45 protein-coding genes and 1 tRNA gene (2 of these 46 running past the window's edge) are annotated in these 57,671 nt (G+C 65.7%); 14 read left to right on the top strand and 32 right to left on the bottom strand.

Annotation, left to right across the window (positions count from 1 at the left end; genetic code table 11):
* Positions 1–213 carry the final stretch of a methylmalonyl-CoA mutase family protein gene (locus tag ABUE31_RS12755; RefSeq protein ID WP_367723980.1) on the top strand. The gene continues 1,230 nt to the left of window position 1, outside the view, so the window shows 213 of its 1,443 coding nt (coding positions 1,231–1,443); the start codon falls outside the window, past its left edge; it ends in the stop codon at positions 211–213.
* Complete coding sequence (scpA, locus tag ABUE31_RS12760) at positions 210–2,339, top strand: methylmalonyl-CoA mutase (protein WP_437344116.1); 2,130 nt, start codon at positions 210–212, stop codon at positions 2,337–2,339. The genes ABUE31_RS12755 and scpA overlap by 4 nt, the downstream gene beginning before the upstream one ends.
* A gap of 247 nt (positions 2,340–2,586) precedes the next feature.
* On the opposite strand, the gene greA is transcribed toward scpA, so the two are convergent.
* From greA to ABUE31_RS12780, 4 genes are all read right to left on the bottom strand, one after another.
* Positions 2,587–3,060, bottom strand: a complete 474-nt coding sequence (gene greA, locus ABUE31_RS12765; protein ID WP_367723981.1) for a transcription elongation factor GreA — start codon at positions 3,058–3,060, stop codon at positions 2,587–2,589.
* 45 nt (positions 3,061–3,105) lie between these two features.
* Positions 3,106–4,113, bottom strand: coding sequence for an asparaginase (locus ABUE31_RS12770; protein ID WP_367723982.1), 1,008 nt, complete (start codon positions 4,111–4,113; stop codon positions 3,106–3,108).
* 100 nt (positions 4,114–4,213) lie between these two features.
* The gene (locus tag ABUE31_RS12775; protein WP_367723983.1) at positions 4,214–4,948 is read right to left on the bottom strand and encodes an SDR family NAD(P)-dependent oxidoreductase; all 735 of its coding nucleotides are present in this window, start codon (positions 4,946–4,948) and stop codon (positions 4,214–4,216) included.
* Positions 4,945–6,111, bottom strand: coding sequence for an acetyl-CoA acetyltransferase (locus ABUE31_RS12780; protein WP_367723985.1), 1,167 nt, complete (start codon positions 6,109–6,111; stop codon positions 4,945–4,947). Before ABUE31_RS12780 ends, ABUE31_RS12775 begins: the two co-directional genes overlap by 4 nt.
* 140 nt (positions 6,112–6,251) lie before the next feature.
* Here ABUE31_RS12780 and betI point away from each other — a divergent pair, with 140 nt between their 5' ends.
* The 5 genes from betI to betB are packed head-to-tail and all read left to right on the top strand — an operon-like array spanning position 6,252 to position 11,648.
* Complete coding sequence (gene betI, locus ABUE31_RS12785) at positions 6,252–6,860, top strand: transcriptional regulator BetI (protein ID WP_367723986.1); 609 nt, start codon at positions 6,252–6,254, stop codon at positions 6,858–6,860.
* A gap of 16 nt (positions 6,861–6,876) precedes the next feature.
* Entirely contained in the window at positions 6,877–7,515 is a 639-nt protein-coding gene (locus ABUE31_RS12790; protein WP_367723987.1) for a glutathione S-transferase family protein, read from the top strand.
* Positions 7,512–8,501, top strand: a complete 990-nt coding sequence (locus tag ABUE31_RS12795; protein WP_367723988.1) for a threonine/serine dehydratase family protein — start codon at positions 7,512–7,514, stop codon at positions 8,499–8,501. The genes ABUE31_RS12790 and ABUE31_RS12795 overlap by 4 nt, the downstream gene beginning before the upstream one ends.
* A complete protein-coding gene (gene betA, locus ABUE31_RS12800; RefSeq protein ID WP_367723990.1) occupies positions 8,494–10,146 on the top strand; it encodes a choline dehydrogenase in 1,653 nt (550 codons plus the stop codon). The genes ABUE31_RS12795 and betA overlap by 8 nt, the downstream gene beginning before the upstream one ends.
* Before the next feature lie 38 nt (positions 10,147–10,184).
* The gene (gene betB, locus ABUE31_RS12805) at positions 10,185–11,648 is read left to right on the top strand and encodes a betaine-aldehyde dehydrogenase (RefSeq protein ID WP_367723991.1); all 1,464 of its coding nucleotides are present in this window, start codon (positions 10,185–10,187) and stop codon (positions 11,646–11,648) included.
* A 6-nt stretch (positions 11,649–11,654) separates the two neighbouring features.
* Here betB and ABUE31_RS12810 read toward each other — a convergent pair whose 3' ends face one another.
* Together ABUE31_RS12810 and ABUE31_RS12815 are read right to left on the bottom strand one after the other, a co-directional pair.
* Complete coding sequence (locus ABUE31_RS12810) at positions 11,655–13,889, bottom strand: AGE family epimerase/isomerase (RefSeq protein ID WP_367723992.1); 2,235 nt, start codon at positions 13,887–13,889, stop codon at positions 11,655–11,657.
* 20 nt (positions 13,890–13,909) lie between these two features.
* Positions 13,910–15,433: a phosphomannomutase/phosphoglucomutase gene (locus tag ABUE31_RS12815; RefSeq protein WP_367723993.1), complete on the bottom strand. Its 1,524-nt coding sequence runs from the start codon at positions 15,431–15,433 to the stop codon at positions 13,910–13,912.
* 179 nt (positions 15,434–15,612) lie between these two features.
* Here ABUE31_RS12815 and ABUE31_RS12820 point away from each other — a divergent pair.
* Positions 15,613–15,689 (top strand) — tRNA-Pro (locus ABUE31_RS12820).
* 64 nt (positions 15,690–15,753) lie between these two features.
* Here ABUE31_RS12820 and ABUE31_RS12825 read toward each other — a convergent pair.
* From ABUE31_RS12825 to ABUE31_RS12920, 20 genes are all read right to left on the bottom strand, one after another.
* Positions 15,754–16,380, bottom strand: a complete 627-nt coding sequence (locus tag ABUE31_RS12825; protein WP_367723994.1) for a GNAT family N-acetyltransferase — start codon at positions 16,378–16,380, stop codon at positions 15,754–15,756.
* Positions 16,377–17,147 (bottom strand): SDR family NAD(P)-dependent oxidoreductase, encoded by a 771-nt coding sequence (locus tag ABUE31_RS12830; RefSeq protein ID WP_367723995.1) that lies wholly within the window; start codon positions 17,145–17,147, stop codon positions 16,377–16,379. Before ABUE31_RS12830 ends, ABUE31_RS12825 begins: the two co-directional genes overlap by 4 nt.
* Complete coding sequence (locus ABUE31_RS12835) at positions 17,144–18,139, bottom strand: ABC transporter permease (RefSeq protein ID WP_367723996.1); 996 nt, start codon at positions 18,137–18,139, stop codon at positions 17,144–17,146. Before ABUE31_RS12835 ends, ABUE31_RS12830 begins: the two co-directional genes overlap by 4 nt.
* A gap of 136 nt (positions 18,140–18,275) precedes the next feature.
* Positions 18,276–19,316 (bottom strand): sugar ABC transporter substrate-binding protein, encoded by a 1,041-nt coding sequence (locus ABUE31_RS12840; RefSeq protein WP_367723997.1) that lies wholly within the window; start codon positions 19,314–19,316, stop codon positions 18,276–18,278.
* A gap of 41 nt (positions 19,317–19,357) precedes the next feature.
* On the bottom strand, positions 19,358–20,122 hold the full coding sequence (locus ABUE31_RS12845) for an ATP-binding cassette domain-containing protein (RefSeq protein ID WP_367723998.1): 765 nt from the start codon (positions 20,120–20,122) through the stop codon (positions 19,358–19,360).
* Positions 20,119–21,279, bottom strand: coding sequence for an ROK family transcriptional regulator (locus ABUE31_RS12850; RefSeq protein WP_367723999.1), 1,161 nt, complete (start codon positions 21,277–21,279; stop codon positions 20,119–20,121). The genes ABUE31_RS12845 and ABUE31_RS12850 overlap by 4 nt, the downstream gene beginning before the upstream one ends.
* Positions 21,280–21,445: 166 nt before the next feature.
* Positions 21,446–23,053, bottom strand: coding sequence for an ABC transporter ATP-binding protein (locus ABUE31_RS12855; RefSeq protein WP_437344117.1), 1,608 nt, complete (start codon positions 23,051–23,053; stop codon positions 21,446–21,448).
* A gap of 2 nt (positions 23,054–23,055) precedes the next feature.
* A complete protein-coding gene (locus tag ABUE31_RS12860; protein WP_367724000.1) occupies positions 23,056–24,189 on the bottom strand; it encodes an ABC transporter permease in 1,134 nt (377 codons plus the stop codon).
* A complete protein-coding gene (locus ABUE31_RS12865) occupies positions 24,182–25,105 on the bottom strand; it encodes an ABC transporter permease subunit (RefSeq protein ID WP_367724001.1) in 924 nt (307 codons plus the stop codon). The genes ABUE31_RS12860 and ABUE31_RS12865 overlap by 8 nt, the downstream gene beginning before the upstream one ends.
* A 58-nt stretch (positions 25,106–25,163) precedes the next feature.
* Entirely contained in the window at positions 25,164–26,756 is a 1,593-nt protein-coding gene (locus ABUE31_RS12870; RefSeq protein WP_367724002.1) for a peptide ABC transporter substrate-binding protein, read from the bottom strand.
* A 185-nt stretch (positions 26,757–26,941) separates the two neighbouring features.
* Complete coding sequence (gene bglA, locus ABUE31_RS12875; RefSeq protein ID WP_367724003.1) at positions 26,942–28,576, bottom strand: beta-galactosidase BglA; 1,635 nt, start codon at positions 28,574–28,576, stop codon at positions 26,942–26,944.
* On the bottom strand, positions 28,573–30,597 hold the full coding sequence (glgX, locus tag ABUE31_RS12880; protein ID WP_437344121.1) for a glycogen debranching protein GlgX: 2,025 nt from the start codon (positions 30,595–30,597) through the stop codon (positions 28,573–28,575). The genes bglA and glgX overlap by 4 nt, the downstream gene beginning before the upstream one ends.
* Complete coding sequence (locus ABUE31_RS12885) at positions 30,594–32,222, bottom strand: alpha-D-glucose phosphate-specific phosphoglucomutase (RefSeq protein ID WP_367724004.1); 1,629 nt, start codon at positions 32,220–32,222, stop codon at positions 30,594–30,596. Before ABUE31_RS12885 ends, glgX begins: the two co-directional genes overlap by 4 nt.
* Complete coding sequence (gene glgA / locus ABUE31_RS12890) at positions 32,223–33,668, bottom strand: glycogen synthase GlgA (protein ID WP_367724005.1); 1,446 nt, start codon at positions 33,666–33,668, stop codon at positions 32,223–32,225.
* A gap of 25 nt (positions 33,669–33,693) precedes the next feature.
* On the bottom strand, positions 33,694–34,953 hold the full coding sequence (glgC, locus tag ABUE31_RS12895) for a glucose-1-phosphate adenylyltransferase (RefSeq protein WP_367724006.1): 1,260 nt from the start codon (positions 34,951–34,953) through the stop codon (positions 33,694–33,696).
* 18 nt (positions 34,954–34,971) lie between these two features.
* Entirely contained in the window at positions 34,972–37,185 is a 2,214-nt protein-coding gene (gene glgB, locus ABUE31_RS12900) for a 1,4-alpha-glucan branching protein GlgB (protein ID WP_367724007.1), read from the bottom strand.
* A gap of 65 nt (positions 37,186–37,250) precedes the next feature.
* Positions 37,251–39,719, bottom strand: a complete 2,469-nt coding sequence (locus ABUE31_RS12905) for a glycogen/starch/alpha-glucan phosphorylase (RefSeq protein WP_367724008.1) — start codon at positions 39,717–39,719, stop codon at positions 37,251–37,253.
* Between the two features lie 133 nt (positions 39,720–39,852).
* Positions 39,853–40,635 carry an ATP-binding cassette domain-containing protein gene (locus tag ABUE31_RS12910; RefSeq protein WP_367724009.1) on the bottom strand — a complete coding sequence of 261 codons (783 nt, stop codon included), beginning with the start codon at positions 40,633–40,635 and terminating at the stop codon, positions 39,853–39,855.
* Positions 40,635–41,717 carry an ABC transporter permease gene (locus tag ABUE31_RS12915; protein ID WP_367724010.1) on the bottom strand — a complete coding sequence of 361 codons (1,083 nt, stop codon included), beginning with the start codon at positions 41,715–41,717 and terminating at the stop codon, positions 40,635–40,637. Before ABUE31_RS12915 ends, ABUE31_RS12910 begins: the two co-directional genes overlap by 1 nt.
* Before the next feature lie 95 nt (positions 41,718–41,812).
* Complete coding sequence (locus ABUE31_RS12920) at positions 41,813–42,829, bottom strand: sugar ABC transporter substrate-binding protein (RefSeq protein ID WP_367724179.1); 1,017 nt, start codon at positions 42,827–42,829, stop codon at positions 41,813–41,815.
* Between the two features lie 297 nt (positions 42,830–43,126).
* Here ABUE31_RS12920 and ABUE31_RS12925 point away from each other — a divergent pair, with 297 nt between their 5' ends.
* The 3 genes from ABUE31_RS12925 to ABUE31_RS12935 all read left to right on the top strand — a co-directional run bounded on the left by ABUE31_RS12925 (position 43,127) and on the right by ABUE31_RS12935 (position 46,680).
* Positions 43,127–44,275: an ROK family transcriptional regulator gene (locus ABUE31_RS12925; protein ID WP_367724180.1), complete on the top strand. Its 1,149-nt coding sequence runs from the start codon at positions 43,127–43,129 to the stop codon at positions 44,273–44,275.
* 118 nt (positions 44,276–44,393) lie between these two features.
* Positions 44,394–45,317 carry a carbohydrate kinase family protein gene (locus ABUE31_RS12930; protein WP_367724011.1) on the top strand — a complete coding sequence of 308 codons (924 nt, stop codon included), beginning with the start codon at positions 44,394–44,396 and terminating at the stop codon, positions 45,315–45,317.
* A 217-nt stretch (positions 45,318–45,534) separates the two neighbouring features.
* On the top strand, positions 45,535–46,680 hold the full coding sequence (locus tag ABUE31_RS12935) for a DegT/DnrJ/EryC1/StrS family aminotransferase (protein ID WP_367724012.1): 1,146 nt from the start codon (positions 45,535–45,537) through the stop codon (positions 46,678–46,680).
* A gap of 14 nt (positions 46,681–46,694) precedes the next feature.
* On the opposite strand, the gene cysQ is transcribed toward ABUE31_RS12935, so the two are convergent.
* Genes cysQ through cysD form a run of 3 tightly spaced genes read right to left on the bottom strand, consistent with a single transcriptional unit; the run spans position 46,695 to position 50,348 of the window.
* Positions 46,695–47,552 (bottom strand): 3'(2'),5'-bisphosphate nucleotidase CysQ, encoded by an 858-nt coding sequence (gene cysQ, locus ABUE31_RS12940; RefSeq protein ID WP_367724013.1) that lies wholly within the window; start codon positions 47,550–47,552, stop codon positions 46,695–46,697.
* Positions 47,503–49,440, bottom strand: a complete 1,938-nt coding sequence (gene cysN, locus ABUE31_RS12945) for a sulfate adenylyltransferase subunit CysN (protein ID WP_367724014.1) — start codon at positions 49,438–49,440, stop codon at positions 47,503–47,505. Before cysN ends, cysQ begins: the two co-directional genes overlap by 50 nt.
* Before the next feature lie 2 nt (positions 49,441–49,442).
* Positions 49,443–50,348 carry a sulfate adenylyltransferase subunit CysD gene (cysD, locus tag ABUE31_RS12950; protein ID WP_367724015.1) on the bottom strand — a complete coding sequence of 302 codons (906 nt, stop codon included), beginning with the start codon at positions 50,346–50,348 and terminating at the stop codon, positions 49,443–49,445.
* A gap of 305 nt (positions 50,349–50,653) precedes the next feature.
* Between cysD and ABUE31_RS12955 the strand changes: the two genes are divergently transcribed.
* Positions 50,654–52,036, top strand: a complete 1,383-nt coding sequence (locus ABUE31_RS12955) for an O-antigen ligase family protein (protein WP_367724016.1) — start codon at positions 50,654–50,656, stop codon at positions 52,034–52,036.
* On the opposite strand, the gene ABUE31_RS12960 is transcribed toward ABUE31_RS12955, so the two are convergent.
* From ABUE31_RS12960 to ABUE31_RS12970, 3 genes are all read right to left on the bottom strand, one after another.
* Positions 51,941–52,729 (bottom strand): ABC transporter permease, encoded by a 789-nt coding sequence (locus ABUE31_RS12960; RefSeq protein WP_367724017.1) that lies wholly within the window; start codon positions 52,727–52,729, stop codon positions 51,941–51,943. The two genes, ABUE31_RS12955 and ABUE31_RS12960, sit on opposite strands and share 96 nt — an antisense overlap.
* 65 nt (positions 52,730–52,794) lie before the next feature.
* Positions 52,795–53,250: a glycosyltransferase gene (locus ABUE31_RS12965; RefSeq protein ID WP_367724019.1), complete on the bottom strand. Its 456-nt coding sequence runs from the start codon at positions 53,248–53,250 to the stop codon at positions 52,795–52,797.
* Positions 53,251–53,304: 54 nt separating this feature from the next.
* Positions 53,305–54,759 carry a DUF2793 domain-containing protein gene (locus ABUE31_RS12970; RefSeq protein ID WP_367724020.1) on the bottom strand — a complete coding sequence of 485 codons (1,455 nt, stop codon included), beginning with the start codon at positions 54,757–54,759 and terminating at the stop codon, positions 53,305–53,307.
* Between the two features lie 314 nt (positions 54,760–55,073).
* Here ABUE31_RS12970 and ABUE31_RS12975 point away from each other — a divergent pair, with 314 nt between their 5' ends.
* Both ABUE31_RS12975 and ABUE31_RS12980 read left to right on the top strand, forming a co-directional pair.
* A complete protein-coding gene (locus ABUE31_RS12975) occupies positions 55,074–56,936 on the top strand; it encodes a polysaccharide biosynthesis protein (RefSeq protein ID WP_367724021.1) in 1,863 nt (620 codons plus the stop codon).
* 7 nt (positions 56,937–56,943) lie between these two features.
* Positions 56,944–57,671, top strand: the 5' portion of a protein-coding gene (locus tag ABUE31_RS12980; RefSeq protein ID WP_367724023.1) for a glycosyltransferase family 2 protein. The gene runs 235 nt beyond the window's last position; the window shows 728 of its 963 coding nt (coding positions 1–728); its start codon is at positions 56,944–56,946; the stop codon falls past the right edge of the window.

Here is a 57,671-nt window from a genome sequence, read left to right on the forward strand (position 1 = left end):
CAGCGACGGATCGGCGCAGCCAGCGACGCCCGCCTGCTGCGGTACCGTGAAGGCGGCAGCCAGATCGTCGGCGCCACCGTCTACCAGCTCGCCAACGAGCGCCCCGTCGAAACCCTGGCTGCCGAACGACGCCCCCTGCCGACGGAAGGCGCCGCCTTCTGCGAGAAGCTCGACAGCCTGCGCATCGAGGAAGCCATCGGAGCGTCGTCGTGATTCCGGATTTCCGTACGATCGACTGGAAGGACGCCGGCATTCGGGCAAGACCCGCCGAAGGACCGGCATGGGACACCCCGGAAGGCATCGCCGTGAAACGATCCTACGGCGAGCGCGACCTCGCAGGCCTGCGCTTCGTCGATACATGGCCGGGCATTGCCCCCTTCATCCGCGGCCCCTACCCGACCATGTACGTCCAGCAGCCGTGGACGATCCGGCAGTACGCCGGCTTCTCGACGGCGGAGGAATCCAACGCATTCTACCGGCGCAACATGGAGGCCGGGCAGAAGGGGCTGTCGGTCGCCTTCGACCTCGCCACGCATCGCGGCTACGACAGCGATCATCCGCGCGTGGCCGGCGACGTCGGCATGGCCGGCGTGGCAATCGATTCGATCCTCGACATGCGCCAGTTGTTCGACCGGATTCCGCTCGGCGAAATGACCGTGTCGATGACCATGAACGGGGCGGTTTTGCCGGTTCTTGCGCTCTACATCGTGGCGGCGGAGGAACAGGGCGTCGCGCAAAAGGACCTCGCCGGAACCATCCAGAACGACATCCTCAAGGAGTTCATGGTCCGCAACACCTACATCTATCCGCCGAAACCCTCGATGCGGATCGTGTCGGACATCTTCGCCTACACCTCGAAATCAATGCCGAAGTTCAACTCGATATCGATTTCCGGCTACCACATGCAGGAAGCCGGCGCGACGGCGGACCTCGAGCTTGCCTACACCATCGCCGACGGCATCGAATACGGTCGCGCGGGGCTCGCAGCCGGGCTCGACATCGATCATTTCGCGCCGCGGCTGTCATTCTTCTTTGCGATCGGCATGAACTTCTTCATGGAGGTCGCGAAGCTGCGCGCCGCACGGCTGTTGTGGGCGGCGCTCGTGCAGAAGAACTTTGAGCCGAAGTCCGCGCGGTCGCTGTCGCTGCGCACCCATTGCCAGACCTCCGGCTGGTCGCTGACCGCGCAGGACCCCTACAACAACATCGTCAGGACCATGATCGAGGCGATGGCGGCGACGCAGGGCCACACCCAGTCGTTGCACACCAATGCCTTCGACGAGGCGCTCGCGCTGCCCACCGATCATTCCGCACGCATCGCGCGCAACACTCAGCTAATCCTGCAGAAGGAATCAGGCACGGTTCGCATGATCGACCCCTGGGGCGGCTCGGCCTATGTCGAGCGGCTGACGCACGACCTCGCCACCCGCGCGATGACCCATATCGAGGAGGTCGAGGCGCTTGGCGGCATGGCTGCGGCGATCGAGAAGGGCATCCCGAAAGCCCGCATCGAGGAGGCATCGGCCCGCACCCAGGCGCGTATCGATTCCGGCAGCCAGGTGCTGGTCGGCGTCAACGCATGGCGTCCCGAAAGGGACATCGCCGTCGATGTGCTCAAGGTCGACAACGCGGAAGTTCGCGCGCGCCAGTTGGCCAAGCTGCAGATGCTCAAGGGCACCCGCGACGTCGCAGCCGTCGAGCAGGCGCTCGACGCGCTGACCAAGGCCGCGCAGGGGGACGGCAACCTGCTCGAGTTCGCGATCCGGGCCGCTCGCGCCCATGCGACGGTCGGCGAGATTTCACTGGCCCTGGAAAGGGCCTTCGGCCGGCACGTGGCAGCCGTCCAGACCATCTCCGGCGTCTACCGGAAGGAACTCGGCGAGAACCCGGTCGCCGACCGCGTGGCGGAAAAGGTCGAGGCATTCGAGAAGAAGACCGGCTCGCGCCCGAGCATCCTGATCGCCAAGATGGGCCAGGACGGCCACGACCGCGGCCAGAAGGTCGTGGCGACCGCCTTCGCCGACCTCGGCTTCGACGTGACCGTGGGGGCAATGTTCCAGACGCCTGCCGAAATCGCCAGGCTCGCCGTCGAGCGCAACGTCGATGTGGTCGGCGCGTCCTCGCTCGCGGCCGGACACCTGACGCTCATTCCCGAACTGCGCGCCGAACTCGACAGGCTCGGCGGAGGCAAGATCGCCATCATCGCCGGCGGCGTCATACCGCCCCAGGACCACGATGCCATGCGCAAGGCCGGCGCGGTCGAAATCTTCCCGCCCGGGACGGTCATCCCGGACGCGGCCGATCGACTTGTCGACAGGCTTTTACAACTTGCGGTTTAGGTAGCGGGTCGCTAGATTTGCCTCAAGAGGGAGGCGGCCCATGGGTAGATCAAGCGGCGATTCCGTGCGACCCGCTAGTGCCGGAACAGACGAGGCTAAGGCGGCGACGCCCCGCGGGTCCGACATCGGACAGGGCATGTCTCCCGAGATGCGTCGGCAGATGGAAGCCGCCAAGGAGCGCATGAAGCGGTACCACGCCGTCTACGGCCAGAAGCCGCCCGAGTCTGAGCCGGGTTGATCGCGACGTTCAACCGGCCTGAAGGTCGACGATCTCCCACTCTTTTCCGCTCACCAAGACCACGTCGCCGGGCGATCTACCAAAAAGCGCCTGCGCCATCGGCGATACGTGGGAAATGCTCCCGCTGGCGGCGTCTGCCTCGTCCTCGCCGACAATCTTCCAGCTTCGCCGCTTTCCGTCCTCGCCCTCTATGGCAACGGTCATCCCGAAGCGAACGACCGTGCTGCCCGGGTCAGGTTCCGCCAGCTCGGCATTTTCCCGGCGCGCGGTCCAGTAGCGAAGATCGCGCGACAGGGCAGCGATGCGCGACCTGTCGGACTCGGCCTCGGCGTGGGCAAGATCCTTGCGCAGGCCGGCAAGCGTCTCCTCGATCATCGCAAGGCCCTTGCGTGTCACCAGGTTGCGATGCGGACTGACGGGCCGCTCGCCGAAGTCTGCGATTGCGCCTTCGCTGTCGTCTTCGCGTGTGAATGCCCTGCTCATGCCACAACCTAAGCCGTTGCGGCACAACCATTCAAGGCCGCGGCCTCACCACTCGATCGCCCCGGTCGGACAAATCTCACCGACGACCTCGCCCCGGCGACTGGGGACCGGCGGCCGCGCAAGCTCCTCGAGGCGAGACGACAGGCCTTCGTCGCGCCGCAGTATCCGTGCCAACACCGCCGAGATCATCGACTCGGCGGCCCGGCCTGCGCCGTCGTCGCATTTCAATGCAACGCCCAGCCCCAGTTCCGGCAACGCCGCGCAGTAGACGCCTTCCGCACCCGACTTGACGAAGATGCGGCCTGGGGCGGCTTGCATCAAGGGCAGGTCCGCCGAGTCGGAACCGGACACGTAGAACGGTTCGGACATGCAGGCGGAAAAGAGACGCCGGGCGGCGGCCGCTCGTCCGGCCGCAAGCCCGACGCCCGTCGCCATCCTCGCGAAACCATAGGCCAGGCTCCGGAGCGAAACCCCGTACGTCGGGATCGAGCAGCCGTCGATGACGCTGTTGTCGGCGTCGTGCGGCGCACCCGTCACATCCTCCATGACCTCGCGAATGATCGCCTGGTAGGGATGTTCGAAGGTGGAATAGCCCTGGCAGAACAGGCCGATGTGCCGGCACGCGCAGAGGAATGCCGAGTGCTTCCCGGAACAGTTGTTGTGCAGCGCCGACGGGCTCCGACCGGCCCGCGCAAGAGCCAGGGTGGCATCCTGGTTGAACGGCCAGTGCGCGCCGCACTCGAGCGCTTCCGCGTCCAGCCCGACGCGTGACAGCATTGAGGACGCCAGCGCGACATGCGCCTCCTCACCGCGATGCGACGCACAGGCCAGCGCGAGTTCCCGGTCGGAAAAATCCAGGGCGTCCGCCGCGCCGCTCTCGACCAGCGGAAGGGCCTGGATCGACTTGACCGCCGAACGTGGAAAGACGGGGTACGAGATGTCGCCGATCTCGGCGAACATCGCTCCCGATGCGTCGCAGACCGCCACGGCGCCGCGATGCGCGCTCTCGACGCGATTTCCGCGCCATACCTCGACAAGGACAGGGTTTGCCATCGCCCTAACCTACCGGCGCAATGTCTCGCGAAGGACGCGGCGCGGCCCGGGATCACCGCTTGGCAGGTGTTCGCAGGTGGCGCCGTCGGTCCCCATGTTCCTAGCCCACGATGCCCGCGGAGAGAAAGCCACCATCCACCGAAAGCGTATGGCCGTTGACGAAGCTGGCCTCGGGAGAAAGCAGGAAAGCCACTGCGGCCGCCACCTCGTCCGGTTCGCCGTAGCGCCCCTGCGGGATCTGGCGTGTCCAGAGCCGCCTCTCGTCGGGCCGGTGCTTTGACATCGCCGGGGTCTCGATCGGCCCCGGCGCGACGCAGTTCACCCGAACTCCATGCGCTCCGTATTCGAGCGCGAGGACGTCCGACATCAGCTTCAGCCCGGCCTTGGAGGCGCCGTAGGCAATCTGCCCGCGAACGGCGCGCAGACCGGAGACGGAGGCGATGTTGACGATCGACAGCGTCGCGCCCATACGCTCCAGGGCGGCGCGCGACGCGATGAACGCGCCGACCAGATTGACGTCGAGCACCTCGCGAAAGAGTTCCGACGTGGTTTCGTCGGCCGGCAAGTCGCGAACGATGCCGGCCGAATTGACCAGCCCGCCTATGAGTCCCAGCCGGTCGACGATCTCGTCGAAGGCCACGGCGATCTCGTCTTCGTCCGTCACGTCGGCCGCCAGGAATATGGCGTTCTCGTCGGAGAACGCGCTGTCGGCCGAGGCCAGCGCATCGACATCGGAATCCACCACGGCGACGGGCCACCCGTCGTCGAGCAGGCGCTTGACGACGGCCATGCCGATGCCGGACGCCCCGCCGGTGACGATCGCCGGGTGTCTCATTTCATTCTTTCAAGGATCGAGACGTAGTTCGCGACGGCCGCGCCGCCCATGTTGAAGATGCCGCCGAGCGATGCATCCTTCACCTGGATGTCACCGGCCTCGCCGGTCAACTGCATCGACGTCAGCACGTGCATCGAGACGCCGGTCGCGCCGATCGGATGACCCTTCGCCTTCAGCCCGCCCGAGGGGTTGACTGGCAGCCGCCCGCCCATGGCGGTCTGGCCTTCCATCGCCACGCGGGCGCCCTCGCCCCGCTTGGCCAGGCCCATGGCCTCGTATTCGATCAGTTCGGCGATGGTGAAGCAGTCGTGGGTCTCCACGAAGGAAAGGTCGTCGAGCCGCGCCCCGGCGTGGACGAGCGCCCGCTGCCAAGCCTCCGCACAGCCTTCGAAGAGGAGGATGTCGCGCTTCGACATCGGCAGAAAGTCCTGCACGTGCTCATTCGCGCGAAAGCCGACGGCGCGCTGCATGGTCGCCGCGATATCGCTTTCGGCGATGACCAGCGCGGCCGCTCCGTCGGAGACCGGCGAGCAGTCGGTCCGCTTCAGGGGGCCGGCCACGAACGGATTCTTCTCGCTCTCGTGCCGGCAGAAGTCGAACCCGAGATCCTTGCGTATCTGGGCATAGGGATTGGCTGTCCCGTTCCTGTGGTTCTTGGCGGCGATCATCGCCAGGGCATCCGACTGGTCGCCGTACCGCTGGAAATAGGCCTGGGCGATCTTGCCGAAGACACCGGCGAACCCGGCCGGCGTGTCCCCGTCCTCCGGCAGGTATGAGGCCTTGAGGAGATTCTTTCCGACGTCGGCGGCCGGCGTCGTCGTCATCTGCTCGGCGCCGACCACCAGGACGATCCGCGCCGCGCCCGACTTGATGGCGCGCAGGCCCTGTCGCACCGCGGCCGAACCGGTCGCGCAGGCATTCTCCACCCTGGTCGCCGGCTTGAAGCGCAAGCGGTCGTCGGCCTGCAGCACGAGGCTTGCGGTGAAATCCTGCGGCGAGAAGCCGGCATTGAAATGGCCAAGCGCAATCTCGTCGACGTCTTCCGGCCCGACTCCGGCATGGTCGAGCGCGTCCCTGGCCACCGCGGTGATCAGGCTCTCCAGCGTCTCGCCTTCCAGTTTGCCGAAGCGCGAATGCGCCCAGCCGACGATGCATGCCGTCATCCGTCTCTCCCGGGCAACGCAGCCCGACCACAATGTGGACGCGCCGACGCACGGCGTAAAGGCCGACGTCCAGCCTCGGAACGCGGTTTTTTGTTGATTGACCAGTCAATTAAAAATACGGTCGCGCCCAAGGAGCAGTCATGCCAAAGGTCGGAATGGAACCGCTGCGCCGCAAGGCGCTCATCGATGCCGCTCTGTCTGCGATCGGCGAGCGTGGTTCGCTCGACGTGACGATGTCGGAGATCGCCAGCCGGGCCGGCGTGTCGTCGGCGCTGGCGCATCACTATTTCGGCGCGAAGGCAGAACTTCTGCAGGCGACAATGCAGCACCTGCTCGCCGAACTGAATGCCGACGCGCGCCACGCGCTTTCAAGGGCGGGGTCGCCGCGCGAGCGCGTCTCCGCGATCATCGCCGTCAACTTCTCCGCAAAGCAGTTCCGCCCCGAAACCATCGCGGCATGGCTCGCCTTCTACGTCGAGGCGCAGAAGTCGCCGACCCTGCGGCGCTTGCTTCGCATCTACGCGCGTCGGCTGCACTCCAACCTGATGAGCGGGCTGGCGAACCTTTTGCCGCGGCACGAGGCCCAGCAGTCGGCAGAGACGATCGCAGCGCTGATCGACGGGTTCTATATCCGGTGCGCACTCAAGCAGGGCGAACCGGACGCCCGCTCGGCCATCGCCCAGGTCACCGACTATGTCGCGCTAAAGCTTGCACAAGCCGGCGCATCGACCTGCCGAACCCAGTCTTGAAGCAAGGGAACGCACGATGATCACTGTATGGGGACGCATCACCTCCGCAAATGTGCAGGCAGTCATGTGGGCGCTTGCCGAACTCGGCGTCGAAAGCAAACGCATCGACACCGGCGGCGCCTTCGGCGGAACGGACACGCCGGAATACCTGGCGATGAACCCCAACAAGCTGGTCCCCACGATCCAGGACGGCGACCTGACCATGTGGGAGAGCGCGGCGATCGTGCGCTATCTCGGTGCCACATACGGCGACGACGGCTTCTGGCCGTCCGATCCCGTCGCGCGGGCACGGATCGACCAGTGGGCCGAGTGGGCCAAGACGAGCTTCGCGCCCACCCTCCTCGGCGGGATTTTCCTGCCGCTGGTCGCCACGCGCGAGGAGAACCGCGACGCAAAGGCGGTAGCAGCGGCAGTGACGCGCATGCAGGGATTGGCCAGGATCGTCGATGCGAGGCTGGCTCGGAGCCCGTTCCTCGGCGGCGAACGCCTCGCTTTCGGCGACTGCATCTTCGGAACCCTGCTCTACCGCTACTTCACCGTCGACTTCGAGCGCGCCGACACCCCTCACCTGCAGGCCTACTACGATCGCCTGCGCAGCCGGCCAGCCTACGAGCGCAGCGCCATGATCTCGTATGAAAGCCTGAGGGCCAAATGATCCCCACCCTCGACCACCTGCGACGCGCCTATGCGGTCACGTCCGGCGCGACGCACCTTACCCCGCTTCTCGAGTCGGCCGCCCTCGCCCGCCAAACCGGTGCGAGCAGCGTCTATGTGAAGCCGGAGGCGCTGCAGTGGGCGGGGTCGTTCAAGGTGCGCGGCGCATACTGGCGGTTGAAGCAGTTGTCGCCAGAGGAAGCCCGGCGCGGAGTGGTCGCTTACTCCTCCGGCAACTTCGCGCAAGGGCTCGCAGCGGCCGGCCAGGCGCTCGGCATACCGGTCACCATCGTCATGCCGATCGATGCGCCGGTCGCGAAGCGTGAAGCAACGGCGGGCTACGGGGCAACCGTCGTGCTCACCGATCACGGCGAGCGCGCCCGCGAGGAAGTCGCCTCCGAAAAGGCCCGTGAGATCGCCCGCGAAAGCGGCCTCGTCCTCCTGCATCCCTTCGACGATGCGGAAATCGTGGCGGGCCAGGCCGGCGTCGGACTCGAAGCGCTCGACCAGCTTGCCGCCCGGGGAGCGAGCGCCGATGTCGTCTTCTGCCCGGTCGGCGGGGGCGGGCTGATCGGCGGCGTCGCGCTCGCCTTCCACTACCTGTCGCCCCGCACCGAACTCATCGCGGTCGAGCCGAAGGGTTTCAACGGCCTCGGGGCCTCGCTCGCCAGCGGCCGGATCGAGACCATGCCGATCGGTCCCCGATCCATATGCGACGGCCTTATGGCCCGGCGGCCCGGCGAAGCGCCCTTTGCCGCCGTACGTGACACCGGCCTGCGCGGCATGACGGTCGACGACGCAGCCGTCCGCCAGGCTATGAAGATCGCCTTCGAACGCCTGAAGATCGCGCTCGAGCCGTCCGGCGCCGCATCCTTGGCCGCGCTGCTTTCCGGCGAATGCGACGTGCGTGGCAAGACGGTCCTGGTCATCGCAAGCGGCGGCAACGTGGCGCTGGCGGACTTCATGAAACAGGTCGAACATGCTTGAAGCGGACTACGTCATCATCGGCTCCGGCTCGGCCGGGTCGGCGCTCGCCTACCGCCTGTCGGAGGACGGCCGACACTCGGTCATCGTGATCGAGTACGGCGGCAGCGACTACGGGCCGCTGATCCAGATGCCGTCCGCCTTGTCGATCCCGCTTAACATGAGCCTCTACGACTGGGGCTTCGCCAGCGAGCCCGAGCCCCACCTTGGCGGCCGCGTGCTTGCAACGCCGCGCGGCAAGGTGCTGGGCGGCTCCTCCTCGATCAACGGCATGGTCTATGTGCGCGGCCATGCGCGCGACTTTGACCACTGGGCCGAACAGGGGGCCGCCGGATGGGCGTTCGCCGACGTGCTGCCCTATTTCAAGCGCATGGAAAATGTCGAGGGGGGCGAGGCCGGCTGGCGCGGCACGGACGGGCCGCTGCACGTGCAGCGCGGCCCACGTCGCAACCCGCTCTATGCCGCGTTCGTCGACGCCGGCAAGCAGGCCGGCTTCGAACTCACCGCCGACTACAACGGCTCGAAGCAGGAGGGTTTCGGCGCGATGGAGCAGACCATCCATCGCGGCCGCCGCTGGTCGGCGGCCAACGCCTATCTGAGGCCGGCGTTCAAACGGAAAAACGTGAGTCTCGTCAGTGGCTTCGCGCGGCGCGTGGTGATCGAGAATCAACGCGCGACCGGCGTCGAGATCGAAGCTCGCAAAACGATTCAGGTCGTTAAGGCGCGACGTGAAGTGATCGTCGCCGCCTCGGCTATAAACTCGCCAAAACTGCTGATGCTGTCGGGCATCGGGCCGGCGGCCGAGCTCAGGCGACACGGCATCGATGTCGTCGCCGACCGGCCCGGCGTCGGCCGCAACCTGCAGGATCACCTGGAGCTCTACATCCAGCAGGAATCGCTGCAGCCGATCACGCTGTATTCGGTCTTCAACCCGATCTCGAAGGCGCTGATCGGCGCCCAGTGGCTGTTCTTCAAGACCGGGCTTGGCGCAACCAACCATTTCGAGGCGGCCGCCTTCGTGCGATCGGCCGCGGGCGTCGACTATCCCGACATGCAGTACCACTTCATCCCGGCAGCCGTGCGCTACGACGGCAAGGCCGCTGCCAATTCGCACGGCTTCCAGGCGCATGTCGGACCGATGCGTTCGAAATCGCGTGGCGCGATCGCACTGCGATCCCCGGATCCCTGGGCCAAGCCGGAGATCCGCTTCAACTACATGTCGCATCCCGACGACTGGCGCGACTTCCGGCACGCCATCCGCCTGACCCGCGACATATTCGGCCAGGCTGCGTTCGACCCCTATCGCGGGCGCGAACTATCGCCTGGAAGCGCCGTCCAGAGCGACGACGAACTCGACGCCTTCATCCGCCAGCACGCCGAGAGCGCCTATCACCCCTGCGGCACCTGCCGGATGGGCAGCGCTGCCGACCCTGCCAGCGTGGTCGATCCGGAATGCCGCGTCATCGGCGTCGAGGGGCTGAGGGTCGCGGACTCCTCGATCTTTCCACGCATCACCAACGGCAACCTCAACGCCCCCTCGATCATGACGGGTGAGAAGGCCGCGGACCACGTCCTCGGCCGAACGCCGCTGTCGCCCTCCAACCAGGAGCCGTGGATCAATCCGCGTTGGCGCGAAAGCGACCGCTGAAACGTGCTAGAAGCGTTCCGGACACAAGGAATTTCGTGATGAAGGCCCAGCCCACTGCATCGCACTACATCAATGGCAGCTTCGTCGACGACGACCGCGGCGCGGCGCTTCCCATCATCTATCCCGCCACCGGCGAGACGATCGCGACGGTGCGGGCCGCGACCGAGAATGTCGTCGAACTCGCCATCGAAGCCGCGCGCGAGGCGCAGCCAGCATGGGCGCGGTTGAAGCCGGTCGAGCGCGGCCGCATCCTGCGCCGCGCCGCCGATATCCTGCGAGCGCGCAACGATGAACTGGCGCGCGTGGAGACGCTCGACACCGGCAAGGCCATTCAGGAAACGCTGGTCGCCGACCCGGCATCTGCCGCCGACGCTCTGGAATATTTCGGCGGTGCGGTCGGAAGCTACAACGGCGACTATGTCGACTTCGGCGGTTCATTCGCCTACACGCGGCGCGAGCCACTCGGCGTCTGCGCCGGCATCGGCGCCTGGAACTATCCCATCCAGGGGGCGGGCTGGAAGTCCGCGCCGGCGCTCGCCATGGGCAACGCGATGGTGTTCAAGCCGTCCGAGAACACACCGCTTTCGGCGCTGGCGCTTGCCGAGATCTACACGGAAGCGGGCCTTCCGAATGGCCTGTTCAACGTGGTGCAAGGCTACGGCGATGTCGGCGCCGCGCTCGCGCAGCATCCCGCCGTGGCGAAAGTTTCGCTGACCGGCTCGGTGCCGACCGGGCGAAAGGTGCTCGGGCTCGCCGGCTCGCTGATGAAGCACGCCACGATGGAGCTCGGTGGCAAGTCACCGCTCATCATCTTCGACGATGCGGATATCGAGAATGCGGTCGGTGGCGCGATGCTGGCCAATTTCTACTCGACCGGCCAGGTCTGCTCGAATGGCACGCGCGTCTTCGTGCAGGACGGGCTGCATGACCGTTTCCTCGATCGCCTGGTCGAACGCACGAAGGCGATCCGTATCGGCGATCCGCTCGATCCCGACACGCAGATGGGGCCGCTGATCAACAAGGCCCAGCACGAAAAGGTGCTGTCCTACATCGACATCGGCCGGAATGAAGGGGCGCAGCTGCGCCACGGCGGAGGCGTTCCGTCTCTGCAGGGCTTCGAAGGAGGCTTCTTCGTCGAGCCGACGGTCTTCGCCGAAGTCACCGACAACATGCGCATTGCGCGCGAGGAGATCTTCGGACCGGTGATGTCGGTGCTGCGGTTCGAGCATGAGGACGAGGTGATCGGACGCGCCAACGACACGGAGTTCGGGCTGTCGGCGGGCGTCTTCACCCGCGACCTGCCGCGCGCGCACCGGGTGATCGCCGACCTGCAGGCGGGTTCGTGCTGGATCAACCACTACAACCTGGCGCCGGTCGAAATCCCGTTCGGCGGCTTCAAGCAGTCCGGCATCGGCCGCGAGAACTCGCTTGCGGCGCTCGAGCACTATTCCCAGCTGAAGTCGGTCTATGTCGAGACCGGAGACGTCGTCAGCCCCTATTAGGCAGCGCTACGGCGTCCCCTCGGTTCCGTCGAGATACTGCGTCAGCGCGCTGACCAGGTGATAAAAGATGCTGGCCGGCACCTCGGTCGCCTGCGAACGCCCGCGCTCATCGATGCGATCGATCCACAGCCCGGTCGGCGCCGGGTCGATGTGCCACCGGAACAGCCGCCCCACCCGCGCCTCGACTTCCGGCTTCAGGTCCGGGCCGCCCGAGCCGTCGAGCGCAAGGGCGGCCTTGATGGCTTCCGCCTGCGGCCAACTGCGCGACAGGCGGTCGAGCGGCAGCCCCTGGCGCGAAACCGCGCCGTAGGCGAGCCCCGTCGCGCGGTTCAATCCGTTGGCGATGGCCGACGCGTAGAGCTTCCTGGCGAAGGCGGTCAGTTCCGGTTCGCCGCTCTTGTGCGCGTAGTCGACCAGCAGCGAGGCCCATTCGAAATGATGCCCGGGTTCCGTCCAGCTTCCCGCCTCGCCCGCCTCGGGGTGCCAACTGCCGTCGAAGAACTCACCAAGCGTCCAGCTGTCGGCGTCGAAGAAATGCCGCTTGAAGAGGTCGATGATCCGCCCTGCCCTCTCCAGATACCGACCGTCGCCGGTGACCGTGTGCCAGGCGAGGAAAGCCTCCAGGAGATGCATATGCGGGTTGGAGCGTCGTTTCGCGTGCCGCTGCGGCGTCTCCAGGTAGCCGCCCGCGGCGCGGTCCTCCAGGTGCCTGTCTAGGAACGTCGCCGTCTCCTCGCCCAACCGCAGTGCGTCAGGGTTGCCGCACAGCTGCGCCCAGGCCAGGGCCAGCAGGACGCAGGAATGGTCGTAGGCGTCCTCGACCGGATCGGCGACGCTGCCATCGACATTCAGCGTCCTGACCCAGCCGCCGCGCTCTGTGCGTCCGCTTGCGCCCATGAAGTCCAGGCCCTGAGCGATCAGCCGGTCGGCCGGACCGTCCCAGCCGCGCACCTTGGCGACGGCGAAGGCGTAGACCTGACGCGCCATCGTGCGCATGCGCTTCGGTTTCGGAAGCGGCGACCCGTCGAACCCCAGCGCTTCGTGAAATCCGCCATGGACCTCGTCGACGCCCTTCGTCGACCAGAGCGGCAGCGTTTCGTCGAACAGCCAGTGATGAACCCGCCGCCGCCATGCGCCGCTGACGAGGACGCGGTCGGGCGCGGGCGTGAAGCGCGTTTCGAGCCGGCCGCTGCGCTCGAGTTGCTCGACGATCTTCTTGACGTTCTGCGAGTGGCTGACCGGCGCGGCAAAGGTCGCGTCGGACGTGGCGACGATGGCGACGTTCTTCAGGCCGATGGCTGACAGGAGGCCGCCATCGCTCCGCAAATAGGAATTCTCGCAGTCGATCGCGACGACGTCGCCGACGATGACGTTGCCCTGGCCATCGGCCGGCCCGACATCGAGCAGCGACTGCCACGAACCGAGATCGTTCCAGCGAAAGCCCGCGGGAACCATGGCGATGCGCTCCGCCTTCTCCATGATCGCATAGTCGATCGACGTCGACGGGATCGCCTCGTAGCGGTCGAACGGCATGTAGAGGCCGGAGAGATCGCGGGTCGCACCCGCAAATGCCGCCTCGACTGCTCCCCAGATATCCGGTCGCAGCTTGAGGAACGCCTGTCGCATCGCTCCGGCGCGAAACAGGAAGATGCCGGTGTTCCAGTAGAAGTTGCCCGCCGCGAGATATGCCTCGGCCGTCGCACGGTCCGGTTTCTCCACGAAGCGAGACACGTTCCGCACGCCTTCGCCGCCATCCACCTCGATATAGCCGTAGCCGGTCTCCGGCTGCGTCGGCCTGACGCCGAAGACGACGACGCGGCCGTCCCTGGCCGGCCCCGCGCCTTCGCTGACGGACTGCCAGAACTGGGTGTCGGTCGAGATTTCGTGATCCGAGGGCACGACAAGCATCAGGCAGTCGCCATGCGATGCCAGCGTCTGCAGCGTGGCTACGGCGACAGCCGCCGCCGTGTTCCTTCCGATCGGTTCGAAGATCGCCCCGCCGCCAGCCACGTTCACCTCGGCAAGGGCGTCGTGCACACGGCGGGCATGCTTTTCCGACGCGATCAGGTAGATTGGCGTTTCGCCTTCCGGTCTCGACGCCAGCCGCCGCAGCGTCTTCGCCAGCATCGAGCCGTCGCCCGCGAGGTCGTGGAACTGCTTGGGATTGTCTTCGCGCGACAGCGGCCACAAGCGCGAGCCGACGCCGCCGCTCATAACGTAGCCGACGATCTTCTCACCCATGGTCAGGTCCCGGCCTCCGCTCAGAACGTCTGGTTGTAGGCGCCGACTTCGGGGTTGCGGCGCAGCACCGCGTCGACGGCCTCGAACATTTCCCGGCGCCTCTCCGCCGACACGGGGCTTTCGACAACGACGACCAGTTCGGGCTTGTTCGACGACGCCCGCACCAGCCCCCAGGTGCCGTCCTCGGCCATGATACGAACGCCATTCACCGTCACAAGTCCGGCTATCGGCTGCCCGGCGAATGCCTCGCCCCGCTCATGCATTGCGCGGAGTTCGGCGAGAACCCGCTCAACGACATCGTATTTGACGTCGTCGTCGCAATGCGGCGACATGGTCGGCGTTCCAAACGTCACCGGCAGCGAGGCAAAGAGGTCAGCCATCGACTTTCCGGGATTTCGGTCGAGCATCTGGCAAACCGCGACCGCGGTCACGATGCCATCGTCATAGCCCCGCCCGATCGGCGGGTTGAAGAAGAAATGGCCCGACTTTTCAAACCCGGCGATCGCGCCAAGCTCGGCCACCCGCCTCTTCAGGTGTGAATGGCCTGTTTTCCAGTAGTCGGTGGTGGCTTGGCTCGCCTGGAGCACCGGATCGGTATGGAAGATACCGGTCGACTTCACGTCGACCACGAACTTCGAACCGGGATGCAGCGCGGCGATGTCACGCGCGAGCAGCACGCCCACCTTGTCGGCGAATATCTCGTTCCCGAGATTGTCGACCACGCCGCAGCGATCCCCGTCGCCGTCGAAGCCCAGCCCGATGTCGGCGCCGGTTGCCAGGACCTTGTCGCGGATGGCATGCAGCATGTGCATGTCCTCGGGGTTGGGATTGTAGCGCGGGAAGCGGTTGTCCAGCTCGATATCGAGCGGGATCACCTCGCAGCCGATCCGCTCGAGCGCTTCCGGCGCGAAAGCGCCGGCCGTACCGTTGCCACAGGCGGCGACGACACGCAGCCGGCGCGCGATCCGCACCCCGTCGGTCAGGTCGTCGAGATAGGTCTTCCGGAAGTCCGCAACGAACTCGTAGGCGCCGCCGCCAACGATGTCGAAATCACCGCCAAGCACGATCGCCTTCAGCGCCGACATTTCGGCCGGCCCGAAGGTCAGCGGGCGCTCAGCGCCCATCTTGACCCCCGTCCAGCCATTCTCGTTGTGCGAAGCCGTAACCATGGCGACGGAAGGCGTGTCCAGCGCGAACTGTGCGAAATACGCCATCGGCGAGAGCGCAAGCCCGATATCCTTCACGCGGGCGCCGGCAGCCATCAGCCCGGACACGAGCGCCAGCTTGATCGACAGGGAATAGCTGCGGAAGTCGTGTCCCGTTACGATGTCGGGGCCGATGCCCATGCGCCGGATCAGCGTGCCGAGGCCCATGCCGATCGCCTGGACGCCGACAAGGTTCAGGTCGGGGTTTCGATCCGATCCAGGGTGGCCGAACCACCATCTCGCGTCGTACTCGCGAAACCCCGTCGCCTTGATCAGCGCGTCGGTCTCGAAGGCAAAGCTGTTCGGATCTGCCTCTGCGACAATCTTGAACGGCGCCAACTCAAGCTCCAGATGGATATGGTCATTTCGGCCCCCGCCGGCCGCTTCGATAGCCGTATAGGCGGTGTTGGCAAGGCAGGGAACCGAAAAGCGCAACAGGATGCCGCACGACACCAGAAACATCGACCTTTGGCGCTTGCAGTATGAGAATCGCGCGGCTATAAGCCCGCGTCTGGTCGCGGAGTGTAGCGCAGTCTGGTAGCGCACATCGTTCGGGACGATGGGGTCGCAGGTTCAAATCCTGCCACTCCGACCAGAATTACCCTGAATGGCAGCCCGGCTTCTCGCGATATCGATGATCGTGCGCGTTCGACCGCGCTTCAGAGGCGCTTTGCCATGAACATCGACGTCCCGGCACCCCCGGTGACCGGCCGGTAGCCGAGCGCCGCGTAGAAGCGCTGCGCGCCGCGGTTGCGCGGATGGACGTCGAGGAACAGCCCGGTCGAACCGGCCTTTGCCAGCCTCCCTTCCAGGAACTCCATGCAGCGCCGGCCGACTCCCCTGCCTCGGGCTTCCGGCAGCAGGTCGATGTGGCCGTGCGACGGAAAGTCCGCGAGCGAATCTGGAACGTCGAGGCTTGGATGGTGGATCGCATGGCGCGCCCAGTCGCTGTTGCGCCATGCCGTCCGGTCCTGGCCCGGATCGCGGACGTGCCGCTGCAGCGCCGGATACCAGTCGGCCTCGAGCCTGGCATAAAAGGCTGCCGTGTCGAGTGCCCCGAACAGATAGCCGCTGACGCCCGGTTCCCCCTCGATCACGAAGGCGAGGTCCGGTTCGAGCACCTGGTAGGGCACCGCATAGATCTGCCCCATCAGCGTCGGGTCGTCCTCCCGGGCGGAGGCATCGGCGCCGGCGTCGCCCGTCATCAGGCAGACCCGGCACAGCGCCTCGTGGTCCGCCGCAAGCGCGTGGCGCAGGACGAAGCCGCCGCCAAGGTCGAGGATCATGGCGGAAGGATACGGAAGTCCGCGCCTTCCGGCAGCAGTTGCCCGCCGTCCACGACGATCGTCGTGCCGGTGATGTAGGCCGCCTCGTCGGATGCGAGGAACAGGAATGCGTTGCCGACATCCCGTGGGGTGCCCAACCGGCCGAGCGGTATGGCGTCCTCCATCCCCTTGATGAACGCGGCGCCGCGCTGCTCGCGAATTGCCTCGGTCATGATGTTGCCGGGCTCGACGCCGTTCACGGTGATGCCGTAGCCGGAAAATTCCAGCGCCGCCGAGCGGATGAAGCCGTTGATGCCCGACTTGGTCGCCGAGTAGTGGCCATGGCCCGGGCTCGTCACATGCGGGCCGGTGATCGACGAGGTGAACAGCATGCGCCCGTAGCGCTGCGCCTTCATCGGCGTCAGCGCCGCGCGCGCCGCGTTGAAGGTGCCGCGCAGATTGACCGCCATGACGCGGTCCCAGTCATCCGGGCTGGTGTTCTCGATCAGTTGCCAGGGATAGATGCCGGCATTCTGGACGATGATGTCGAGCCGGCCATGGCGGTCCAGGGCCAGCGCGACAGCGGCCTCCGCGTCGGACATTTTCGATATGTCGGTGCGGACGAAGTCAACGCCGAGTTCGTCCGCGGTTGCCTGGCCGTGCGCCGTGTCGGTGTCCGCCAGAACCAGGTGGGCGCCCTCTTCGCGGAAGCGTTCGGCAATGCCGCGCCCGATGCCGCGCGCCGCGCCGATTATCAGCGCAACCTTTCCGTCGATACGCCCCGTCATGCGAGCCTCTGCCTGATCGTCTGTTTCAGGGTGTCCAGGAGAACCGCCGCCAGCACCAGCAGGCCATGGATGACCTGCGTGAAATTGGCGGGAAGACCCATGAGGTTGATGGCCGTGTTGATCGACGACAGCAGCAGCACGCCTGCATAGACGCCGGGAAGAGAGCCGACGCCGCCCTTGAGGCTGACGCCGCCGATCACCACCGCCGCGAATGCGTTGAACAGCAGGCCGACGCCGAGATTGGCGGTCGCGCCCGAGGTACGGATGGCGAGCAGCCAGCCAGCCATGCCGGCGATGGCGCCGGCGAGTGCGAAGGCGATGATGAGGTTGCGCGTAACCCTGATGCCCGCGCGATAGCTTGCCGTTTCGTTGCCGCCGATCATGATCAGGTGCCGGCCGAACGGCGTCTTGGCCATGATGAAGGAGAAGACGACGAAGCAGGTGATGGCGATCCATGCGGTCAGCGGCAGGCCCATCAGGCGCTGGATGCCGAGCCAGCGGACGGCCGGCGCCAGATCCTGGGCCGAGCGTCCTCCGGAAACCGCGACAACCAGGCCTCGCACCCATATGAAGGAGGCCAGCGTGATGATGAAGGCGCTCATCTTCACCTTGACGATGAGCAAGCCGTTGAGCGAACCGACAAGCCCGCCGACCGCAAGCGCCACGAGCAGCGATGCCGGCGCCATCAGCCATTCGGGCTGCAGCGTCAGTCCCATGCCGATGCCGGCCGAGCAGAACAGGATGCCGACGGCCATGGCGCCGAGCGCGGCCACCGACTCGACCGAAAGGTCCATGTTGCCGGTCATGATGACCAGCGCCAGCCCGATCGACATGACGCCGAGCACGCTAGACGCCTCGATGATGTTGGCGAAGATGCCGAGCTGGAAATAGTTCGGGATGAACAGCGAGAACATCGCCAGTACGAACAGCAGCATGAACCAGACGAGATTGTCGAGGACAAACTCAAGGATGCGGCGCGTGCGTGGGGTCATTGTCTGTCCGTGCGCATTTGGTTGTCAGGGTGGCGCTGGCGATCTCCGCGGGCATTTTGCCCGCCGGATTGCGCCACCCCGGGCAGGTGCAATGCCCTGGCGGGGGGTGGCGCTTTCTCAGGTCCGGGCGATCGGCCTACTCGACCGACTTGATGGTGTCGGCGGGCGGCTTCATGTTGCCCCAGAACGCCGGATTGTCGACGTTTTCCTTGGTGATGGCCGCACCCGGCAGGCGGATGTTCGGTCCCCACGCCTCGATCGTCATGGTGCCGTCGAGCCCGATGACGTCATACTGGCCGGCCTTGATCTCCTGCTTGTTCACGATCTTGTCCATGAACATCGCGACCGCGGCTGCCTGCGCGTAGAGCGGCTGCTCGACCTCGACATTCAGCCAGCCCTTGCGGATCAGGTCGAGGCCGACCGGAGCACCGTTCGAGCTCATCACCATGATGTCGCCGGGCTTCTTGCCGGCCGCCTCGAGCGAGGCCACCGCTGCCACCGAGAGGTGGGCGGCATGGTTGAAGATAAGGTCGATGTCGGGATTGGCGACCAGCTGGTCGGCGACGATCGTGCCGGCGTTCGACGCTTCCCACTGCATGGCCGGGTGCGAGATGATGGTGACCTCCGGATAGGCCTTCATCTTCTCCTCGAAACCCTTCTGGATATCGAGCGTGTACGGGTCGCCGGGGTCGCCGAGGACCTGCAGGACCTTGCCCTTCACCGAGCCGTTCTTGTCCTTGAGCAGCTGCTCGGCGGCAGCGGCCGCCACGTAGCCGATTTCGACGGTGCCGGCCACCGACGTCAATTCGGACGGCGTCGACGTGATCTGGCGGTCGAACTGCACGATCGGGATGCCCGCGGCGCGGACGGCTTCGATCGACGGCTTGAGCGCGTTGAAGTCGACGGCGGCGAGGATGACGGCCGCTGGCTTCAGCGCGATCACGTCATTGACCTGGGTCTGCTGGAGGTCGGTCTTGTTGTCGGCGTTGAGAGTCTTCATCTCGTAGCCGACCTGCTTGAGAAACATCTCGAGCGCGCTGACCGATCCGGTCTGGAATTCGTCGAGCAGCGTCGGCACGAGGTAATAGACCGTACCCTTCGTCTGCGCGAAGGCAGGCGTCAGGGCGGCCATCGCCAGCGCGGCGGCGCCGAAGGCTGCAGATAACAATCGCTTCATCTTTCTCGCTCCTGTTGAGCCGGACCCCTCTTATATGTCCCTCAGCCAGCCGGTCCGGCACCGGCAAGGGATTCTCCGGTGATCATGCCGATCACCGCATCGGGACTGGTTTCGCTGGTTGGAACGTCGCCCGCCACCACGCCCTGGCGGATCACGACGATGCGGTCGGCGACCTGGAACGCCTGCTGCATGATATGCGTGATGATGATGACGCCGATGCCCTGGTTCGCCACATGGCGAATCATCTCGAGGCCGCGCCGGGTCTGCTCGACGCCGAGTGCGGCAAAAGGTTCGTCCAGCAGCACCAGCTTGCCGCCCCAGTGCACGAAGCGGTTGAGCTCGATCGCCTGCCGCTGGCCGCCGGACAGGTGCTCGACCTTCGTGCGCAGCGACGGAATGCGGGTGCCTGCATTGGCCAGCGCCTCCGCGACGACCTTCTCCATCGCGCCTTCGTCCAGCACCGGAACGCCAAGCACCTTGCGGGTGATCTCGCGGCCCATGAAGAAGTTCGCGACCACGTCCACATTGGTGCACAGCGACAGGTCCTGGTAGACCGTCTCGATGCCGGCCGCCTTGGCCTCCGAAGGGGTCTTCGCCAGGAACTCCTTGCCTTCGAAGAGCAGCCGGCCGGAGGTAGGCTCGAGGCCGCCCGAAATGATCTTTACCAGCGTCGACTTGCCCGCGCCGTTGTCGCCGAGCAGCGCCACCACCTCGCCCTTGCCGATGGAGAAGCTGACGCCCTTCAGCGCCTCGATCGCTCCGAAATTCTTCCGGATGTCTTCCAGAACGAGCAGTGACGATGTCATGCCGCGACCTCCCCGCCGCTGAGGACGTCGCGCTCGCGCCCGCCCGTGAACATTTGGCCAAACCGCGGCGACAGGACGCTGGACACCGCGAGCGCCGCCGCACCGCGAAGGACAGAATGCTCGCCACCCTCGGCGATGCGGACGCGCGGCGTCTTGCGATCGCGCCTTGCCGCGACCGAGTTCGGCAGCACCGCCGTCAACTCGACGATGCGTTCGAGCAGGTTCGCCGGTGCAAGTCCGCCCAGCACGATCGTCTCTGGATCGAAGAGGTTCTCGATCGTCGCAATCGCGTTGCGGAATGTCGGCGCAACCGCTTCCAGCCAATCGGCGTCGCCGAGGCCCGAACGCCGCAGCGCATCGAGCGAAAAATAGCGTTCCAGGCAGCCGCGGTTGCCGCACGGACAGGCTTCGCCGTCGGGCACCACCGGGATGTGACCGATCTCCCCGGCATTGCCGGACGCGCCGCGCTGCACCTGCCCTTCGCGAACGAGCGCGCCGCCGAGACCGACGCCGAGATAGAGGAAGTAGTATTCGGAGAACCGCTTGCCGAGGCCGTAGAGGTGTTCGCCAAGTGCCGCCGCGGCCATGTCGGTTTCCAGGAAGGCGGGCAGGCCCGTCGCTTCGGCAAGCCGCTCGCGGATGGCCGTGTTTTCCCATCCGGCCATCGTCGTCGGGCCGACGAAGCTCATGGATTCGACGCCAAAAGGCCCGGGCAGCGCCAAGCCGATGCCGAGCATCCGACCCTTTGGCCGCTGCGCAATCAGCTCGGGGGCCATGGCGCCGATGATCTCGAACGCATCTTCCGGGGAAGCCCCCGCGATGTCCCGGCTCAGGCTGCCGATGACCTCGCCGCTCAGGTCGACCAATCCGGCCTCGACGCTGATCGGCGTGACGTTGACGCCGATCGCGAACCCGCCTTCCGGATTGATCTTGAGCATCGAAGGCGGAAGGCCGCGTCCCTTCGGCTCCTCGCGGACGGACACGAGGTAGTTCTGCTCCTCGAGTTCCCGGACGATGGTCGAGACGGTCTGGACGGTGAGCCCGACGCGCGCGGCGATTTCGCTTCGTGTGGTCAAGGAATGAAGCCGGACGAACTCCAGTACAATCCTGCGATTGTACGGCCGCCCGAATTCCTGGTTCGTCCCTCTGAGCGCCATGAATGACCCTTCGTTAACTCGACAGTACACTCCGCCCCTATTTTGTCAAATGGCTTTCTAAAATCGATCTGGGCCACGTTTGGACGGTCGTCCCGCGGGCAATCGACGGGAATGAGCACCCGCTCGAACGCGTCGTTGCGTGCTGAGACTTGCCGTTGTGCCCGGTCTAAGCGTTGGCGAACCGCTGGTTGTCCACCGCGGCCGCCATCAGGGCACGGGTGTAATCCTGCACGGGGTCGTCGAAGATGCGCTCGGTCTCGCCTTCTTCCACGATCTTTCCCGCCTTCATGACCAGCACGTAGTCCGACATAGCGCGGACCACGGCGAGGTCGTGGCTGATGAACAGGTAGGAGAGCCCGTGCTTCGCCTGCAGGCCGCGCAGCAGGTCGACGATCTGTTTCTGGACCGAGCGGTCCAGCGCCGAAGTCGGCTCGTCGAGGACGACGACGCTCGGCTTCAGGATCATCGCCCGCGCGATCGCGATCCGCTGCCGCTGTCCCCCCGAAAACTCGTGCGGGTAGCGGTTGCGCATGGCCGGATCCAGTTGCACCTCCGCAAGCGCCGCGGCGGCAAGCCCGTCGCGATCCCTGGCCGACAACGCCGGCTGGTGGACGCGCAGCCCCTCGCTCACGATCTGGCCGACCGTCATGCGCGGCGAAAGCGACCCGAACGGATCCTGGAAGACGAGTTGCAGGCCCTTGCGCAAGGGGCGCATGTCGCCGGCCCCAAGACCGGAGATGTCGCGTCCGGCGAACAGGACCTCGCCGTCGCTCGGCATCAGCCGCAGCATGGCGCGCCCGAGCGTCGACTTGCCCGAGCCGGACTCGCCGACGATGCCGATCGTCTGCCCCCGCCGCAGGGCGAGCGAGACGTGATCGACGGCCCGCAACGCAAGCTTGCTGGCCAGGAATCCGCCGCCGATCTCGAAGGTGACCGACACCTCCCTGCCCTCGAGCAGCACCGGCGCGGCATCCGGCACCGGCGACTTGTGGCCTTCTGGCTCGGCCGCGAGCAGCATCCTGGTGTAGTCGTGCTGTGGGGCCGAGAGCACGCGGTCGGTCGGCCCCTCCTCGACGACCATCCCCTCGCGCATCACATAGACCCGGTCGGCCAGCCGGCGCACGATGTTCAGGTCGTGCGTGATGAATACGATCGCCATGCCGAGCTTGGCCTGCAGTTCGGCCAGCAAGGCGAGGATCTGGGCCTGGATAGTGACGTCGAGCGCCGTCGTCGGTTCGTCGGCGATCAGGATTTCGGGGTTGTTGGCCAACGCCATGGCGATCATGACGCGCTGGCGCTGCCCGCCGGACAGTTCGTACGGATAGGACCGCATCCGCCGCTCGGGCTCCGGTATCCGCACCAGTTCGAGCAGCCGCAGCGCCTCGGCCCTGGCCTTTGCCCGCGACAGACCCTGGTGCCGCCTGATCGGCTCGATCAACTGGTTCCCGATCGTGTAGAGCGGATCGAGCGAGGTCATCGGCTCCTGGAAGATCATGCTGATCTTCCTGCCGCGGATGGCGTTGATCGCCGCCTTGTCGAGTTCAAGCAGGTTCTGGCCACGGTAGTCGGCGCGGCCGGTGGCGCGGCCGTTCGACGCCAGAAGCCGCATCGCGGCCATCATCGTCTGGCTCTTGCCCGATCCGGATTCGCCGACGATCGCGACGGTCTCGCCGGCGGCAAGCCGGATGTCGACGCCGCGCACCGCCTCGACGGTGCCGTCAAGCGTGTCGAACGAGACGCGCAGGCCGCGAATGGAGAGGATCGGCTCCGGCATGCTCAGCGATCCTTCGGATCGAGTGCGTCGCGCAATCCGTCGCCGACGAAATTCAGCGCGAACAGCGTGGACACCAGGAACAGGGCCGGAAAGACCAGCAGCCAGTTGGCGCTGCCGATGTTCTTGGCGCCGGCCGAGATCAGCACGCCCCAGCTGGTCATCGGCTCCTGGACGCCGAGCCCGAGAAAGGAGAGGAAACTCTCCAGGATGATCACATGCGGCACCAGAAGCGTCATGTAGATGACGACCGGACCGAGCAGGTTGGGCACGACATGCCGCAGCAGGATGCCGGTTTGGGTGACGCCCAGCGCCTCGGCCGCCTGGATGTATTCCTGCCTGCGGATCGACAGCGCCTGGCCGCGCACGATACGCGCCATGTCCAGCCAGAGCACCGCGCCGACGGCGAGGAACATCAGCACGAAATTGCGGCCGAAGAACACCACCAGCATGATGACGAAGAAGATGAACGGCAGCGAATAGAGCACGTCGACGATTCGCATCATGATCTCGTCGGTGCGACCGCCGAGAAAACCCGCGGTTGCGCCGTAGAGGACGCCGATCACAACGGCGGTCATGCCCGCGAGCAGGCCGATCGACAGCGAGATCCGCCCGGCCATCAGCGTCCTCGACAACAGGTCGCGCCCGACATTGTCGGTGCCGAGCAGGAAGTACTGCTGCTTGATGGCGGCGCTCATCACCATCGCGAGCCCGTCGTCCGCCCTGCTCTCCACCCTGGCGTCATGGAACGTGTCGGAGCGCTCGAGATAGCGCAGGTTGCGCTCGTCGATCGCCCGGCCCGACGTGACCTCGACGAAGACCCGGTCGCCTTCCTGGGTCCAGCCGCCCGGTTCGACGCGCATGCGCCGCAGCACGTCGTTGAGCGCTGACTCGACCATGTCGGCCTTCGGGTAGGCCGTCAGGCTGGGTGGCGTGCGCACGTAGTCGGCATAGATGGTCGTGTAGTTGTGCGGCACGAGCCATGGCCCGACGATGCAGGCCACCGTCATCAGAACCAGGAAGATCAGGCTGGCCATCGCCGCCCGGTTGGCGCGCATGCGGGCCCAGGCATCGCTCCACAACGATCGCCCGCCCGGCAGCTCGGTCGGGCCATTGGTGTCAAGGGCCGCGTCAGTCATAGCGCACCCGCGGATCGAGCACCGCGTAGATGATATCGACGATGAGGTTGAAGACGATGGTGAAGATGGCGATCACCACCACCGTCCCCATGACGAGCGTGTAGTCCCGGTTCAGGGCCGCATCGACGAAGTAGCGGCCGACGCCCGGGATGGCGAAGATCGTCTCGACGATCACCGATCCGGTCAGCAGGGCTGCCGCCGCCGGGCCGGCATAGGAGACGATCGGCAGCACCGCCCCGCGCAGCGCATGCTTCACGATCACCGACATGTCGGACAGGCCGAGCGCGCGCGCCGTCCTGATGTGGTGCGCCCGAAGCGCCTCTATCATCGAGCCGCGCATCAGCCGCGCCACGATGGCGATCTGCGGCAGGGCCAGCGTCAGCACCGGCCCGATCTTGTTGACGAAGGCACCGTCTCCCCAGCCGCCGATCGGCAAGAGGTTCCAGGTCAGCCCGAACACGAGCTGGATGATCGGCGCGATGACGAAGGTGGGAATGGTGGTGCCGGCCGTCGCCGTCGCGATCACCGCATAGTCGGCGGCCCGGTTCTGGTTGAGGGCGGCAATCGTGCCCAGCGTGCCGCCGACGATGAGGGCCAGCAGCAGCGCCATGGCGCCGAGCTGCACCGAGATCGGCAGGCCGGCGGCGAACAGTTCGGTGACGGTGAAATCGGGAAGATTGTAGCTGGGACCGAAATTTCCCTGCCCGAGGTTCTTGAGGTAGTTGACGTATTGCAGCCAGAGCGGGTCGTCGAGGCCGAACTGCGCCTCGATGTTCGCCTTGATCTCGGGGCTGAGGCCGCGCTCCTGGTTGAACGGGCCGCCTGGCGCTATCCGGATCAGGAAGAAGGCCAGCGTGACGACGACGAACAGCGTCGGTATGGCGGTCAGCAACCGCCGCAGGACATAGAGCAGCATCGAAACCCGGCCTCGGTGGGCGGAAGGGCGGCGCTCGCGACGAGCGCCGCCATCCCGTTCACTGCTTGCTGATGAAGCGGGTCGGGTGCACGTCCATCACGTTCGACTCGAAGCCGACGATCTTGGGCGAGACCAGGTTCTTGTAGGAGTAGTAGAGCAGCGGGATCTGGCCGACCTCGTCGATGAGCACCCGTTCTGCTTCTGCAAGATCCTGCATACGCAGTTGGGGCTTGCCGCCGTCAGCGGCCGCCTTGTCCATCAGTTCCTCGAATTTTGGGCTGTCATAGTCGGAGTAGTTGTTGCCGGACGCCTTGCGCGAAATGCCGAGGAAGCTCTCGGGATCCTTGTAGTCGGCGATCCAGCCGGCACGCGCCACGTCGAAATCGCCCTTCTGCTCGAGATGGCCGTAGTGCGTCTTGGTGTCGGTGTTGACCATGGTCACCTCGATCCCGAGCGGCTTGAGCTGCTCCTGGATGGCCACCGCGGTGTTCTTGTGGTTCTCCGACGTGTTGTAGCGGATCTCCATCTTCAGAGGGTTGTCAGGCGTGTAGCCAAGTTTTTCGAGGATGGCCTTGGCCTTGTCCTCGCGGTCGATCTGGGATTCCTCGGCGAAGCTGGCAAGCGCCGGCTCATACCCTTCGATGCCGGGCGGCACCATGGAGTATCCCGGCAGCATCGAGTTCTGCCAGACCTTCTCGGCCAGGAAATCGCGGTCGATCGCCATCGACACCGCGTTGCGCAGCTCGACGTTGTCCCACGGCGCCTTCGTCGTCTTGATCGCGTAGTAGTAGGTGCCGAGGTAGGGGCCAATGCGCAGCTGGTCGCCGAACTTCGCCTTCAGGTCGGCCAGCTGCTCGGTCGGAATGTCGTCGTTGGTGTCGAGTTCGCCCGCTTCGAAACGCTTGATGGCCGTGGAGCGGTCTTCCGTCGGGTAATAGTTCACGACGTCGATCTTCACGTTCGCCGCGTCATGGAACTTGGGGTTCTTGACCAGCTTGATGTGGTCGTTCGGTGTGAATTCGGCGAGCGTGTAGGCGCCGTTGGAAACCAGGTTGCCCGGCTTGATCCAGTCAGCGCCGAGCTTCTCGATCGACGCCCTGTTCACTGGGTAGGTCGACTGATGGGTCAGCATTTCGAGGAAATAGGGCGTCGGCGACTTCAGCGTCACCTCGAACGTCGTCGCATCGACAGCGCGTACGCCGAGTTCCTCGGGCTTCGCCTTGCCGGTGTTAACCTCCTCGCCGTTCTTCACGACGTAGAGCATCGACGAATATTCGGCGCCTGTCGCGGGATCCTCCAGGCGGCGGAAGGCGTAGACGAAATCGTCGGCGGTGACCGGCGTGCCGTCCGACCAGACGCCGTCCGGCCGCAGCTTGAACGTGTAGACCAGCCCGTCGTCGGAAACCGTCCAGCTTTCCGCGGCGCCGGGGATCAGCTCGGCGTTCTGATCCTGCATGACGAGACCCTCGAAGAGGTCGCGCAGGATGTGCGCTTCGTAGACCGTCGACGTCTTGTGCGGATCGAGCGATTCCGGATCGGCGGAATTGCCGCGGTTGAAGACGACCTCGGACAGGGCCGGCGATACGAACGCGCCACCGGCCACAAGAAGGGTGGACGCGAAGACCGTCGCGCCGAGCAGTTTTTTCAGCATTTCCGGATTCTCCCATTGTTGGGCGCCCCTTTGTCGGGGTCGCCTGCTTCTGCTGAGGCAATCCGGTCACTCCGACGGAAGCCAGAGCAGGGCGGCTTGTTTGCCGCCATATGCGCTCAACCTATCAGCAGCCGGCGCGAATTCAACGGTGCGATGACTTACCCAGAGGAACGCCCCGAACGGCCCTAGAGTACTCGGCCGATGTAGCATCCGAGCGGCTGCAGCGTGATCGCCAGGCCATCCAGCCTGGCGTTGCGCTCGGGAAATTCGAGTTCCTCGAAGATCAGCGTTCCCGGCGGCAGCGTCCAGCTTCGCTCTTCCCCGGCGAAATTGAACACGCAGATGAGTTTCTCGGCATTCGCCTCCCGGAAAAAGGCAAGCACGTCGTCGGCCGCATCGATGAACGTTATCGACCCGCGCTTCAGAGCCCCGTGCTGGCTGCGCAGGGCCAGCATCGCCCTGTAGCGGGCGAGAACCGAGTTGGCATCCGCCGACTGAAGGTCGGCTGCGCGCCCCAGATGCTCGGCAGGGATGGGCAGCCAGGGCTTGGCCGTCGAGAAACCGGCGTTCGGCGCATCGGCATCCCAGACGAACGGCGTACGGCACCCGTCACGGCCCTTGAAACCCGGCCAGAACCGGATCCCGTAGGGATCGCGCAGGTCCTCGAACGCGATGTCCGCTTCGGTGAGCCCGAGTTCCTCTCCCTGGTAGAGGCAGATCGAGCCGCGCAGGCAGGCGAGCAGCGAGATGGCGAACTTCGCCACACGGTCTGTATCCTCGCCCGGACGCGCCCAGCGCGTGGCATGACGCACCACGTCGTGGTTGGAGAAGGCCCAGCAGACCCAGCCGTCGGCGACCTGCTTTTCGTAGGCCTCGACGCAGCCGCGGACATGCGCGGCGGAGAATTGCGGGCCGAGCAGGTCGAAGGTGTAGCACATGTTGAGGCGTTGGCTGCCGCTGGTGTAGGCGGCGACGGTCTGCAGGGATCGATCCTCGTCTCCGACCTCGCCGACCGAGGCGCGTCCCTCGTAGTGATCGAGCAATGCCCTGAAACGCTTCAGGAAATCGAGATTTTCCGGCTGCGTCTTGTCGAACAGGTGCGACTGGTAGAGGTAGGGGTTCGTCTCGGCGATGGTGCCCGCGACCGCCTCGGCCAGGGGCGGATTGCTGCGCAGCCAGCGGTCGTGCACGTAGTAGTTAACCGTATCCAGCCGGAACCCGTCGACGCCGCGGTCGAGCCAGAACCTGACGGCGTCCAGCAGCGCATCCTGCACGTCCGGATTGTGGAAGTTGAGGTCGGGCTGGGCAGAGAGAAAGTTGTGCAGATAGTACTGCCGGCGAACCGAATCCCATTCCCAGGCCGAGCCGCCGAAGACCGACAGCCAGTTGCTGGGCGCTGTGCCGTCCGGCCTGGCGTCCGCCCAGACATACCAGTCGGCCTTTGCGTTGGTCCGGTCGGACCGGCTCTCCACGAACCACGGGTGCCTGTCCGACGTATGCGACAGGACCTGGTCGATGATCACCTTCAGCCCGTGCCTGTGCGCTTCCGCCAGCAGAGCGTCAAAATCCTCGAGGTCGCCGAACATCGGATCGACGGCGCGATAGTCGGAAACGTCGTACCCCATGTCCGCCATCGGCGACTTGAAGAACGGAGACAGCCAGATTGCCGTAACGCCCAGTTCCGCGACGTACCCCATACGCCTTGCGACGCCACGCAGGTCGCCTCCGCCGCTGCCGCTCGTGTCCTGGAAGGAGCGCGGGTAGACCTGATAAATCGAACAGCCCCGCCACCAGTCCGCGTTGCGCCCCGCATCGTTCATCGACTGCCCTTCCCGCCGCCGGACGTCTCTTCGACCGCGATCGCAACCGACCGCGCCGCCACCGTCCAATCCGCCTCTGCCCGCTCCTGCCCGCCGGGCTGGAGCCGCCTCCAGCGGAATTCATCGCGCAATGGCAGGCGGAAGGAAACCCCCTCGTCGCCCCCGTTGACGACGACTGCGAGCCGACCGCCTGACCGGGTTCCGCTCGCCAGGACCATGGTGAGGTGCCGGCGCCCGGGATCCTCCCATTGTTCGACGGAAAGCGGGACACCGGCCTCGTCGAGCCAGGCAACGTCGGCGACGCCACCGTCGGTCTCGCCGGCGAGAAACGCCGCGTCGCCCAGCACCGGACTTGCCTTCCGTATCGCCGCGAGCGCAAACGCGTAGGCTTCCAGCGCAACGTCGCGGCCCCTCCAGTCCAGCCAGGTCAGTTCGTTGTCCTGCGCATAGGCGTTGTTGTTGCCGCGTTGCGTGCGCCCGAACTCGTCGCCGGCCGACAGCATGATCGCGCCCCGCGACAGGAAGAGGGTCGCCAGCAGGGCGCGGGCGTCGCGCACTCGCCGCTCGGCGATCACCGCGTCGTCGCTGCCGCCCTCGACGCCGTTGTTCCAGGAAAAATTCTCATTGTGGCCGTCACGGTTGTCTTCGCCGTTGGCTTCGTTGTGCTTCTCCGAGAAGGCGCAGGTGTCCGCCAGCGTCATCCCGTCATGGGCCGCGACGAAGTTGACCGTGCGCGTCACGCGCTCCCCGTTTCTCCGGAAGACGTCGGACGACCCCGCGAGCCTGGTCGCCAGAGCGCCCAGCGTCGATGCATCGCCGCGCCAGAACCGGCGCATGTCGTCGCGGTAGCGGTCGTTCCACTCCAGGAAGCGTCCGGGAAAATTGCCGAGCTGGTAGCCGCCCGGCCCGATGTCCCAGGGTTCGGCGATCAATACAGTGTCGGCGAGCACCGGATCGGAGGCCAGCGCGGCAAGCATGGGAGCCTGCGGATCGAAGCCGTGCTCCGTCCGCCCGAGCACCGTTGCGAGGTCGAAGCGAAAACCGTCGACGCCTGCATGGCGCACGAAATGCCTGAGCGCGTCGAGGACCAGCCGCTGCACCATCGGCTGGCTGCAATCGACCGTGTTGCCGGTGCCGGTGTCGTTGACCAGCGAGCCGTCCCCGTCGTGGCGATAGTAGGTTCTCGCGTCGATACCGCGCATCGACAGCGTCGGGCCGAACACGTCGCTTTCCCCGGTATGGTTGAACACCAGGTCGAGGATGACGCCGATCCCTGCGGCGTGCAGCGCATCCACGGCAGCCCGCAGTTCCGCCAGCCCGCCGGGCGCCAGCCTGGGCTCGATCGCCATGAAGGAGACGGGATTGTAGCCCCAGGCGTTGCGCAGGCCGAGCGGCGGAAGGTGCCTTTCGTCGATCCAGGCGATGATCGGCATCAACTCGACTGCCCCGACCCCGAGCTTGAGCAGATGGTCGATGATTGCCGGATGGCCGAGTGCGGCCACGGTCCCGCGGATGTCCTCGGGGATGGCGGGGTGCAGCTTGGTGAAGGCGCGCACGTTGAGTTCGTAGATCAGGCCATCTGGCGCGAGTCCGAGCGGCTTTCGCCGAACCGGCGGCGGGGGCGAGGCTACAAACGCCTTCGGGACCAGGGGCGCCGTGTCGCCGCCTTCGCCGCGCCGCGCTCCCAACCTGGCGTCATAGGCGTAGGGGCCGTCGATCTCGATGGCATAGGGGTCGACCAGCAGCTTGTCCGGATCGAACCATAGGCCACGCTCCGGCGCATAGGCGCCATCGGCGCGCAGCCCGTAGCGCTGCCCGGCCTTCAGGCCCGCAACGGATAGCGAGAAAATCCGGTCGCCGTCGCTGCGCATCTCGAGGCGATCGGTTTCTCGCATCCCCTTCTTGTCGAACAGCGACAGCCAGATGCGCTCGGCCGCACCGGACCACACGGCGAAGCGGACGCCGTCTGCCGCTGCATGCGCGCCGAGCAGCGGCCCGGCCGGGTCCCGCGGCCCCGTCAGGTGATCACGCTCGGCTTGTTGCGGCCGGTATGGCTGCGAATGCCGGCGATCTCGTCGGCTGCCGCGATCAGGTCGGCCAGCGCCTCCTGCGTATCGAGGTCGTGGCGCAGCTTGTCCGGTTCGTAGCGCTCGATATAGACGCGCAGCGTCGCGCCTGACGTGCCGGTGCCCGACAGCCGGAAAACGACACGCGAGCCTCCGTCGAACAGGACCCGCAGGCCCTGGTTGCGGCTCACCGAACCGTCGACCGGATCGTGGTAGGCGAAATCGTCGGCAGCCACGATCTTCAGGCCGCGGACGCTGGTCCCCGGCAAGGTACCGAGCTTGCCGCGCAGTTCTGCGACCAGCGCGTTGGCGCGGTCGGTCTCCACTTCCTCGTAGTCGTGGCGCGAATAGTAGTTTCGGCCGTAGGTCGCCCAATGCCGTTCGGCTATCTCCTTCACGCTCTCCCCACGAGCGGCCAGGATGTTGAGCCACAGAAGCACGGCCCAGACGCCGTCCTTCTCGCGCACATGGTCCGAGCCCGTGCCCGCGCTTTCCTCCCCGCAGATGGTCGCCTTGCCGGCGTCGAGCAGGTTGCCGAAGAACTTCCAGCCGGTCGGGGTCTCGTACATGCCGATGCCGAGTTTTTCGGCCACCCGGTCGGCCGCGCCGCTTGTCGGCATGGAGCGTGCGATGCCCTTCAGCCCCTTGCGGTAGCCCGGAGCGAGCCGCGCATTGGCGGCCAGCATCGCCAGCGAGTCCGACGGGGTGATGAATATCCCCTTGCCGATGATCAGGTTGCGGTCGCCGTCGCCGTCCGATGCCGCCCCGAAGTCAGGCGCGTCGGGGCCCATCATCTCGTCGTAGAGGTGCTTGGCGTGCACAAGGTTCGGGTCGGGATGGTGCCCGCCGAAGTCGGGCAGCGGGACGAAATTGCGGGCAGTGCCGTCCGGCGCGCCGAGACGCTTTTCGAAAATCTCCTTGGCGTAGGGGCCGGTCACGGCATGCATGGCGTCGAAGCGCATGCGGAAGCCATTCGTGAACATCGTCCGGATCGCCTCGAAATCGAACAGGCTCTCCATCAACGCCGCGTAGTCGGCAACCGGATCGATGACCTCGACCGTCATGTCGCCCATCAGCACGGTTCCAACCTTGTCGATGTCCACCGGCGCGAGGTCGGCGATCTTGTAGCCGCCGATCGTCCTGGTGCGCTCGAAGATCCTGTCGGTGATGGTCTCCGTCGCCGGGCCGCCATTTTCGCCGTTGTACTTGATGCCGAAATCCTCATGCGGCCCGCCCGGATTGTGGCTTGCCGAAAGGATGATGCCGCCGAAAGCCCCGTATTTGCGGATCACGTTGGAGGCCGCGGGCGTCGAGAGGATGCCGCCCTGCCCGACCATCACCTTGCCGAAGCCGTTGGCGGCGGCCATGCGGATCACGACCTGGATCACCTCGCGGTTGTAGAAACGGCCGTCGCCGCCGAGCACCAGCGTCTTGCCCTTGAAACCGTCGAGGCTGTCGAAGATCGATTGCACGAAGTTCTCGACATAGTTCTCCTGCTGGAAGACCGGCACCTTCTTGCGCAGGCCCGACGTACCGGGCTTCTGGTCATCGTAGGGCGTGGTGACGACGGTGCGAAACATTCAGGCGGTCCTTCTCGCGACGAGCGAACGGTAGAGATCGGCATATTTCGCGGCGCTCCTGTCCCAGGACAGGTCGGCCTTCATGCCCTGGCGCTGGATCGTCGCCCAGGCTTTCGGCGCCTCGTGCGCCGCGATCGCACGCTTGACGGCATGGACCAGCGCGTGCCCGCTTTCAGGCTCGAACTGAAAACCGGTCGCCACGCCCGCCGCAAGCGCCGCCTCGTTGGCGTCGATCACCGTGTCCGCCAGCCCCCCGGTGCGGGCGACGATCGGCACGCAGCCGTAGCGCAGCCCGTAGAGCTGCGTCAGTCCGCATGGCTCGAAGCGCGACGGAATGAGGATCGCGTCGCAGCCGCCCTGCATAAGGTGCGACAGCCCCTCGTCGTAGCCGATCACCACGCCGACGCGTCCGCTGTGGCGGGCCGCCGCCGCAAGCAGCGCGCCTTCGAGGGCGGCGTCGCCCGAACCCAGCACCGCCAGTCGCATCCCGCTCGCGACGAGTTCGTCGAGCACGCCGGCCATGACGTCGAGGCCCTTCTGCCAGGTCAGGCGGCTGACCACGCAGAACAGCGGGCTGCCGTCATGCACCAGTCCGAAGCGCTCCTCGACGGCTTTCCTGTTCGCGGCGCGGGCCTTCAGCGTCTTGGCCGAGTACGTGGCCTTCAGCTGCCCGTCGGTCTCGGGATCCCAAATGTCGACATCGATCCCGTTGACGATGCCCGTCAGGTCCTCGGCACGCTGCGCGATCAGACCGTCGAGCCCCATGCCGAACTCCGGCGTGCCGATTTCCACCGCGTAGGTCGGGCTGACCGTCGTGATCGCCCAGGCAGCCTGCAGACCCGCCTTCAGGTAGCCTACGCCGCCATAGTACTCGACGCCGTCCAGGCTCATTGCCGCCACTGGCAGGCCGAGCTCGGCAAATATCCCCGCGCCGAAACGGCCCTGGAACGCAAGGTTGTGGACCGTGATGACGCTCGGCGTGTCGGCGGCCTTGCCGTATCGCATGTAGGCGAGGGTCAGCGCCGCCTGCCAGTCATGAACGTGGACGAGGTCCGGGACGAACGCCGGGATCGCCCCCTCCGCGATGTCTGCGCCGACGAAGCCAAGCGCCGCGAAACGGCGCCAGTTGTCCGGCCAGTCCATTCCGCTTGCATCGCCGTAGGGGCCGCCGGCTCGCTCGAAAAGATGCGGCGCATCCAGGATCAGCAGGTCGAGGCCGGACGCTTTCGCGGCAAAGACGGAGGCCTTCCCACCATGCAGGTCCGGATAGCTCAGCAGCGGTACGCTCGGCGCGACGGCAGCCAGCACTTGGGGAAAGCCGGGCACGAGGGTCTTCGTGGCAATGCCTTGCCGGGCGAGCGCGATCGGCAGCGCGCCGGTCACGTCGGCCAGGCCGCCGGTCTTGATGAGCGGATAGATTTCGGGAGTAACCGCGAGAACCTGCATCAAGCCTTGCCCATACCCGTCAGTGTCACAGCCTGTCGATCATGTCTTGCGTGATCAGGCAGATGCCCTTCTCAGAAACCCGGAAGCGCTTGGCGTCGCGAACGGGGTCTTCGCCGACCACCAGGCCTTCCGGTATTTGCACGCCATGGTCGATGACGACGCGCTTCAGGCGCGCTTTGCGGCCGACATGGCAGTCCGGCAGCATCACCACCTGGTCGAGCGTCGAATAGGAGTTGATGCGCGCACCGGTGAAGATCAGGCTGCGCTTCAGGCTGGCGCCGGAGACGATGCAGTCGCCCGAGATCAGCGACGACACCGCCATGCCGCGCCGGCCATCCGTGTCGTGCACGAATTTCGCCGGCGGCTTTAGTTCGGCATAGGTCCAGATCGGCCAGTCTCGGTCGTAGAGGTCTAGTTCCGGCGTCACGTCGGTGAGGTCGATGTTGGCCTCCCAATAGGCGTCGATCGTCCCGACATCGCGCCAGTAGGCTTCGTTTTCGGCGCTGGAGCGAACGCAGGATTTGGCGAACCGGTGCGCCACCGCCTTACCATGCTGGACGATGTAGGGAATGATGTCCTTGCCGAAGTCGCGCGTCGACTCCGGGTCCTTGGCGTCGCGGCGCAGTTGCTCCATCAGGAACTTGGTCCTGAAGACGTAGATGCCCATCGACGCGAGCGCGAAATCCGGCTTGTCGGGGATGCCGGGCGGGTCGGCTGGCTTCTCGATGAAGGAGATGATGGTGTCCTTCTTGTCGACATGCATGACGCCGAAGCCGGTCGCCTCCATGCGCGGCACCTCGAGGCAGCCGACCGTGACGTCGGCGCCCTGGTCGACGTGCTGGCGCAGCATCTGCTCGTAGTCCATCTTGTAGATGTGGTCGCCCGCCAGGATCACCATGAACTCCGGGCCGTAGGCCTCGATGATGTCGATGTTCTGGTAGACCGCGTCGGCGGTGCCTTCGTACCACTGCGTCTCGGAGACGCGCTGGCTCGCCGGCAGGATGTCGAAGCTCTCGTTGCGTTCGGGCCGCAGGAAGTTCCATCCGCGCTGCAGGTGGCGGATCAGCGAGTGCGCCTTGTACTGGGTCGCGACGCCGATGCGGCGGATGCCGGAGTTCAGCGCGTTCGACAGCGCGAAGTCGATGATGCGCGTCTTGCCGCCGAAATAGACCGCCGGCTTGGCGCGCCGGTCGGTAAGCTCCTTCAGCCTGCTGCCGCGCCCGCCCGCCAGCACATAGGCCATGGCGTCGCGCGCCAGCGGCTGGGTGCCCTTCAAGTCAGCCATGTTCTCACCCTCCCAATGCTATTTCGCGACCAGTTCGAGCATGATCGTCGCCAGAGGCGGCAGGGTCACCTCGGCATAGGCCGCTCCGCCCCCGCCCTTTTGCGCCTCCACGGCGCCGGCATTGCCGACGCCCGATCCGCCATAGTCCGCAGCATCCGTGTTGAGCACTTCGCGCCACGCGCCTGCCGCCGGCAGCGGAACGCGGTAGCCCGACCGCGACACCGGCGTGAAATTGGAAATCACCGCAATCGGGTTCTCGCCCGGCGCCTTGCGCAGCCACGCATAGACCGAGGTATCGGCCTCGTCCGCGAGCAGCCACTCGAAGCCGTCGGGCTCGCAGTCGCGCGCGTGCAGCGCCGGTCGCGAGCGGTAGAGGCCGTTCAGGTCGCGGATCAGCGACTGGACGCCCTTGTGTGGCGGATGCGCGAGTTCGCCCCAGTCGAGCGGCCTTGCCTCGCTCCATTCGTTGCGCTGGGCGAACTCCTGGCCCATGAACAGCAGCTTCTTGCCGGGATAGCCCCACATGAAGGCGTAGTAGGCGCGCAGCGTTGCGAACTTCTGCCAGTCGTCGCCCGCCATCTTGCTCAGCAGCGTGCCTTTGCCGTGCACCACTTCGTCGTGAGACAGCGGCAGCACGAAATTCTCGCTGAAGGCGTAGAGCAGGCCGAACGTCAGTTCGTTGTGGTGGTGCTTGCGGTGGACAGGCTCGCGCGCAAGGTACTGCAGCGTGTCGTGCATGAAGCCCATGTTCCACTTGAAGCCGAAGCCGAGCCCGCCTTCATGGACCGGCTGCGACACCTTCGGCCAGGACGTCGATTCCTCGGCTATCGTCATGACGCCCGGATGGCGGCCGTAGATCTCCTTGTTCATTCGCTGCAGGAATCGCACCGCCTCGAGATTCTCGCGACCACCCTGCTCGTTCGGAATCCACTCGCCGGACTTGCGCGAGTAGTCGAGGTAGAGCATCGACGCCACAGCATCGACGCGCAGCCCGTCGACATGGAACTTCTCGGCCCAGTACAGCGCGTTGTTGACCAGGAACGAGACCACTTCGCGCCGCCCGAAGTTGTAGATCGCGGTGTTCCAGTCGGGGTGAAAGCCCTGGCGCGGGTCGGCGTGCTCGTAGAGCGCGGTGCCGTCGAAGAGCGCCAGCCCGTGCGCATCGACCGGAAAATGCGCGGGAACCCAGTCGAGGATGACGCCGATGCCGGCGCGGTGAGCGCCGTCGACGAAGCGCGCGAAACCCTCCGGCTCGCCGAAGCGCGCCGACGGCGCGAACAGGCCGGTCGTCTGGTATCCCCAGGACGGGTCGAAGGGATGCTCTGATATCGGCAAGAACTCGATGTGGGTGAACCCTGTCTCGACCACATAGGGGATCAGCCGGTCGGCAAGTTCGTCCCACGACAGGAAAGTGCCATCGTCCCGGCGCTGCCATGAACCCGCATGCACTTCGTAGATCGAGATAGGCTCGCGTCGCGCATCCGCCCCGCTCCAGTGCGCGCGATGCGCGGCGTCGCCCCAGGCGTGATCCGATGGCGACGCCGTCACCGAAGCCGTGGCCGGGCGCAATTCAGAACGTGTCGCGTAGGGATCGGCCTTCAGCGGAACCAGGACCCCGCGGGCGCCGACGATCTCGTACTTGTAGGCCTTGCCCGGATCGACGTCCGGAATGAAGATTTCCCAGATTCCGGTGTCCTTGCGGTTCCGCATCGCATGGCGGCGGCCATCCCAGTCGTTGAACTCGCCGACGACCGACACGCGCTTGGCGTTGGGGGCCCAGACTGCGAAGTTGAAGCCCTTCGCGCCCTCGTGCTCGATGAGATGCGCGCCAAGCTTGTCGAACAGTCTCAGATGCGAGCCTTCGGCTATGTAGTAGTCGTCCATCGGCCCGAGCACCGGACCGAAGGAATAGGGATCCGTCACCCACCAGGCGCCGCCGGTATTGGCGACGCGCAGGCGCAGCGGCTGGCGCCGGTCGATGTCGACCCGGCCTTCGAAAAAACCCGCGGCATCGCGCCTGGTAAGTGCGCCGACCTCGCTACCGTCGAGCGTGAAGGCGACGGCGGTATCTGCATGGGGAATGAAGCAGCGCGCCACAAAACCGTCGCCCGCCGCCTGCACGCCCAGGATCGCGAAGGGATCGCCATGCGTGCCTGCGACGATTGCCTTGACGTCGCCGGCCGCCGCCTCGACCGGACGGGCCTTCGTCGCGGCGGTGCGCGGCTTTCTCATCTCCCGGCGGTCCTCCCAGACTGCACTTCGAAACGTCTTCCCGTCGCTCCCCTCATGCAATCACATCATGGGATCGCGTTCCAGATTTCCGTCGCGTACTGGCGGATCGTGCGGTCCGATGAGAACCACCCCATGCGCGCCACGTTGCGGATGGCCCGCGCATGCCAGTCGGGACTGTCGCGCCATACCTTGTCGACGCTGCGCTGCGTCGCCGCGTAGGCGTCGAAGTCGGCCGCGACCATGAACCAGTCGCTCTGGTAGAGCCCGTCGATCAGCGAGCGGTAGCGCTGCGGGTCGTCCGGCGAGAAAACGCCCGACGAGATCGCGGCAAGCGCCTGCGACAGTTCAGGCGAGCTTTCTATGACGGCGCGCGGGTCGTAGCCGCCGGCGCGGCGTTCTTCCACCTGGTCTGCGGTCAGGCCGAAGATGAAGATGTTGTCGTCGCCGACATGCTCCTTGATCTCGACATTGGCGCCGTCGAGCGTGCCGATCGTCAGCGCCCCGTTCAGCGCGAACTTCATGTTGCCGGTGCCCGAGGCCTCCATGCCGGCAGTCGATATCTGCTCGGAAAGGTCGGCCGCAGGCATCATCAGCTCGGCGAGGCTGACATTGTAGTTGGGTACGAAGACGACCTTCAGCAGGCCCCGCACCGCGGGATCGCGGTTGATGACCTTGGCGACGTCGTTGGCCAGCTTGATGATGAGCTTGGCGTTGTGATAGCTCGGCGCCGCCTTGCCGCCGAAGAACTTCACGCGCGGCAGCCAGTCGCGTTCGGGATGCGAGCGGATCTGGTCGTAGAGTGCCACCGCCTCGATGATGTTGAGAAGCTGGCGCTTGTACTCGTGGATGCGCTTGATCTGGATGTCGAAGAGCGCGGACGGATCGACCTTGACCCCCAGGCGACCGGAGACGAACCCGGCAAGGCGCTCCTTGTTGGCACGCTTGACGGCAGCGAACTTCTCGCGGAACGCCGCATCCCCGGCGAACTTGTCGAGCCCCTTCAGCTTCTCGACGTCGTCGAGGAACTTGTCGCCGATCGCCTCGCGCACGATCCCCGTCAGCCCCGGGTTGCACTGGAACAGCCAGCGCCGCGGCGTGATACCGTTGGTCTTGTTGTTGATGCGATTGGGATAGAGCTTGTTCAGGTCCGCGAAGACCGTCTGCTCCATCAGTTCGGTGTGCAGCGCCGAGACACCGTTGACCGAGTGCGAACCGACGAACGCCAGGTTGCCCATGCGCACGCGCCGCTCCCCGCCCTCCTGGATAAGCGAGATGCTGCGGATCTGCTCGTCGTTGAAATGTCCGTTGGAACGCGCCTCGAGCAGCACCTGAGCGTTGATCGCGTAGATGATCTGCATGTGGCGCGGCAGCAGGCGCTCGAACAGCGGCACCGGCCAGCTCTCCAGCGCCTCGGGCAGCAGCGTGTGGTTGGTGTAGGCGAAGGTGCGCTTGGTAGCGTCCCAGGCCTTGTCGAAGTCGACGCCGTGCACGTCCATGAACAGGCGCATCAGTTCGGCGACAGCGATCGCGGGATGCGTGTCGTTGAGGTGGATCGCCGCCTGGTCGGGCAGCGACAGCAGTTCGCCGAACTGGCTGAGATGGCGCTGCACGATGTCCTGGAGCGACGCCGTCGTGAAAAAATACTCCTGGCGCAGCCTGAGTTCCTGCCCGGCCGGGTTGGCGTCGGCCGGATAGAGCACGCGCGACAGCGCCTCCGCCTTGTTGCTGTCGCGGAGCGCACCGATGTGGTCGCCCGCGTTGAAGGCGTCGAGCTGCAGCGGATCGATCGCCATCGACGACCACAGCCGAAGCGTGTTGACCCGCGCGCCCCTCCAGCCGACGACGGGCGTGTCGTAGGCAACCGCCAGGATCCGCTCCACCGGCTTCCAGACATGGCGCTCGAGCCGGCCGTCCTTCGACGTCACGGATTCGACGTGTCCCCCGAAGCCGACCTCGAAGGACCGCTCGCGCCGCTCGAACTCCCAGGGATTGCCGTGGTCGAGCCAGTCTTCGGGAAATTCGACCTGCCAGCCGTCCGAGATTTCCTGGCGGAACATGCCGTTGGCATAGCGAATTCCGTAGCCATGCGCCGGTACGTTGACGGTCGCCATCGATTCCATGAAGCAGGCCGCAAGGCGGCCGAGACCGCCGTTTCCAAGCGCCGCGTCGGGCTCCAGGCCGGCGATCACGTCGATGTCGACGCCGAGCGACTTGAGCGCCACCCGCATGTCGTCGAGAAGACCGATATTGGCGAAGGCGTCCCGCATCAGGCGTCCGATCAGGAACTCGAGCGACAGGTAGTAGACGCGCTTCTCGCGCTGCTCGTAGGTCTCCTTGGTGGAACTGATCCACTGGTCGATGATGCGGTCGCGCACGACCTTGATCGAGGCGGTCAGCCAATCGTAGGGCGTCGCGACCGTCATGTCCTTGCCGACCCGGTATTTCAGGGCCCTCAGGATTTCGGTCGCAAGCGTTTCGGGATCTGACGTCGCCAGGATCTGCCTCGGGAGCTTGGGGGTCATCACGTTAGCCATGTCGCCTCAAATGCGTTGCCTGCCGCCCTAGGGCAGCAAGTTGCAGCATCCTCCCGGCGCCAATGCTAGCGATTTCGGGAAGTTTCTCAATCGGCTCCCGGCATTTCCGGGCGTTTTCTTGTCCGCAACCGATTCACGCGGCGTCAGCCAGCTCCGGCGGCTGCTTCGCGCCCGTCATGAAGGCGACCGCGTCCGACATCGAATGCTCCTTCGGGTCGATGACCGTCAGACGGCGGCCAAGCCGATGGATGTGGATGCGGTCCGCGACCTCGAACACATGCGGCATGTTGTGCGAAATCAGGACGATCGGCAGGCCACGCTTCTTGACGTCGAGGATCAGTTCGAGCACGCGTCGCGATTCCTTGACGCCCAGCGCGGCCGTCGGCTCGTCCATGATCACCATCTTCGATCCGAAAGCCGCCGCCCGCGCCACAGCTACGCCCTGGCGCTGGCCGCCGGAGAGCGTTTCGACGGCCTGGCCGATGTTCTGGATCGTCATCAGGCCGAGTTCGGACAGTTTTTCCCGGGCGCGCTTTTCCATAGCCGGCCGGTCGAGCATGCGCAGCCATTGCCCGATGAAGCCGGATTTGCGTATCTCGCGCCCGAGAAACATGTTGTCGGCGATCGACAGCGCCGGCGACAGAGCGAGGTTCTGGTAGACGGTCTCGATGCCCGCATGCCGGGCCTCGATCGGCGACTTGAAGTGCACCGCCTTGCCGTCGAGCCGGATCTCGCCTTCGTCGGGCGCAATAGCGCCGGAGATCGCCTTGATCAGCGTCGACTTGCCGGCGCCGTTGTCGCCGATCACCGCGAGGATTTCGCCCGGGTATAGGTCGAAGTCTGCATTGTCGAGCGCTGTCACGCGGCCGTAGCGCTTCACCAGCCCGCGCGCGGTGAGGATGGGTTCCTGGGTCATCAGCCGGCAACCTTTCTGATCCACTGGTCGATCGCCACCGCGACGATGATCAGGACGCCGATCAGCAGATAGGTCCATTGCGGGTCGGTTCCGATCAGCCGCAGGCCGAGCGAGAAGACGCCGACGATCAGCGCGCCGAACAGCATGCCGAGGATCGAGCCGCGACCCCCGAAGAGCGAAATGCCGCCGATGACGACAGCTGTGATGGATTCGATGTTGGCGAACTGGCCCGAGGTCGGGGACACCGAGCCGAGACGGCCGATCAGCACCCAGCCGGCGAGCGCGCAGATGATGCCGGATATCACATAGACCGACACCAGCATGCGGTTGACGTTGACGCCGGAGAGGTCGGCGGCCTCCGGGTCGTCGCCGACGGCATAGACATGCCTGCCCCAGGCCGTGTGGTTCAGGACGTACCAGAGGAACAGCACCAGCAGCACCATGACGATGACGCCGTAGGTGAACACCGCGCCGCCGATCCGGATGCTCTGGCCGAACAGCTGCAGCAGCGGCGCCTGCGCCTGGATGTCCTGCGAACGGATCGTCTCGTTCGCCGAGTAGAGGAAGTTGGCCGCGAGGATGATCTGCCAGGTGCCGAGCGTGACGATGAACGGCGGCAGCTTCATGCGGGCCACGAGGACGCCGTTGATCCAGCCGCAGAGCGCGCCGCAGGCAAAGCCGCAGAGGATCGCGATCGGGGCCGGCAGGCCGTAGCGGAAGGTGAACTGGCCCATCACGACCGACGAGAGCACGACGATCGCGCCGACCGAAAGGTCGATGCCCGCCGTGAGGATGACCAGCGTCTGCGCGGCGCCGACGATGCCGACGATCGCCACCTGCTGGAGGATCAGGGTCAGCGAGAAGGCGGAAAAGAACTTGCTGCCCACCGCGACGCCGAAAAACGCCAGCGAAAGCACCAGCACGATCAACGGCACCGCGGCCGGGTTCTTGTGCAGGAAGTGCTGCGCCTTTTCGAGCAGCGACCTGTTGTGCGTATCGAAACTCGCAACCGACGTGTCGCTGCCCGCCAGAGCCTTCTCGAACTCTTGCGGCCGCCTGGCGTCTGCCGAAGCGTCAGTCATCTCGGTTCCTCCCGCGGGATCTCTGCCCCGTCACGCGAAGGGCGGCCGAGACCGCCCTTCGCCCGAACGGATAGTCTGCCTGTGCGGCGTTCAAATCAACCCCAGCAGAGCTCCAGGCCCTTCTTGGTGTCGATCGACTCGACGCCCGACGCCGGCTTGTCGGTGATCAGCGTCGCACCGGTGTCGAAGAAGTCCTTGCCTTCCGTCGCCATCGGCTTCTCGCCGCTGTCGGCGAACTTCTTGATCGCCTCGATGCCCATCGCCGCCATCAGCAGCGGGTACTGCTGCGATGTCGCGCCGATCACGCCTTCGGCGACGTTCTTGACGCCCGGGCAGCCGCCATCGACCGACACGATCAGCACGTTGCCTTCCATGCCGACCGCCTTGAGGGCCTCGTAGGCGCCAGCGGCCGCCGGTTCGTTGATCGTGTAGACCACGTTGATGCCGGGATCCTTCTGCAGGCAGTTCTCCATCGCCTTGCGGCCGCCCTCTTCGTTGCCGTTGGTTACGTCGTGGCAGACGTTGCGGGGATCGTCCTCATCGCCGATCTTGTTGACGTCCTTGGTGTCGATGCCGAACCCGGTCATGAAGCCCTGGTCACGCAGCACGTCGACCGTCGGCTGGCTGGGATTCAGGTCCATGTAGGCGATCTTGGCGTCCTTGGCGGCGTCGCCGAGCGTCGCTTTCGCCCAGCCTCCGATCAGTTCGCCTGCCTTGAAGTTGTCCGTGGCGAAAGTCGCGTCGGCCGCGTCGATCGGCTCGAGCGGCGTATCGAGGGCGATCACCAGGATGCCGGCGTCGCGCGCCTTCTTGACGGAATCCACGATTGCCTTGGTGTCCGAGGGAACAAGCAGGATGCCCTTGGCGCCATCGGCGATGCAGGACTCGATCGCCGCGACCTGGCTTTCGTTGTCACCGTCGATCTTGCCGGCATAGGCCTTCAGCGTCACGCCGAGTTCGTTCGCCTTGGCGGTGGCGCCTTCCTTCATCTTCACGAAGAAGGGGTTGGTGTCGGTCTTGGTGATGAGGCACGCGCCGACATCGGCGGCGGAGGCGCTCGAGGTGAAAGCCATCAGGGCGACGGCCGCCGCTCCGAAAACGGTCGACTTCAGCAGTGCAGTGGTGGTCACGGTAATCCTCCCGGGTTGGATCTCTTAACCGGCCGGCAAGCGCCGCCGCTGGACATCCGCAACTCTCCCTGCCGGATGCCTCGCGATCACGAAACATCAATCGCGAAGCCGAGTCAATAAATAAATCACTCTTATTTATTATTGACATCCAACCGGACGAAACCGCATTCTGCACGAGATTCAACGAGAGGAACTGGCGTGGAGAACAGCCCAGGGAGGCGCGGTCCGTCTGAAACGGCGGATGCCTTTCTCCACCACCGCGGCACCAACCAGAGCGGCATGCGCGACCAGAACGAGCGTCTGGTACTGTCGCTGGTTCGTCAGCACGGAAGCCTGGCCAAGACCGAGATCGCCAGGATGACGCGGCTGTCCGCGCAGACCGTGTCGGTCATCATGCGCGAACTGGAGGAAGACGGACTGCTGCTGCGCCAGGAGCCTCAGCGCGGCAAGGTCGGGCAGCCGTCGATCCCGATGGCGCTCAATCCTGACGGCGCCTATTTCATCGGCCTCAAGATTGGCCGCCGCAGCGCGGAACTTGTTCTGATCGACTTCCTCGGCAGGACGCGGGACATGCTTCAGAACTCATACCGCTATCCCGCGCCGCGCGAAATTCTCGACTTCGTGGCGTCCGGCATCACCCGGCTGCGCGCCAATCTCGATCCTTCCCAGGACAAGCGCATCGCCGGCCTCGGCATCGCCATGCCCTTCGAACTGTGGAACTGGGCCGACGCGGCAGGCGCGCCGCACGACGTGATGGATCATTGGCGCCATCGCGACATGCGCGGCGAGATCCAGGCGCTGTGCAGTTTCCCCGTCTACCTCCAGAACGACGCGACGGCCGCCTGCGGCGCCGAACTCGTGTTCGGCCAGATCGGCAACCTGCGCGACTTCATCTACTTCTACATCGGCGCTTTCGCGGGCGGCGGGATCGTGCTCAACGGCAGGCTCTACAGCGGCCCGACCGGCAACGCCGGCGCACTCGGCTCGATGCCGGTTCCTGGCCCACAGGGGCGGCCGATCCAACTGATCGACGTCGCCTCGCTCGCCATGCTCGAAAAGGCCCTCAACGCACGCGGTTCGGACGCCTCCTACCTGTGGACCACGCCGGAGTCTTGGAGCGGCGACGGTCCTGAGTTCGATGCCTGGTTCCATTCCGCCGGCAGCGCGCTCGCCTACGCCATCGTCTCGGCGTCTTCCGTCATCGACTTCGAGGCTGCCATGATCGACGGCTGGATGCCGGCCTGGGCGCGTGCGCGGCTGGTCGCGGCCGTCAGGACGGCGATCGCGGCCATCGACGTCGAGGGCCTCCGCATTCCCTTGGTTCACGAAGGCACGGTGGGCATTCACGCACGCGCGCTCGGCGCCGCCAGCCTGCCGCTGTCCGAGCGTTTCCTGGTGGGGGCGTCGACCCCGGCGAGGCTGTCCTGACGCCTGCCGGCGCCCTGCGCCGGGCTGCCGGGGCCGGCTGTTGCCCGTGCCCGAACCCGGCTGTATGCAGGCAACCGGACCTGCTTGCATGCCGTTGGACCGAGGGAGCAAACGCAAAATGATCATCTGCTGCGGCGAAGCCCTGATCGACATGCTGCCGCGCAGGTCGACCCTCGACGAGCCGGCCTTCGCCCCCTACTCGGGCGGCGCAGTGTTCAACTCGGCGATCGCTCTCGGTCGGCTTGGCGTGCCGACCGAGTTCTTCTCCGGCCTGTCGACCGACCTGTTCGGCGAGCAGTTGCGCACCACGCTCGCCGAAAGCAACGTCGGGGCCCGCTATGCGCATCTGTCGCCGCGGCCAACCACGCTTGCCTTCGTGCGGCTCGTCGACGGCCATGCCAGCTACGTCTTCTACGACGAGGGGACGGCCGGGCGCATGCTGGAAAGCGACCATCTGCCCACCTTGGAAGGCGACGTCGACACCATGCTGTTCGGCGCCATCAGCCTCATCTCGGAACCGTGCGGCTCGACCTACGAAGCCCTGATGAAGCGGGAGTTTCCCCACCGGGTCACGATGCTCGATCCCAACATCCGGCCGGCCTTCATTCCCGACAGGGAGAAGCACCTGGCGCGCATCCAGCGCATGATCGCCATGGCCGATGTGCTGAAGCTGTCGGACGAGGACCTCGGGTGGTTCGGCGAAGGCGGCTCCACCGAGGACGTCATCGCGCGATGGCTGGATCTCGGCCCGAAGCTGGTCGTGCTCACGCAGGGCAGCAAAGGTGCGGTCGGCTACACCAGGACGCTGAGGGTCGGCGTCGAGACGCAACCCGTCACGGTGGTCGATACGGTCGGCGCCGGCGATACGTTCAATGCCGGCATCCTCGCCTCGCTGCACGACCAGAAGGCGCTGTCGAAGCCGCGCATCGCCTCACTGTCGGAAGATGAGATCAGGGATGCCCTTTCGCTTGCGGCGGCCGCCGCCGCGGTGACGGTTTCTCGCGCCGGGGCCAATCCGCCCTGGCGATACGAACTGGCCTGACACGGGCGTCGCGCTGCAAACGCCCAATCACTTTATGTTTCGCCGGAAACGGGCGGCGCGGCTCAGCCCCGCCAAAGGCCGGATATTGCGCCTTTTCGGGGCCTTTGCCGGTAACGCGGGAGGCGGCGGACTGCGACAAACCGGCCGCCCCGCCAGCTTTCTTGGCGGAATCGAGTCTGCTATCAGCGCTCGAGACCGGTGATATGGCGGAAGATTCATGCAATTCATTGACTTGGGTGCACAACGCGCGCGCATCGGCGATCGGCTGAAGGTCGCCATCGACAAGGTTGTCGAGGACGGCCGCTATATCCTCGGGCCCCAGGTCGCCGAGTTCGAGAGCCGGCTCGCCGCCTATGTCGGCGTCAAGCATTGCATCGCCTGCGCCAACGGAACGGATGCGCTGCTGTTGCCGCTCTACGCCTCCGGCATCGGGCCGGGCGACGCCGTCTTCGTCCCCAGCTTCACTTTCGCCGCCACCGCGGAGGTCGTGGCCCTGGCAAAGGCCGAGCCGGTGTTCGTCGACGTCGATCCCGACACCTACAACATCGACATCGCGAGCCTGGAAGCCGCCATCGCCATGGTCAAGGCTGAGGGCCGGCTTGCCCCGAAGGCGATCATTCCCGTCGACCTGTTCGGCCTTGGCGCCGACTACGACGCCATCATGGCCATAGCGAAGCGCGAAGGACTGCTGGTGATCGAAGACGCCGCGCAGGCAATCGGCGGCTCGATCGGCGCCCGCATGTGCGGCTCGTTCGGCCATGTCGGCGCGACGAGCTTCTATCCGGCGAAACCCCTCGGCTGCTACGGCGACGGCGGCGCGATGTTCACCAACGACGATGCGCTTGCGGAAAAGCTCCGCTCGTTCGCCTTCCACGGAAAAGGCGAGACGCAGTACGACAACATCCACGTCGGCATCAACTCGCGCCTCGACACGCTTCAGGCCGCGATCCTGCTGGAAAAGCTGGCGATCCTTGAAGAAGAGATGGTGGCCCGCCAGGCTGTGGCCAAGCGGTACGCCGAGGGCCTCGGCGAGGTCGTGAAGGCGTCAGGCAACGTGTTGGGGACACGGTCCGCCTGGGCGCAGTATGCGATCGAGACGCCGCAGCGCGACGCCCTGAAGGCGCATCTCCAGGAGAACGGCATTCCGTCGGTCATCTACTACGTGAAGCCGCTGCACTGCCAGGTCGCGTATCGCCGCTTCCCCGTCGCCCCCGGCGGCCTGCCGGTGTCGGAGGCCCTGCCGGAGCGCATCCTCTGCCTGCCGATGCACCCCTATCTCAGCGTCGAGGATCAGGACCGCGTCATCACGACCGTCCTCAACTTCATCGGCAAGAACTCGGCCAATCTCGCCGCGGCTGAGTAACCGTTCGCCGGCCTTCAGGCCGGCGGCACCGCATCCTTCACCCCTGCCCGCGCGATGAAGAACGGGTTCGCGAAGTCGGCGTCGTGCGGCTGGTTGCGCTTGCCATAGGCGAGCGGCCGGCCGTCGAGCGTCTCGGTGTGCCCCCCTGCCCCGCGAAGGACGGCGTCGCCCGCTGCGGTGTCCCACTCCATCGTCCGGCCGAAGCGCGGATAGAGGTCGGCCTCCCCGCACGCAAGCAGGCAGAATTTCAAGGACGAACCGACCGAAACGATTTCCGCGCCGTCGAACCGGCCGATGAAGCTGTCCGTCTCGGGCGTGCGGTGCGAGCGGCTTGCGACGATGGTCAGCAGCGGTGGCGCGGTGCGAACGCTGATGCCGCGGCGCGCGGCGATCCTGTCATCCGGATCGAGTTGCAGCGCTTCGGCCATGCCCGGACGGCCGGAGAAGAAGCGTCCGCTGGCCGGCGCATACACCACGCCGATCTCCGGCACGCCGTCCCGAACGAGAGCAATGTTGACCGTGAAATCGCCGCTGCGCTTGACGAACTCCTTGGTGCCGTCGAGCGGGTCGACCAGGAAGAAGGCCGCTCCGAGATCGGCGGGCAGAATGCCGGCCGACGCTTCCTCCTCGGCGACGCAAGCAACCTGCGGGCAAGCGGCGCGCAATCCCTCCAGGATGATCTCCTCACTCGCCCTGTCCGCCTCGGTGACGGGCGACGCATCGTCCTTCACGCCGACAACGCAGCCAGCGTGAAAGACCTCCATCACCTTCTTGCCGGCGGCAATCGCCAGTCGCTCGAAGAGCTGCTGGACAGCGACGTCGTCAGATGCCGTCACCGGCGTCGTACTGTTCTTGTTCAATGTCCCGCTCATGCAGCCAGTTCTCGACGATATCCACCATCTCCTCGGGCGCCTTGCCTACCGTCCTGAGGTGGATTTCCGGGTTCTCGGGCGCCTCGTAGGGCGAATCGACGCCGGTGAAGTTCTTCAACGCCCCACTGAGCGCCCGTGCGTAGAGCCCCTTCGGGTCGCGCTTGGCGCATTCCTCGAACGGCGTATCCACGAACACTTCGACGAACTCGCCCTTTTCCATCAATTCCCGCGCCATCCGTCGCTCCGCACGGAACGGCGATATGAACGAGACTATCACGATCAGGCCGGCGTCGGCCATCAGCCGCGCGACTTCCGCCACGCGCCGGATGTTCTCGACCCGGTCGGCGTCGGTGAAGCCGAGGTCGCGGTTCAGCCCGTGGCGGACATTGTCGCCGTCGAGGATGTAGGTGTGGCGCCCCGATGCGTGGAGCTTCTTCTCCAGCAGGTTGGCGATCGTCGACTTGCCCGAGCCGGACAGTCCGGTGAACCAGAACACCGCCGGCCGCTGGTTCTTCGCCAGGCCCCGCTCGCGCTTGCCGATATCGAGCGCCTGCCAGTGGATGTTTTCGGCCCTGCGCAACCCGTGCAGGATCATGCCCGCCCCGACCGTCGCGTTCGAGATGCGATCGATCAGGATGAAAGCCCCGGTGGTGCGGTTGTCCGCGAAGGGATCGAAGGCGATCGGCGACTGTGTCGCGAGGTTGCAGACGCCGACCTCGTTCATCTCAAGCGACTTGGCCGCTTCCTGCGCGAAGTTGTTGATGTTCAGGCGATGCTTCAGGTCGGTCACCGTCGCGCTGACCTGGTCGGTCTCGGTGCGCAGCAGGTAGGACCGGCCGGGCTTCAGCGCATTCTCGTCGAACCAGACGATGTTGGCGGCGAACTGGTCGGCGACCTGCGGCCGCGCGTCGGGCGAGACCAGCATGTTGCCGCGCGAGATATCCAGTTCGCCATCGAGGACCAGCGTGATCGCCTGGCCGGCAACGGCCGATGCGAGATCGCCGCCCTGCGAGACGATGCGCTTGACGCGCGCCGTCTTGCCCGATTTCGCGACGACCACCTCCTCGCCCGCCGCAACCGAGCCGGAGGCGACCGTTCCGGCATAACCGCGAAAGTCGAGATTTGGCCGGTTCACGTACTGAACGGGGAAGCGGAACGGCAGTCCGACGGCTGCATCGTCGACGACGACCGTCTCGAGGTGGTCGACGAGCGTCGGGCCGGCATACCAGGGCATCCGTTCGGAGCGCGTCGAGACGTTGTCGCCGTAACGCGCCGACATCGGGATCGCCACGATAGAGGCGAAGTTCAGGCCCTGCGCGAACGCGGCATAGTCGGCGACAATGCTGTCAAACGCCTGGCGGTCGAAGCCGACGAGATCGATCTTGTTGACCGCGACGACGACGTGCCGGATGCCGAGCAGCGAGGCGATGATGGAGTGGCGCCGGGTCTGCTGCACCACGCCCTGGCGCGCATCCACCAGCACGATCGCCAGATCGGCCGTCGAGGCGCCGGTCGCCATGTTGCGGGTGTATTGCTCGTGGCCGGGCGTGTCGGCGACGATGAACTTGCGCTTCGGCGTCGAAAAGAAGCGGTAGGCCACGTCGATCGTGATGCCCTGCTCCCGCTCGGCCTCCAGACCGTCGACCAGCAGCGCGAAGTCGACGTCGTCGCCGGTGGTGCCGTGCTTCTTCGAGTCGCGCTCGAGCGCGGCCAACTGGTCCTCGAAGATCTGTCGCGTCTCGGACAGCAGGCGTCCGATCAGCGTCGACTTCCCGTCATCGACCGACCCGCAGGTCAGGAAGCGCAAGAGCGACTTTCGCTCCTGCGCGGCGAGATAGTCACGCACGCTCTCGACGGCTGTGCTTTGTTCGGCGGCGGCCTGGCGCATGGTCAGAAATACCCCTCGCGCTTTTTCTTTTCCATCGAACCCGACTCGTCACGATCGATCAGGCGGCCCTGGCGCTCGGAGGTGCGCGCCGTCAGCATCTCGCTGACGATCGCCTCCAGGCTGTCCGCATCCGAATCGATCGCCCCGGTCAGCGGGTAGCAGCCCAGCGTACGGAAGCGTACCAGCCGGTTCTCGACAACCTCGCCGGGCCGCAGCGCCATGCGTTCGTCGTCGCGCATGATCAGCATTCCGTCACGCTCCACGACAGGCCGCCGCTTGGCGAAGTAGAGAGGGACGATCGGAATGTCCTCCTGCAGGATGTACTGCCAGATATCCAGTTCGGTCCAGTTGGAGAGCGGGAACACGCGGATCGATTCCCCAGGGGAGACGCGGGTGTTGTAGACCTTCCACATCTCCGGCCGCTGGTTCTTCGGGTCCCAGGCGTGGCGCGCGTTGCGGAACGAGAAGATGCGCTCCTTCGCCCGCGACTTTTCCTCGTCGCGGCGCGCCCCCCCGAAAGCGGCGTCGAAGCCGTGCTTGTCGAGGGCCTGCCGCAGGCCGACCGTCTTCATAACATGGGTATGGACGTTGGAGCCGTGATCGAACGGATTGATGTTGTCGCGGATGCCGTCCTGATTGACATGCACCAGGAGATCGAAGCCGAGCTTTTCCGCCATCGCGTCGCGGAACGCGATCATCTCGCGGAACTTCCAGGTCGTGTCGACATGCAGGAACGGGAATGGCGGCTTGGCCGGATAGAACGCCTTCATCGCGAGATGAAGCAGGACCGACGAATCCTTGCCGACCGAATAGAGCATGACCGGCTTGGAGAACGTCGCAGCCACCTCGCGGAAAATGTGGATGGCTTCGGCCTCGAGGCGATCGAGATGGGACAATCTGGCGAGCATGCGGGGGCCTTTACAGCGCCTTGGCGCGATCGAACACGGAAATTTGGGCCAACGGCCGTGATTTTTCCGGATAATCTCACAGAAACCGGCTTTCTCAAGCGGATCGCAACCAAAGATGAACCGATCCCTGTGAGGTTTTTGCGTTCGCCGGCGAATGGCTAGAACGCTGTTCTGCCGTCGCAGGACGAGGACTTTCGAGTTGGGGCACGCCCTGTTCTGTGCGTGGCGGCCCACAACAGATGGTGACAAGTCGAAGGCCGCTGACTATCGTCCCTCCGGCCGGAGCGGGCGGCATCCAGAAGCGAATGCAGACAGAAAAAAACAGCAAAAACCGTATCGCGTCGCTAGCCGATCGGCTGCTCGAGCATGACGACCGCCGCAGCGCGATCTTCACTTATGTGGTCTTCGGCGCCGCGCCCCTCGGCGGCTCGCTGGTCAGCTTCGCCGTCAATATCGGGGCAGTCGGTGGGGTCATCGAAGTGCTCCGGCGCATCGTGCCGGTCAGCCGAGACCGCGTCTTGCTGGCCCTAACCGTCCCGCTCTACGTCTACTGCGGCGCCTATCTGGCGTCGCTTGCGGCCAATCCCGAGCCGCGCCTGCGCTACATGCTCCCGGTTCTGACCTTCCTGCTGTTTCCCTTCCTCTATTCGAGCTGGCGGCTCTCCACGAAAGACACGATCGCCCGCGCGGTGGTCAACGCCAGCATGATCGCCTGCTACGGCGCGCTGGTGATGGCGATCGCCCAGGTCGAATTCTACGGCATCCGCGCCGAGGGCGGGGCCGGCAACGCAATCGTCTTCGCCACGGCCACCTGCCTCGCGGCATGCATGGCGCTTGCCGGCGCCCTGGCAGCAAGTGGCAAGGCGGCGATTGTCCTGTTCGGAGCCTACTGCGCCGGCATCATCGCCATTCTCTATTCCGGCGCGCGTGTCACTTGGCTTGCGCTCCTCCTGACGACTGCGGCGATCCTCTGGATCCATCGTGGCCGCCTGCGAGCCAGGCTTTCGCTGGCCACCGCGTCGCTGGCGGCAATCGCGGTCGGCGTCGTCGCCTTGGTGGGCGCCCAGGTCGTCCCACCCCGTGTCGAGGCGCTTGTCGGCGACTGGCAGCAGATGAGAGAGAGGGGGGACTTCGACAGTTCGCTCGGCCACCGCGCCGAACTTTGGCAGACCGGCATCCACGCGATCCGCTCCAGTCCCCTGCTCGGACACGGGCCCCAGTCCACCAGAGCCCTCATCGACCAGGGTTTCAGCGAGATCGGCGTCGATGTCGGCTACTCCCACTTCCACAACGGCTTCCTCAACGCCTGGGTGGAGGCCGGGATTTTCGGCGCTTTGTCGCTGGTCGCACTCTTTGCCGTCACGGCCCTGCTTGCCGTGCGCACACTTGCGCGGAAAATCGGCAGGAGCGAACTGCTCGGGGCGGTCATGCTGATCGCCGCGACTGTGACCTACGTCGTCAACGGTATGACCGGCATCATGGTCGGTCATGACATCGTCGATGCGCTGCTCGTCGCCTACCTCGCCGCCGGCGCCTATCTGGCAGCCGGGACATCGCTACTCGACGGGGACGGCAAACCTCGACGACGCACGTCAGACCTGGAAGACGATCAGGCGCTTGAACTTGCCGAGCAGGAACAGCGCGCCCATCAACAGGAACGCGGTCAGCGTGAGCACCACGGCCCATGAACCCAGCGGCACGACGCCCTGGATGAGCGGCGTCCGCACGATCTCGATGAAGTGGGTGAACGGGTTCCAGTGGAACAGAACGCCTCTGATGCCGCCCAGTTCGCCGGCGGTCCAGAAGATCGGCGTGACGAACATAAGAAGCCGAACCGCGTTGGTCACGACGAACTGCAGGTCCGGCGCGTACGCGCCAGCGATACCGAGAACGACGGCCGTCGCTGGAGCCGCCAGCAGCATGACCGCAAACGCCGGCAAGAGCGACAAGAGCGCGGGCGTGACCTCAATGCCGGTGAACAGCAGGATCGGAACGGCGCCGGCCAACGCATAGAGAAACCGCGTGGCGACCAGCAGCGTCTGTCTCAGCACGTAGACCGAAACCGGCAGGACCGTTCCCTTGATGAACGCCTGCTCGCGCGTGAACAGGGTAACGCTCATCGACAGCACGTCGCTGATGTAGAACCAGACAAGCATGCCGCTTGCAACGTAGGCGGCAAAGCTGAACCCGCCGCCGCCGTTATCCAGCACCAAGACCAGCGCGACGACCAGGAGCAGGAAATTGAGGAGCGGCCAGATCGGCCCGAGAAGAGTCTTGCGGTGGGCATCGACGATGTCCTCCGACGCCAGTTCCCACCAGACATTCCTCAGCCGTATCGCGGCGCCCAGATCGGCAAGCCCGCTTCGCGCCAGTTCGAGCATCGCCGCTCCCTGAAACCAGCCGGTCTGCTAGCATATCCGCGGCCGAACGCAAGCAGCGAGGCTGCCTACGCTTGTACAGCGGGGGAATTGAAGATCACCTCCACCAACCTTGCAGGCAGGAACTGCGACAGCGCCTTTTCGCGGCCCCGCAGTCCGATTTCCGGGTGCTGCAGGGCCTGGTTCACGCTGGCCCTCAGCGAATGCGCATCGCGGAAAAACAGGATGTCGGTGCCATTCGAAAATGCGCCTTCGAGCGGTCCGTTGGGAGCCGAGATGACCGTCGCCCCCATGGTGAACGCCATGAACGGGTATTCATGGAACCCAAGGGCGTGCGAGCTCGGACAGACGACGACCTTGCTGCGCCCCATCAGCGCCATGAGGTCCTTGGCCGATCTCGGCGCCTCGACCCGAACATTGCCCGCGAGATTTTCGACCTTTCGATCCGTCACCAGGGTGATCGGAGTGTCTTTCAATGCCTCGAGCATCCCGTAGCGGCGCGCAAACTTCACATGGTCGAGCACGACGGAGCGTCGCGGGCCGGCTTGGCGACGACCCGCGCTTCGACACTCGCTCGTTCAGGCGTACCAGCCGGGCGCGCTCGCAATGCCGCCGGAACTGCCGGGAAAATAGGTTGCGCCCGCGCCAAAGGTGTTGATGCCGCCGCCTGAAGAAACGCTGTACCGGGGACCACTGGCTGAGCCCGAATAGGTGTTCCCGGAAAACTCCACGAGCGCCATGCGGTCGCACTTCACGAACCCCGAGGAGAATGCCACCCCGCCTGTCAGCGTGATCGTGTTGCTCACGTCGAAGACATAACCATCGGAAAGCGCCTGAACGTGGCAGGAAGAACTGCCGCTGATCGTGTAGCTGGAAGCGGCGGTCACGACGCCGCCGCGCTCTGCATAGATGTGCGCGGTTCCGCAGGCACCAAAATTCATCTGGCCCGCGATCGTCAGGACGCCGCCGTTCTGAGCGGCGACGCCCAGGCCGGGGCTCCCGGTCTCGACCTTGAACCCCAGTATCGCCAGCCGCCCGTAGTTGGTCACGAGCGTGCAGTTGCCGCTTGGTCTGCTTATGACGCAATTCGCCGGCGTGGTCACGTTTCCCTGCAGCGTCACGCTGCCCGAACCAAGCCACCCGCCGGAGACGACCACGCCTTCGGAATAGGTGCCGTCAGCGACCTGTATCGTCACGTTGTGGATCGACATGTCCAGCGCGGCCACGACGTCGAGCGCCCTTTGGATCGTCAGGAAAGCGCCCCCGGCACTGTTCACCAGGCCGCTGTTGGCGTCATTGCCGTCCGTGCGGACATAGTAGGCTCGGTTTGCGCCCAGGCGCTCGCGCACATGCCGCATCGCCACCACCTGGTTCGGCTCGGCGAGCGCGAGCCCAGCCGGCAATGTCACCCGGCCATTTGCCCGATCGACCTTCAGGGCTTCAGCCCAGGCCACACCGTCGGGTGAAACCTTCACGTGCCAATCGTCGTCGCCGGCGAGCCCGAACTCGGCCCTGCCGGAGTATCCGGTCTGGAAGACCAGCGAGGCTGTGTCGCCCGCCCCCGCCTTGTTGATCGTCAGCCTGTGGTCGCCCGCCTCCTCGTCCAGCAGCGTCGCCGGGCTCCTGACGGCAAGCCGGTTGCTCGCGTCGGCGACCGTGTTGACGCCGACAAACGGCGCCGGATTGACGCTGTGGACCGCGGCGTCCGCCCAGGCCGCGCCGCCGAAGCAGACCAGCCGCGCCTCGTCGGCCACCCAGGCCAGCCAGCCGGCCCGGGGCGAAAGAAAGGCCCACGCCCCGTCCTGCCAGGCCGCGATCTTCCCGTCCTGCCCGGCCCAGGCGCCGCCTGCGCCAGATGCTACGAGGTAGCGGTCGCCGTCCACCGGCGAAACCGGTGGACCGGCAAGATCGCGGTCGAGCACCGCAAGCTGCACGAGTGCGTCCAGGCTCCTGATCGCCTCGTTGTGGGTAACGTGTTTCTGCGCCTGTGAGGGCATGATGTAGGGAAGATCAAGATTCGCGGTCCGTTCCATTGCGTTTCCTTCGGTTGCTCCTGGGCCTAGCGTAAGCCCGGCGCGACAACCGTGGACAAAAGCGGGTCAACCATGCGTCGGATGGAACGCGGTTGCCTAACGCAGGGGCATCGCGGTTCGACGACGCCCCGTCAACTTGAGGAATTCTTGGAATCTGCACGTTGCGCGGGGTTCATGCCCGGCTATTCTGCGATCGCCCCATGCGTGATGTATTGACTTAGTGAGGACATACTTGTCTCAAATGCCGGCATCGGAACGAACCTTGGCGGCGGCTGCGCATCGGATGAGCTGGATCAACAGGCAGCAAACGTCATATGGGTGAGGGAAAGCTTGGCAGTCGCATCGCCGCCTGGCCGCGCGGCGCGAAGCAGCTGATCTTCGTCGGCTTCGACTTTTTCGCGCTGCTGGCGGTCCTGTGGCTGAGCTTCTCGATCCGCCTCAATCACGTTTTTGTCCCCAATGCGGGCCAGGCATTGCTGATGCTGGCGGCACCGGCCATCGCGCTGCCGGTCTTCGTCCGCATGGGGCTCTATCGCTCCGTCCTGCGCTATCTTCCGGAACGGGCGATCTGGACCATCTTCAAGGCTGTCACCGTCGCCGTTCTCGCCTGGGTCAGCCTCGCCTTCCTGACCCGGATGACGGGCCTCGCCGGCGTGCCCAGGTCCGTCGCCGTGATCTACTGGGCGCTCAGCCTGATCGTAATCGCCGGCAGCCGCTACGGGGCGAAGCGGCTCTTGTGGTCCGGCAGGCCGAATCCTGTCGGGGCGCCCCGCACGCTGATCTACGGAACCGGCAGTTCGGCAATACAGCTCGTGAATGCGCTGACCACCAGCCGGGAGCGCAACGTCGTCGGGTTCGTCAGCGACGACGCAAGCATCCAGGGCATGGACCTGCTCGGGCTGCGCGTCTTTCCGAGCCCTTCCCTCGAAACGGTTGTCGGCAACTTCGGGGTCGACGAAATCATCGTGACGATGCCCCTTCCCGCCGGCGTCAGCCAGCGTGAGCTCGTGGCGCGCTTCAGCTCGCTGCCGGTCAGGTTCCGCATCCTACCGGCCGTCGCGGATATCGCGGCCGGAAAATACTCGGTCAAGGACATCCGCGACATCGACATTGACGACCTGCTGCGCCGGTCGCCTGTGCCGGCCGACCCGCAACTGATGCGCGACGTCGTCGAGGGCAAGGTCATTCTGGTCACCGGCGCGGCCGGCTCGATCGGCTCCGCGCTCAGCCGCACCGTGGCGAAGCTGCAGCCGGCGGCGCTCGTGCTGATGGATGTCAACGAACACGGTCTCTACGAGATCAGCCGTGATATAACCCACGACGCCGGCTTTCCGGTCATTCGCGTGCTCGGTTCGATCACCGAAGCGGGCACGGTCCGGCAGGTTCTGCGCGACCACCGCGTCGAGACGATCTATCACTGCGCGGCGTTCAAGCACGTCAACATGGTCGAGGCCAACTGCATCGAGGGTGTTCGGAACAACGTTCTCGGCACCTGGACGCTGGCGCAGGCCGCACACGAACTGCAGGTCATGAACTTCATCCTGATTTCGTCGGACAAGGCGGTGAGGCCGGCAAACGTGATGGGCGCCACGAAGCGCTGGTCCGAACTCATCGTTCGCCACTTCGGCCTGCAGGACGATCCTGCCGGTTTCGAACGCAACTTCGCCTCAGTCCGCTTCGGCAACGTGATCGGCTCGAGCGGCTCGGTCGTGCCGCTGTTCAGGGAGCAGATCGACGCCGGAGGTCCGGTCACCGTGACGCATGAGGCCATGACCCGTTATTTCATGTCGGTGCGGGAGGCAGCGGAACTGATCGTACAGGCGACTGCGCTGTCGAAGTCAGGCGACGTGCTCGTGCTCGAGATGGGCGTTCCCGTCAGGATCATGGATCTGGCCGAGGACATGATCCTTCTGGCGGGACGCTCCGTGCGCAACGCCGAAAACCCCGATGGCGACATCGAAATCGTGATCGTAGGCCCCGGCGCCGGAGAGAAACTCTACGAGGAACTGTTCTACGACCCGAACGGCGTGGCACCCACCACGCATCCGAAAATTCTCCGCGGCCCTCGCCTGAACGGCATGCCTGTCGATGTTCCCGGCACCGTCGTCAGCATGCGCGAGCGCATCGATGCGCGCGACGAAGCCGGCCTGCGCAAGCTGCTGTTCGAGCGGGACTAGGCGCGTCATGGCCGACTCAAGCCCGTCCCTTTCGGAGCCCGGCGCCGCACCGGCGAAGGTGGCTGTCCTGCTGGCGACCAAGAACGGAGCCGCGTTCCTCGACGAGCAGCTTCGCTCCCTCGCAGGTCAGACTTGGCCGGCGATCGACGTCTGGGCGTCGGACGACGGTTCGACCGATGCAACCGTGGCGATCCTGTCGCAATGGCGCGAGCGATGGAGCCGGGGCGCCTTCACGCTTTTGGACGGTCCCCGCGCCGGGTTTGCTGAGAACTTCCGCTTCCTGCTCGCCTGCGACGCAGGCAATGCCGACTACGTAGCCTTCTGCGACCAGGACGACCTGTGGGAGCGGGAAAAGCTGTCGAGGGCGATCGGCTGGATGCGCTCGCAGGACGCCGCCGTGCCGCTCCTGTTCTGCTCGCGAACCTACACCGTCACCGAGCGGGGAGACGTCGTCGGCATGTCCCCCCTCTTCCGCCGCAAGCCCTCGTTCCGCAACGCGCTCGTGCAAAGCCTGGCCGGCGGCAACACCATGGTGATGAACCGGCCCGCCTCAAGACTGCTCGCTCGCGCCGCCAGACGGTCTCCCTTCGTCAGCCACGACTGGCTGGCCTATCAAATCGTCACCGGCGCGGGTGGGGTGGTGCGCTACTGCAAAGAGCCGCTCGTGCGCTACCGCCAGCACGGCGGCAACGTCGTCGGCGCCAATACCTCGATGGAGGCTCGGCTCGCGCGGCT

Origin of the sequence: Mesorhizobium marinum (assembly GCF_040813675.1) — a bacterium.
Classification (GTDB): Bacteria; Pseudomonadota; Alphaproteobacteria; order Rhizobiales; family Rhizobiaceae; genus Mesorhizobium_K; species Mesorhizobium_K marinum.

Coding starts and splice junctions, on each gene's coding strand:
- ABUE31_RS12850 (WP_367723999.1), bottom strand. CDS start 21,279: ATGGCGCTCAGAGGGACGAACCAGGAATTCGGGCGGCCGTACAATCGC.
- ABUE31_RS12845 (WP_367723998.1), bottom strand. CDS start 20,122: ATGACATCGTCACTGCTCGTTCTGGAAGACATCCGGAAGAATTTCGGA.
- glgB (WP_367724007.1), bottom strand. CDS start 37,185: ATGAGAAAGCCGCGCACCGCCGCGACGAAGGCCCGTCCGGTCGAGGCG.
- ABUE31_RS12790 (WP_367723987.1), top strand. CDS start 6,877: ATGATCACTGTATGGGGACGCATCACCTCCGCAAATGTGCAGGCAGTC.
- ABUE31_RS12885 (WP_367724004.1), bottom strand. CDS start 32,222: ATGTTTCGCACCGTCGTCACCACGCCCTACGATGACCAGAAGCCCGGT.
- ABUE31_RS12975 (WP_367724021.1), top strand. CDS start 55,074: ATGGGTGAGGGAAAGCTTGGCAGTCGCATCGCCGCCTGGCCGCGCGGC.
- ABUE31_RS12970 (WP_367724020.1), bottom strand. CDS start 54,759: ATGGAACGGACCGCGAATCTTGATCTTCCCTACATCATGCCCTCACAG.
- ABUE31_RS12775 (WP_367723983.1), bottom strand. CDS start 4,948: ATGAGACACCCGGCGATCGTCACCGGCGGGGCGTCCGGCATCGGCATG.
- bglA (WP_367724003.1), bottom strand. CDS start 28,576: ATGAACGATGCGGGGCGCAACGCGGACTGGTGGCGGGGCTGTTCGATT.
- ABUE31_RS12825 (WP_367723994.1), bottom strand. CDS start 16,380: ATGATCCTCGACCTTGGCGGCGGCTTCGTCCTGCGCCACGCGCTTGCG.
- glgA (WP_367724005.1), bottom strand. CDS start 33,668: ATGCAGGTTCTCGCGGTTACTCCCGAAATCTATCCGCTCATCAAGACC.
- ABUE31_RS12795 (WP_367723988.1), top strand. CDS start 7,512: ATGATCCCCACCCTCGACCACCTGCGACGCGCCTATGCGGTCACGTCC.
- ABUE31_RS12935 (WP_367724012.1), top strand. CDS start 45,535: ATGCAATTCATTGACTTGGGTGCACAACGCGCGCGCATCGGCGATCGG.
- ABUE31_RS12855 (WP_437344117.1), bottom strand. CDS start 23,053: ATGCCGGAGCCGATCCTCTCCATTCGCGGCCTGCGCGTCTCGTTCGAC.
- ABUE31_RS12770 (WP_367723982.1), bottom strand. CDS start 4,113: ATGGCAAACCCTGTCCTTGTCGAGGTATGGCGCGGAAATCGCGTCGAG.
- glgC (WP_367724006.1), bottom strand. CDS start 34,953: ATGGCTGACTTGAAGGGCACCCAGCCGCTGGCGCGCGACGCCATGGCC.
- cysN (WP_367724014.1), bottom strand. CDS start 49,440: ATGCGCCAGGCCGCCGCCGAACAAAGCACAGCCGTCGAGAGCGTGCGT.
- ABUE31_RS12835 (WP_367723996.1), bottom strand. CDS start 18,139: ATGACCCCACGCACGCGCCGCATCCTTGAGTTTGTCCTCGACAATCTC.
- ABUE31_RS12930 (WP_367724011.1), top strand. CDS start 44,394: ATGATCATCTGCTGCGGCGAAGCCCTGATCGACATGCTGCCGCGCAGG.
- betI (WP_367723986.1), top strand. CDS start 6,252: ATGCCAAAGGTCGGAATGGAACCGCTGCGCCGCAAGGCGCTCATCGAT.
- ABUE31_RS12925 (WP_367724180.1), top strand. CDS start 43,127: ATGCGCGACCAGAACGAGCGTCTGGTACTGTCGCTGGTTCGTCAGCAC.
- ABUE31_RS12860 (WP_367724000.1), bottom strand. CDS start 24,189: ATGACTGACGCGGCCCTTGACACCAATGGCCCGACCGAGCTGCCGGGC.
- ABUE31_RS12840 (WP_367723997.1), bottom strand. CDS start 19,316: ATGAAGCGATTGTTATCTGCAGCCTTCGGCGCCGCCGCGCTGGCGATG.
- ABUE31_RS12870 (WP_367724002.1), bottom strand. CDS start 26,756: ATGCTGAAAAAACTGCTCGGCGCGACGGTCTTCGCGTCCACCCTTCTT.
- ABUE31_RS12915 (WP_367724010.1), bottom strand. CDS start 41,717: ATGACTGACGCTTCGGCAGACGCCAGGCGGCCGCAAGAGTTCGAGAAG.
- ABUE31_RS12955 (WP_367724016.1), top strand. CDS start 50,654: ATGCAGACAGAAAAAAACAGCAAAAACCGTATCGCGTCGCTAGCCGAT.
- ABUE31_RS12810 (WP_367723992.1), bottom strand. CDS start 13,889: ATGGGTGAGAAGATCGTCGGCTACGTTATGAGCGGCGGCGTCGGCTCG.
- cysQ (WP_367724013.1), bottom strand. CDS start 47,552: ATGAGCGGGACATTGAACAAGAACAGTACGACGCCGGTGACGGCATCT.
- betB (WP_367723991.1), top strand. CDS start 10,185: ATGAAGGCCCAGCCCACTGCATCGCACTACATCAATGGCAGCTTCGTC.
- cysD (WP_367724015.1), bottom strand. CDS start 50,348: ATGCTCGCCAGATTGTCCCATCTCGATCGCCTCGAGGCCGAAGCCATC.
- ABUE31_RS12780 (WP_367723985.1), bottom strand. CDS start 6,111: ATGACGGCATGCATCGTCGGCTGGGCGCATTCGCGCTTCGGCAAACTG.
- ABUE31_RS12905 (WP_367724008.1), bottom strand. CDS start 39,719: ATGGCTAACGTGATGACCCCCAAGCTCCCGAGGCAGATCCTGGCGACG.
- ABUE31_RS12910 (WP_367724009.1), bottom strand. CDS start 40,635: ATGACCCAGGAACCCATCCTCACCGCGCGCGGGCTGGTGAAGCGCTAC.
- ABUE31_RS12830 (WP_367723995.1), bottom strand. CDS start 17,147: ATGACGGGGCGTATCGACGGAAAGGTTGCGCTGATAATCGGCGCGGCG.
- betA (WP_367723990.1), top strand. CDS start 8,494: ATGCTTGAAGCGGACTACGTCATCATCGGCTCCGGCTCGGCCGGGTCG.
- ABUE31_RS12960 (WP_367724017.1), bottom strand. CDS start 52,729: ATGCTCGAACTGGCGCGAAGCGGGCTTGCCGATCTGGGCGCCGCGATA.
- ABUE31_RS12865 (WP_367724001.1), bottom strand. CDS start 25,105: ATGCTGCTCTATGTCCTGCGGCGGTTGCTGACCGCCATACCGACGCTG.
- greA (WP_367723981.1), bottom strand. CDS start 3,060: ATGAGCAGGGCATTCACACGCGAAGACGACAGCGAAGGCGCAATCGCA.